A 56,879-nucleotide genomic window follows, 5' to 3' on the forward strand; every position below is an offset into this window, starting at 1 on the left:
ACCATCTCCTCGGTGATGACGGCTTCCGGCATGCGCGCCTCGGCGGCGCGGTCAGCTGTCGTGGTCACGTTGCCCTCAGCCCTTGTCCGGGTTCGCGGTCCACCCACCGGACTGCGGCACCCCGGCCTCGGCGACAGCCTTGATCAGGGTGTCCACGCTCCAGCGGCCGTCGGTGTCCAACTTCCACCCCGGGTCCTTCTCCCAGGGCCGCAGGCGTTGCACGCGCGAACCTCCGACGATGAAGGCCTGGCCGGTGATCTCGCAGTCCGGGCTCGCCAGGTAGACCACGAACGGGCTGACGTTGGCCGGGTTGAACCGGTCGAACTTGCCCTCCTTGGCGGCCAGCGCGTCGCCGAACGCCTGCTCGGTCATGCGGGTGCGGGCCTGCGGCGCGATCGCATTCACGCGCACCCCGTAGCGGCCCAGTTCCTTGGCCGCCACCTGGGTGAACGAGGCGACCGCGGCCTTGGCGGCGGCGTAGTTCGCCTGACCGGGATTGCCGAACACCCCGGACTCGCTGGTGGTGTTGATGACCGACGCGCTGACCTGACCGCCGGACTTGGACACGTCGCGCCAATGCCGGCCGGCGGCCCGGGTGACGGTGAACGTGCCGCGCAGGTTGACGTGGACGACCAGGTCCCAGTCGTCGTCGTCGAGGTTGATCAGCACCCGGTCGCGCAGGATGCCCGCGTTGTTGACCACGACGTCGAGCCGATCGAAGGACTCCAGCGCGGTGTCGATCAGACGCTGCGCGCCGGCCGCATCGGCGATGTCGTCGGCGTTGCTGACGGCCTGCCCGCCGGCCGCGCGGATCTCTGCCGCAACCTGCTCGGCCGGACCGGCCGCGGTGCCGGTCCCGTCGGAGTTCCCGCCAAGGTCGTTCACGACTACCTGCGCGCCCTCGGCGGCCAGCAGCAACGCGTGTTCCCGCCCGATCCCACGCCCGGCGCCGGTCACGATCGCGACCCGCCCGTTGAGGTGTCCCATCAGCGTCGTGGCTCCTTCGGTAGGCCGAGCACCCGCTCGGCGATGACGTTGCGCTGGATCTCGTCGGTTCCCCCGCCGATGCGCATCCCGGGAACGCCGAGCACGTACTCGGCCCAGGCGAACGTGCGGATCTCCCCGGTGTCGGCGAGGATCCGCGGCCCCAGTGCGAGGGTGACCAGGTCGGACAGGGCCATCAGGTTCGCGGACAGCGCGAGCTTGGCCAGCGACATCTCCGGCCCCGGCACTCCCCCGGAGCGCACGTTCTCCTCGGCCCGGCGGCGCATGGCCTTCGCGGCGGTGACACCGCTGTAGACCTTCGCGAAGGCCTGCGCGACCGCGGGGTCCTCGGCCCGGCCGATGGCGTGCAGCCACCGCGCGAGGTCGTCCATCCGGAAGATCCCGGTCCCGCCGGTGCCGCCGCCGCCGATCGCGCCGCGTTCGAAGCCGAGCATCGCCAGCGCGACGGCCCAACCCTCGTCGACCTCGCCGAGACGGTTGGCATCCGGCACGACGACGTCGGTCAGGAAGACCTCGTTGAAGTCGGCCGCGCCGGTGATCTGACGCAGCGGGCGCACTTCCACGCCCGGCGTAGCCAGCTCGACGAGGAACACGGTCAGGTTGCGGTGCCGCGGTCGCGCGGCGGTCCGGGTCAACGCGATGCCGATGTCGGAGTAGTGCGCGCCCGAGGTCCAGACCTTCTGGCCGTTCAGCACCCAGTCGGTCCCGGAACGCGTCGCGGTGGTACGGACCGCGGCCAGGTCCGAACCCGCGCCGGGCTCGGAGAAGAGTTGGCAGCCGACCGCGTCCGCGCGCTGCAGCGCGGGCAGCCACCGGCTCCGGGTCTCCGGTTGCGCGAAGGCGTCCACGGTCGGGGCGACCATGCCGAGGCTGACGGTCAGCGGCGCCTTGGTCGGGACGTCGTGGGCGCGTTCCTGCTCGCGCCAGGCCCGTTCGTGCGCGCTGGACAGGCCGCGACCGCCGTCGGCGACCGGTCCGGTGATCCAGCCGAATCCGGCGTCGTGGACGGTTCGCTGCCAGGCGCGCGCGGCGTCGGCCTCCGCGGTCGTCGAGCCGCGGAACAGCCCGACGCGGTCCTCGACCTCGGCCGCTGGAATGTCGATCCGGCGAGCGGTGTGCGCGTCCAGGAAGGCGCGCGCAGCGGCGCGGAAGTCCTCGACCGAGGGTTCAGCCACCGCCACCTCCGAAAACTCAAGCTCTCATTAGTCGCAGTATAGACTATTTGTCGTGCGATAGAATGGGCAGTGGTCCCGCCGAAGGAGAGTCGATGGCCGCAGAGTCCAGCAACGGCAAAAGCCCGGCTGCCACGACGCATCGCGACCCGGTCGACTGGGCCCGTCACTACTGGCGCGAGCAGAAGCTGGGCCCGGGCGAGGACGCGTTCATCGCGATGAGCTCGGTTCTGCGATTCCACCGGATCATGTCGGTCTCGGTCGAGGACGAGCTGAAGAAGCACCAGCTCAACCTGACCGACTACATGCTGCTGATGACGCTCCAGCTGTCGGAGACGGGTACCCGGCTGGTGTCCAAGCTGGCCCGGAGCCTGCTGGTGCACGCCACCACCGCCACCTTGGCCACCGATCGTCTCGAGGGCCGCGGGCTGCTCGAGCGCAGCCCGCACCCCAGCGACCGTAGGGCGACCCTGGTGACGATCACCGCCGAGGGCCGCGCTCTGGTGACCAAGGCGTCGAAGGCACTGGCCGAGTTCGACTACGGCCTGGCCGGCACCAGCGAGCAGGACCGCGCCGAACTGGTCGAGGTCCTGGCGCGGCTGCGCCACGACAGCGGCGATTGAGCGGGCGACCGACCCCACTCCTCAGCGCTGCGCCTCGCGTTCCAGCAACGCGAGCAGCCGATCCAGCGGCACCTTCTTGCCCATCGGCGAGCCCTGCGCAAGCAGTCGGTCGGCCCGGACCGCGAGGATCGTCAGCCGCAGGGTGGAGAACACCTGCCAGAACCGCAGGGCGTCCGCGTCGACGGCCACTCCGGTGCGTGCCGTCCAGGCCGCGAGGATGTCGTCGACCTCCCACTCCTCGGCGATCAGATGCTCGCGGTGATAGATGGCGCACGTGTGCCAACCCAGGTCGTCGAGGGGGTCGCCCAGCCGGGCGAACTCCCAGTCGAGCAGGGCGCTGATCCGACCGGCGTCGACCAGCACGTTGGCCGGCCGGAAGTCACCGTGCAGCAGTACCTGCCGATCGGGCGGCGGCGGCGCCAGCTCCTCGAGTCGGCCGAAAGCCTTGTCCAGCCGGGAATCCCGGCCCGCGCCTGAGGCGCGCTCGGCGGACAGCTCCGCGCGCCAGTGGGTCAAGCCGGCCCGGGCCGGATGATCGAGCCGACTGCCGAGCGCCGGCTCGACGACGTCAACCGGGACGGCGTGCACCGCGGCGAGCACCTCGATCAACTGCTCGGCCAGGGCTCGACGGCCGGCCGGGCCGAGGCCCAGCGGGTCCGCTGGTGTCAGTATCTCGCGGTCGGACCGTCCCCGAACGCGACCCTGGACCACCGTGGGACGGCCGAACCACCGGCACGAGCCGTCGCTGAACCAGGTCGGCGCTACCGGCACGGCCCCGCCCTGCAGCAGTGCCAGCAGATCGAACTCAGCCTGCAAGGAGTTCGCTACCACGCCCTCGTCGGGGTCCTGACGGACGATCAGTTCATGCTGGGTGCGGCCGGCCGCCGTGGTCCAGGTCGCGTCGACCGCCCAGTTCTCCTTGGAACTGCCACCGCCGAGCAGGGTCGGTTCGCCGACCGTCGGGTCCGCACCGGCAGGCAGCTGCGCCGCCAGCATCGCGTGGAGGCACTGCGCCAGATCGACAGCACCCATACCGAACTCGCTGCGCTCGCTCGCCGACCTCACTGATCGGCCCGGACGGGGATCGCCTCGGCGTAGCGGCCGTAGCCGGGCAGCACCATGTACTCCACGACGCCGTAGCCGACCTGGCCGGCGTGGGTGACCTCGACGAGGTGGTCGCTGCCTGCCTTGGCGTAGCGGTAGATCTGACTGGTGTCGGTGAGGTCCCAGACGTCGTGCTCCGCGGTGGCCGCGCCGCGCCACTGCCCCTGGAACCAACCGTTCCAGCCCTCGTAGCCGCCGCCACGCAGGTGGGCCCGACCGGGCAGAGCCCGTAGGGCGAACTCCAGTCGCGCTCCGTCGGCCAGCCGGATCTCGATCGTGCCACCGGTCAGGGTCGGCGCCGGGGCGCCGGCCTCCCAGGTGAGGTCGTGCTCGACGGCGACGATCGGTTCGGCGCTCACCTTGCCGGCCAACCCCGGGGTCAGCCCCGCCGAGAGGTGGACCGGGCGACCGGGCGCGGACTCCTGCAGGTAGATGTGCAGGCCGAAGTCGGGTAGTTGCAACGGGGCGAACAGCAGCATGCGCCACTCCGGGCGCTCACCGGGCGGCATGCCGGGTGCCCGAGGCAGCGGCCGGGTTCCCCAGGAGTGGTCGCGTTCACCCCAGAACCGGTCCTCGGTAAGGGTTTGCTCGACGCCCGGTGCCCGCAGCGTGCCGGTGGCCCGGCCGTGCTGGACGTAGCGGATCGCGTCGTAGGTGGTTCGGCCGCGGCTGACCTGGAAGAAGCGGCCCTCCAGCAACGGTTCGGTGCGGGCCCGCCATCCGATGTCGAACTCGACGCCGGACTCGTTCGGCTCCAGGATCAGCCGTAGTTCCCGCATGGGCCGTTCCACCTCGACCCGCAAGGGCCCGACCGAGGTCGCCGTGCCGTTCGGGAGCAATGTGCGCGACAGCCGCAGATTGCGTTGGGTTCCGGCGTGCGCGAACGCGACGAAGCCCTCCATCGCGTCGACATTCGGGTACTTGCCCAGACCCAGGCTGAGCACCGAATCCCCGCCGACGACGTCCTGGATGCTGATCCAGTAGCGCTCGCGCCAACTCGGGTCGCTGGTCGCGACCATCGAGTGCGGCAGCGACGTCTGGTGGGTGAAGAACTCGTCGGCCTCGGACAGCTGCATTTGGCTGGTCACTCCCTGGTGAAGGCACTGCGCAAGGTCTTCTTGTCGACCTTCTCGCCGGGCAGGGTGGGCAACGGCTCGGCGACGAACTGCCACGCGCTGGGAATCTCGAAGTAGGCCAGTCCCGCGCGCAGGTACTCCCGCAGGTCGGCGGCCGAGACGGAGGACCCGGCACGACGCCGGACCACCGCGGCGACCTCCTCGCCGAGATCGAGGTGCTCGACCCCGAAGACCGCCGCCTCGGCCACCTCGGGATGGCGCAGCAGCACCTCCTCGACGTGGGGGCAGGAGATGTTCTCCCCGCCGCGGATCGCGATGTCCTTGGCCCGGCCCATCAGGAACAGGTAGCCTTCGGCGTCGATGCGACCGAGGTCGCCGCTGCGCAGCCAGCCGTCGGCGGAGACCACCCCGTCGGTGACGGGGCCGTCGGGCCCGAGATATCCGAGCATCACCGTCGGCGCCCGGGCCTCGACCTCGCCGACACCGGCCTCGTCCGGGTCGGCGACGCGGATCTCGACCGCGCTGATCGGACGGCCGACGGTCCCCGGTCGGGTCTCGAGGTCGGTGTGGCCGGCCGAGGTGAGCACGCCGCCGGACTCCGTCATGCCCCAGGTGTTGCCAAGTCCGCCGCGCTTGAGCTGCGGCAGTCGGTCGACCACGCGCTCCAGCAACGCGGCCGGGACCGGCGCGCCGCCCATCGGCAGCGCGCGCAGGGAACTGAGGTCGCGGTGGGCGAAGTCCGGGTGCTCGAGCAGCCGCGCGGCCATCGTGGGCACGCCGGCGAAGGTCTGCACCCGTTCGGCCTCGATCAGTCGGAGCACCTCGGCGGGGTCGAAGCGGCCGGTGTTGAACACCAGTTTCGCGCCGGTCAGCAGCGCCAGCAGCGTGTTGGAGATCCCGCCGATGTGGAACAACGGGGTGCACACCAAGCTCACCGACTGCGCCCGCGCCGGGTCCAGGTCCTGCGGCAGCCGGCCCGTGCGGGCCATCAGGTTGTGCTGGTTGGCGATGACCGACCGCCGCGACAGCACGACCGCCTTGGGCGCGCCGGAACTGCCCGAGGTGAACAGGATCAGCGCCGGGTCGTCCTCCGTGCCGTCGGCGCACTTCGAGTCCGGCCGGACCGCGTCGGTGTACGCCCTTGCCAGCTCGTTCATCTGACGTACCGTCACGCCGGCCGGGGCCCAGTCGGCGCGGTCGGTGAGCACGGTGGTCGGCGCGGTCAGCGCCATCGCGTGGTCGAGTTCGGCGGCGCTCCACCAACGATTGCCGTAGACCGGGATCGCACCCAGCCACCACAGCGCCCAGGTCGCCAACGGGAACTCGGGGGTGTTGAACGACAGCAGCAGCACCCGATCGCCGGGGCGGACCCCGGACTCGACCAGGATCTGGGCCGCGGCCGGGATCGCCGTCCGGAACCGGCCATGGGTGATCCGGCGCTCGCCCTGGACCAGGAACTCCCGGTCGGCCCAGCGATCGGCGCCCACGAGCAGGTCGGCCGGCGACGTCGGCCGGGGCGCGAACATCCGGCCGGGGCGGCCCGCGCAAACCCCGTCGACGATCTCGGTGCCCCAGATCCGGGTGAGGTCTCCGGCCACGCTCAGGCTCCGGTCCATCGGCCCGGTCGGCCTTCCTGGAAGGCGGTCACGGCCTCGACGACGTCGTCGGTGCGGTTGGAGATCGCCTCGTAGGCGAACCCGGTGTCCAGGACCTCGTCGATGCGGGCGGCCAAGCCCTTGTTGAGGGTTCGCTTGGTCAGTTGGACGGCGATCGGCGGCAGCGCCGCGACCCGACGGGCCAACTCGAATGCCCGCTCCCGGACCTGCTCCGGGTCCTCGACCAGGTCCGAGACCAGGCCGAGGTCGAAGGCCTCCTGCCCGGTCAGCGGTTCGCCCCAGAGCAGGTGACGTTTGGCCCGCAGCAACGGCAGGTTGACCGGCCAACTGATCGCCCCGCCGTCGCCGGCGACCAGCCCCATGTGCACGTGCGGGTCGACGATCTGCACCGTGGGGATGGTCACCACCGCGTCGGCGAGCAGCACGAGGCTGGTCGCGACACCGAACACATGCCCGTGCAGGGCGACCACCAACGGCTTGGAGAAGTCCGCGAATCCACGGTAGAGCCGCCGCCCGCCGGCGACGCCGGCCAGCAGTCGGCCCAGGTCCTTGTGTCCGGCCAGGATCACCTCGGTGTCGCCGCCGGCCGAGAAGTGCTTGCCTGTCGAGGTCCACACCACCGCGCGGACGTCCCGGTCCCCGTCGAGGTCGGCGAGCAGCCCAGGCAGTTCGCCGAGCAGGTCGTCGTCGAAGCGGTTCAGCAACTCCGGCCGGTTCAGCCGCAGTTCGGCCACGCCGTCCACGAGCTCGACCAGCGCAGTGGTCGGATCCACACGCACCCCCTCCTACAGGGCGGCCAGGTCGGGCAGCCGGCCGGATTCCTTTATCGCCGAACCGATCTCGGCGCGCACCACGCCCGGTCCGCCCAGCAGCGGTTCGAGCACGAGAGCGCGTCGGATGTACCAGTGCAGGTCATGTTCACACGGCGACCTCGGCGCGCACAGCCTCCACCGGGGGCACTGCGCCGGACGCGCGCAGCGCGGCAAGTCGGGCCGGGTCGATCCCCCAGTCGAGCAGGGCGGTCGCGGTGTCGGCGCCGATCGCCGGGGCGAGGCCGGGCGCTGCCGCGGCGGTGCGGCTGAACCGCGGGGCCGGTGCCGGTTGGGTCAGCCCGCCGACGTTGACGAAAGCGCCCCGGGCCCGGTTGTGCGGGTCCGCGGGCGCCTCGGCCGGGGACAGCACCGGGGCGACGCACGCGTCGAGATCGGCGAACACCGCGGTCCACTCGGCCCGGGTGCGGGAGGCGAAGACCTCGGTGAAGCGGGCCCGCAGCGTGGGCCAGTCGGCCCGGTCCATCTGCCGGGGCAGGGCCTCGTCGGACAGGCCGAGGCCGCGCAGCAAGTCGGTGTAGAACTGCGGTTCCAGGGCGCCGACGCTCATCCAGCCATCATCGGCGGTTCGATAGGTGTCGTAGAACGGCGCGCCGCCGTCGAGCAGGTTGGTCCCGCGCCGGTCGGACCAGAAACCCTGCGCCCGCAAGCCGTACAGGAATGTGCTCAGCAGCGCCGAGCCGTCGACCATCGCCGCGTCGACCACCTGGCCGAGGCCCGAGATCGACCGCTCCACCAACGCGGCGAGCACGCCGACGGCGAGCAGCATCCCGCCGCCGCCGAAGTCGCCGAGCAGGTTCATCGGGGCGTGCGGCGCGGCGTCGGCGCGACCGAGCGGCTCCAGCGCCCCGGACAGCGCGATGTAGTTGATGTCGTGGCCGGCCTTGGCCGCCATCGGCCCGCTCTGCCCCCACCCGGTCATGCGACCGTAGACCAGGCCCGGGTTGTCCGCGAGCAGGACGTCCGGACCGATCCCGAGGCGTTCCATCACCCCGGGGCGGAAGCCCTCGACGAGCACGTCGGCGTTGTCGGCCAGGTCCCGGACGACTGACGGTGCGTCAGGATGCTTGAGATCCAGGGCGACCGAGCGCCGGCCGCGGGACAGCGGGTCGTGGGCCGGGGCGGGGCCTCGTTTGGCCGCGGCCGGGCGGTCGATCCGCAACACCTGTGCGCCGAGGTCGGCCAGGATCATGCAGGCGAACGGAGCCGGAGCGGCGCTGGCGATCTCCAGGATGCGGAGCCCGGCCAGCGGGCCGGTCGTCACCTCGCCGCCGGTGCTTCGAGGATGTGGACCGCGCACGCCGAGGCCAGGCCGATCACGTGCGTCAGCCCGACCCGGGCATCGGGGACCTGCCGATCACCGGCCTCGCCGCGCAAGTGGGTGGCCACCTCGTAGAGGTTGGCGACCCCGGTCGCGCCGATCGGGTGGCCCTTGGACAGCAGCCCGCCGGAGACGTTTACCGGGGTGGAGCCGTCGCGCCAGGGCTTGCCGGAGTCGATGAAGTCGCCGGCGCCGCCCGGCTCGCACAGTCGCAGGTTGTCGTAGTGGAGCAGTTCCGCGGTGGCGAAGCAGTCGTGCAGTTCGACCAGGTCGAGGTCCTCCGGACCGATGCCGGCCGCTTCGTAGGCGGCATCAGCGGCGTTGCGGGTCAACGTGTTGACGTCGGGCTGTACCTGTCCCCCGTCGACCCACGGGTCGGAGGTGAGCACCGAGGCGCTGATCTTGATCGCGCGGCGCCGGACGTCGGGGTCGAGCGTGCGCAATTTCTCGCCGGTGACCAGCACCAGCGCGGCGGCGCCGTCCCCGGTGGGGCAGCACATCGGCAGCGTGTTCGGGTACGAGATCACGTCGGCGCCGAGGATCTCCTCGAGGCTGAACTCCTTGCGGTACTGGGCGAGCGGGTTCAGCGTGGAGTGCGCGTGGTTCTTCTGCGCGACCTTGGCGAACTGCTCGGCGGTGATCCCGTGCGCCAGCGCGTACTCGGTGCCGGCCTGGGCGAACACGCCGGGCATGAGACCGGTGCCCAGCACGCCCTCGGTCTTCACCACGGCCCCGTAGCGGCCCTTGGGCGCGAACTCCTTCTTGGCGGGCTTGCCGCCGGCCCTCGACCCGTGTGACTGTGCGGCGTTGCCGATCAGGCCCATCTTCCCCATCTGCTCGACGCCGACGGCCAGGCCCATCTCCGCCTCCCCGGCCAGCAGCGAGAGCATCGCGACCCGCACGGCAGTCGCGCCGGTGGCGCAGGCGTTCACGACGTTGTAGACCGGCACGCCGGTCTGCCCGATCTGCTTCTGCAACCGTTGGCCGTTGTTGCTGCCGGCCTCGTAGACGTTGCCCATGGTCAGCACGCCGATGTCGGCCATCGCGGCATCGGCGTCGCGCAGCGCGGACAACGCCGCGTCGGAGGCGAGATCCATCAGGTCCAGGTCCGGGAAGCGCCCGAACCGCGTCATCGACGCGCCGACGATCCAGACCTCGGTCATGCGGCCCCTCCGATGGGCTCGAAGGCAAAAGCGATCGCCTCGGTGCCGTCGTCGTCGGTCCCGGCCACGAACGTCACCAGTCGCACTTTCAACTGGGCGGTTACGGCTGCCGGATCAGTGACCCCGAGCAGGTTCGCCTTCACCCGGCCGCCGCCGTCGAGTTCCACGACCACCGAGGTGTAGGGCGCCGGCAGTCCTGGTGCGGCCCGGTGCACGATCGTGAAGGCCCGCACCACACCTTCGGTCCCCAGCGGACGGCGCTCGAACTCGGCGCCGGAGCAACGCGCGCAGGCGTTGCGGCGGTCGAAGTAGGAGGCACCGCACTGCGCGCAGAACCAGGCGACGAGATGGGGGGTGCCCTCGAGCACCAGATAGTCCACGGCGGGCAGGGCTGGCGCCATCGGCGGCCTCCGGAGAACGGGCGGACCAGATTGTCACTGCACTTAATTGTCGCAGTATGAATCATATAGTACTAGACTAATTGCCACCTGACCACAGGAGGCAGCCCATGCCGCTGGACCCCGCCGGACTCGGTGTCGTCAGCGATCCCCGTCCGGTGAGCTGGACGGCCAAGGACTGCGCGATCTACGCCCTGGGCGTCGGCGCCGGCGTCGAGGAACTGGCCTTCACCACCGGCAACACCAAGGACTCGCCGGCGCGGATGCTGCCCACGATGCCGGTGGTGCTCGGCGCTGACATGGGCGTGCTGAAGGCGCTGGGCGGCGTCGACTGGGTCGGGGTGCTCCACGTGGAGCAGGGCGTCGAACTGCTCGCGCCACTTGCGGTGGCCGGCACCGGATCGGCGCGCACCCGCATCACGCAACTGTGGGACAAGGAGAAGGCCGCGGTCGTCGTGACCGAGACCGAGGTGCGCGACGAGACCGACACCGCGCTGTTCCGAACCCGCTGCTCGCTGTTCGTGAAAGGCGCCGGCGGGTGGGGTGGCGAACGCGGGCCGAGTGGCGGCGACGACGATCCGACCGACAAGCCCGACGACACCGTCACCTACGTGACCCGAGGAGATCAGGCGCTGCTCTACCGCCTCTCCGGCGACCGCAACCCGTTGCACTCCGACCCGGCATTCGCTGCCCGGGCCGGGTTCCCGCGGCCGATCCTGCACGGCTTGTGCACGTTCGGGTTCGCGGGCCGGGCAGTGCTGCACGCCGCGGCCGGCGGCGACCCGGAACGGGTTCGCAGCTTCGCGGCCCGGTTCGCCGCGGTCGTGTTCCCCGGGGACACCCTGCACATCGATCTCTGGCAGAACGGCTCGGAGGTACGGTTCTGTGCACGTAGGGAGGACGGGACAGTCGTGTTGAGCCAGGGCCGCGCGAGCATCGCGCCATGACCCCTGTTCCAGGGTGGCAGCCGGTGCTGGACGCGATCGCCGCCGCGCACGACCCGCGGGTGCGCCATGCCCTGCAACTGGTCGCCGACCACGTCGTCGCCGAGGTGGCCGGGGACGTCGAGGGAGTCCTGGCGACCTTGTCCGACGAACCCGTCTACACCGTGTGGGGATCCTCGGACAGCGTCGGGCCGGTGGGCCGGGCAGCCGTCCGGACCTTCTACGAGGCGTTGGTGGGCAGCGGGAAGAACCGCCTGGACTACGTGCTGACCCGGGTCGTCGCCGACGCCGGCGCGGTGGTTACCGAGGGCGACTTCCACCATGTGTTCCCCGGTGCCGCCCTGGCCGGTCGCGTAGCGGTCGACGTGCTGCCCGACCGGTGGTACCACGTGGCCTACCGCGCCCTGGTCGTCTGGGTCGTCGGGCCCGACGGACGTCTGTCCGGCGAGGACATCTACGCCGGCGAGGCCCCGCGGGTGATCCGTGAGATCAGCCCCGAGGAACTCCCCCATCTCGGCCCGGCCACCCGAGCGGCGGCCGGCGCCCACCCTGACCATCGCCACACCGCCTGAGGGAGCCCGGTGACATGAACGACCTTCCCACCCTGCAGATCGTTCGGCTCAAGGGCCGCGCCGCCGCCGGACGAGCGCTCTGATGGCACTGGTGGTGTTGAGCGGGTCCGGCACGCTGGACCGCGAGCACGTCGGTGGAAAGGCCTGGGGCGTCGACCGGATGCTCGCGATGGGCCTGCCGGTGCCACCGGCCTTCGTGCTGACCACGGACGAGTGCCGCCGGTTCCGCGACAACGGCGACACCCTCGACGAGGCGGCGATCACCGCGCTCGCAACGGGTCTGACCCAGCTTCAGGAACGCACCGGCCGGCGCCTCGGCGACCCGGACTCCCCGCTGCTGGTCTCGGTTCGTTCCGGTGCGGCACGCAGCATGCCCGGGATGATGGACACAATCCTGAATCTCGGAATGACCCCCGACGTGCAACGCGCGATTGCCGACCGCAGCGGCGATCCCGGTCACGCCGCGGATCTGACGCGGCGACTGCACGAGCAGTTCGAGCGGGTGGTCGGCACCGCCGCGCCGGAGTCGCCCATCGACCAACTGCGGGCCGCGGCGGCCGCAGTTCTCGGCTCGTGGATGTCCGAGCGCGCGATTGCCTACCGCCGGCACCACGGCATCGCCGAGGACCCCGGCACGTCGGTGACCGTGCAGGCGATGGTGTTCGGCAACCTCGACGCGACTTCCGGCACCGGGGTGCTGTTCACCCGCAACCCGCTCACCGGCGAGGCCGTCCCGTACGGCCAGTGGTTGCCCGGCGGGCAGGGCGAGGACGTGGTCTCCGGACGGTTCAACGCCCTGCCCCTGAGCGATTTGGCGAAGACGTTGCCCGATGTCCACGCCGAGTTGCTCGACTGCGCGCAGCGTCTGGAGGCAGGCACCGGCGACGTCCAGGACATCGAGTACACCGTGGAGTCCGGCCGACTGTTCCTGCTGCAGACCCGAGCGGCCAAGCGCTCGCCGGACGCCGCGATCCGCATCGCGGTCGAGATGTGCACCGAGGGGGCCATCGACCGGGCGGAGGCCTTGCGGCGGGTGACCCCGACGCAGGTCGACATCGTGCTGCGGCCGCGGATCGCGCCCGCGGCCCGGGCGACCGCGGTACTGCTGGCGACCGGCGAACCGGCCTGCCCGGGCATCGGGCAAGGCCTGGTAGTCGGGTCCTGCGAGGAGGCCGAGGATCTCGCGGACACCGGCGGATCGCCGGTGCTGGCCCGGCCCACCACCGACCCGGACGACGTCTCCGGGATGCTCGTGTCGACCGCGATCGTGACCGAGATCGGCGGGGCCACCAGCCACGCCGCAGTGGTCTCCCGCGAGCTGGGCACGCCTTGTCTGGTCGGCGCCGGGCCGGGTGTGGTGGCGAAACTGACTGGGCGTCAGGTCACTGTGGACGGCACGACCGGCGAGGTTTTCGACGGCATCCTGCCGGTGACCGAAGGCAGCCCGGACGACCCGGCCCTGGGCAAGTTGCTTGCCTGGGCCGGCGAGGTCGGCGGCTCCTCGGGTCGCCCGCAGGACGTGTTGCGCGCCGCGCACGCGGCGCTGGAGGCAGACCGATGAACGACGTCGATGTCCTGGTCGTGGGTTCCGGCGCCGCAGGGCTGAGCGCGGCGTTGGCGGCCCACGAGCAGGGCGCCCGGCGGATCCTGGTCAGCGAGGCGATGGCGGAGGTCGGTGGGTCCTCGCGGTTGTCCGGCGGCATCGTGATGGGCGCGGGCAGTGCCCTGCAGCGGGCGGGCGGGATCGAGGACGACCCGGCAGATCTGTTCCACGAGTACATGCAGCTTCAGCGCTGGGACGTCGCCGCCGGACCGACGCGCCGATTTGCCGAACGCAGCGGCGGCACCATCGACTGGTTGGCCGCGCACGGCGTCCCGTTCTTCCCCCGCCTGATCTTCGGCGGCGACGAACGCAAACCGCGGTCGCACTGCGTCGACGGCGGCGGCCAGGCCTTGGTCGACGCGCTGCGCCGGGCGTGCGAGGCCGCGGACATCGACATCGCGCTGGGCCGCCGGGTGGACCGACTTCTCACCTCCCCCGAGGGCGCCGTGCTCGGGGCCGCCGTCGGCACCGACGAACTGCGCGCCGAAGCCGTGGTGCTCACGGTCGGCGGTTTCGGCGCCTCCCGCGACCTGCTCGCCCGCTGGTTCCCGTCGGCCTGGGACGCCGAGCGCACCTGGTACATCGGCAGCGACGGCGCGGTGGGCGACGGGTTCGCCCTCGGGGCGCAGGTCGGTGCGCAGGTCGCCGGGCACGATCGCGGGCTGCGTACCCTCGGGCCGGGCGGCTCCTTCGTCAACGAGGCGTTCCTGCCGGGCTGGACCATGCTGCTCGGCGCTGACGGCCGGCGGTTCGCCGACGAGACCGCGCCGTACGGGATCCTCGACGGGCTGGTCCGCACGCACGGCAACGCCGCGTTCGTCGTGCTCGACCAGGCCTGCCTCACCCCGTCGGCGGCGGCGGCGCAGCAGTACCGGGACTGCTACAAGCAGGTCTGGCCCAACCATCCGCCGTTCGCGCCGCGCCACTACCGCGAGGACTTCCTGGAGTTGCTGCGCGCAGACGGCCGGGCGGTCCAGGCCCCCGACCTGACGGCGCTGGCCGCGGCCCTCGACCTGGCGCCGGATGTTCTGGTCGGCGAGGTCGGGCGCTACAACGCGCACTGCGCGGCCGGGGTGGACGCGGACTTCGGTAAGGCGGCAAAATTCCTGCTCCCGCTGCGGACTCCGCCCTTTCACGCCGTACCGGTGCGGCCGGTGACCGTGAACGTCACCGGATGCGGACTGCGGATCGACTACCAGGCAAGGGTTCTGGGACCGACCGGCTCACCGGTCGCGGGGCTGTTCGCCGCCGGTGAGTGCGTCGGCGGGCTGCTCGGACACGTGTACATGGGCAGCGGGAACTCCCTCGGCCTGGCCTGCGGGGTGGGTCGGATGGCCGGTGAGGCGGCCGCCGCCCGGGCGCGCGCGACGGTGGCAACATGAGTTGGGGCCTGCTCACCAGCCGGTCGCGGCTGCGTACGGTGGACGCCGGTGCGGCCGCGGCGCAGGTCGAGGCCCTCGGCTTCGACACCCTCTGGGTCGCCGACCCGCGCGAGGATCTGCCTTTGCTGGACGAGGTTCTCGCCGCGACGACCACGTTGCGAGCGGCTACTGCCGTCCTGTCCGTGTGGGCGCCGCCGGCCGGTGCGGTGGCCGACTGGTGGTCGGTGCTGCCGGAGCAGCAGCAAGAACGGGTGCTGCTCGGGCTCGGCGTCAGCCACGCATTGTTGGTGCCGCAGTACGAGAAGCCGATGGCGGCGATGACCGCGTACCTGGACCGGTTGGACGCCGCCGGGGTGCCGGCCGCCGCGCGGGTCCTGGGCGCCAACGGCCCACGAATGGTCGAGTTGGCCGGCCGGCGCGCCGCAGGCACGTTGACCTACCTGACCATGCCGGAACGGACCGCTGCCCAACGCGCCGCGCTCGGCCCGCAGCCGCGGATCGCCGCGGAGGTCAAGGTCGTCGTCACCGATGACCGGGCCGAAGGCCGCAGCCTGGCCCGGGCGCACCTGGCGACCTACCTGGGGTTGCCCAACTACTTGGGCAACCTGCGCACGATGGGCTTCACCGACGAGGATCTGACACCGCCGGGCAGCGACCGTCTCGTCGACGCCTTGGTGCTGCAGGGCGCGGCCGCCGCGCTGGAACGGGCCGCCGAGCACCGGGCGGCCGGCGCGGACGCAATCGCCCTGCACGCGTTGAGCGCGACGGGCCTGCCCCGCGACGCCTGGCGGGAACTGGCGGCGCAGGCCGGTGCCGTATGACGTTCGCCCGCGCCCTCGCGCGGTCCCGCCCGGACCAGATAGCCCTGCGCGACCCGGTCCGCGACTGGACCTGGGCCCAGGTCGACGACGCGCTGCGTCCTCGGGTCAACGCGTTGCTGAGCGTGCAGTGGCGCGGGCCGCGGCGGGTCGCGGTCCTCGCCGAGAACAGCGGCGAGACGCTGCTCTGGTATGCCGCCTCGACCCTGTCCGGAACCTCGGCCGTGGCGGTCAACTTCCACCTCGAACCGGCCGAGGCCGCCTGGATCCTGACGCACAGTCAGGCCGATGTCCTGCTGGTCGACGACGCCACCGCGGAGTGCGGCGCGGCCGCGGCACGGCTGGCCGGCGTGCGCCTGGTGATCGGCGGGAGCGGCGCAGTCGCCGGAGTGCAACCACTTGAGGCGGCACTCGCCGACGCAGCCGACGACGAGCCGCCCACCGACCATCCACCGCGTCCGACGGTGGTCTACACGTCCGGCACCACCGGACGCCCGAAAGGCGTGGAGCTCCCGCCGACCTCGTGGGTCGGCGGCGCCGACATCACCGAGCACCTCGCCCGACTGGCGGAGTCCGCGATGGTCGCGCACGGCAGGCATCTGGTCGTCGGGCCGCTCTACCACGCCGGTCCGATCGCCGGGACGCGGTTCTTCGTGGGCGGCACCCCGGTCACCGTGCTCGGTCGCTTCGACCCCGAGCGCCTCCTCGCCGCGGTCGAGCGCGACCGGATCGCCACGATGATCGTGGTCCCGACTCACCTGCAGCGCGTCGGCGCACTGCCCCCGGCCGTGCGGGATCGCTACGACCGGTCCTCGCTGCGGTACGTGCTGCACGTCGGCGCGAAGTTCCCGGAGGAGGCCAAACGGGCCACCATCGGCTGGCTCGGGGACGTGCTGTGGGAGTCCTACGGCGCCAGCGAGGTCGGCACCACCTGCCTGATCGGCGCGGGCGAGTGGCTGGAGCGTCCGGGTTCGGTGGGACGGGCGGTCCCGCCGTTCGAGGCGGTGATCCTCGACGACGACGACAAACCGGTCGAGCCCGGCGTCGAGGGGCGGTTGTTCTTCCGCGACACGAACGGCCACGGGATGCATTACGTGGACGCGCCCGAGGCGAGCGTCGCCGGGACGGCGCCGTTCACCCTCGGCGAGATCGGTCGGATGGACGCCGAGGGCTACGTCTGGATCACCGACCGGGCCTCGGATCTGGTGGTCAGCGGCGGGGTGAACATCTATCCGTCGGAGGCCGAACAGGTCCTGGGCACCCATCCCGCGGTGACCGAGGTCGCCTGCATCGGGGTCGCGCACGCGGACCTCGGAGAGGTCCTGCTGGCGTTGGTCGTCCCGGCGGTGCCGAACCCGGACGCCGAGGAACTGCTGGCCTTCTGCCGGAGCAACCTCACGCTCTACAAGTGCCCACGCAGCCTGCGTTTCGTCGAGGCCTTGGCGCGCACGCCGGTCGGCAAGATCGACAAACGCGCGATGCGCGCCGCCCACGCGGGCGCGCAGGCCTGAGCCGACTCAGCCGTTCTGTGCGGCCTGGAAGTAGGACAACGTGCCGAGGGTGAGCCCGCCGTCGACCCGCACCACCTGACCGGTCACGTAGCCGGCCGCGGGCGAGGCCAGCAGCCAGATCGCGTCGGCCACGTCCTCGGCGGTGCCGCTGCGGCCCAACGGGATCAGGGCATTCGTGCGTGCCTCCCGCGCCGGGTCGCCCTGCCGGTCCGCGGTCATCTCGGTGCTGATCCGCCCGGGCGCGACCGCGTTGACCCGGATGCCACGCGGGGCGTACTCCAGCGCGGCCAGTTCGGTGAACGAGATCAGTGCGGCCTTGGACATCGAGTACACCCCGGTGCCCGGCACCGGCACGATCCCCGACATCGACGAGACGTTGACCACGGCCCCGCCGCCGTCGACCGCCAACGCGTCAGCGAGGTGACGGGTCATCAGCATCGGACCGAGCACGTTGACGTCGAAGACCAACCGGTAGTCCGCGACGGTCTGCGTGTCCAGGGTTCCGCGCCGGTAGATCCCGGCGTTGTTGACCAGTACGTCGAGGGTCGGCACCGCTTCGGCCAGCGTGCGCACCGCGGTCTCGTCGGTGACGTCGAGCGCGATCGCCTTCGCGCCGATCTCGGCGGCGGTGGCCTCCAGCGCCGGGGCATCGAGGTCGACGACGATCACCTCGTGCCCGGCCGCGACCAGTCGGACCGCGGTGGCACGCCCGATCCCGCGGGCGGCACCGGTCACCAGGGCGACGGACATGGGCCTGCCTTTCTACGCGGGTCAGCGACCGACGGTGGCCAGCACCGCGGCCCGGATGCGGTCCGGGGTCGGGTGGAACTCCAACGCGGTGCTGAACGGGACCGGGGAGTACCCGGCGCCGACCCGCAGCACCGGAGCCAGCAGTTCGCCGAACAGTTCCTCATTGATCCGGGCGGCCAACTCCGCGCCGGGTCCGCAGAAGGTGTGCGCGTCGTGCACGATGACGGCCCGCCGGGTGCGCTCCGCGGAGGCGAGGATCGTGTCGAGGTCCAACGGAACCAGGCTGCGTAGGTCGATCACCTCGACCGAGATTCCCTGCTCGGCGAGGGAATCGGCAGCGGTAACCGCGTTGCGGACCTGCATGCCGTAGGTGATCACCGTGACGTCGGTGCCGGCCCGCACGGTGTGTGCCGACCCGAGCGGGACGACGTGGCGACCCGGCGGCACCTCGCCCTTCTCGGTGAACGCCAATCCGATGTGCTCGACGTAGAGGCAGGGGTCGTCGTCGGCGATGCACGCCGCGAGCAGGCCCTTGGCATCGGCCGGGTTCGAGGGCACGACCACCTTCATCCCGGGCACGTGCATGAACCAGGCCTCGAGGTTCTGGCAGTGCTGGGCACCGAATCGTTGGGTGCCGACGGCGGTGCGGATCGTCAACGGGACCGGGGTGTGCCCGCCGGACATGTACCGCAGTTTCGCGGCGTGGTTGACGATCTGGTCCAGGCAGACCGTCAGGAAGTCCATGAACATGATCTCGGCGACGGGGCGGTAACCGCCGAGCGCAGCGCCGACCGCGGCACCGACGATGCCGGTCTCCGCGATCGGGGTGGCCCGCACCCGCGCGGTCCCGTACTTCGTGGACAGGCCCTTGGTCACCTTGAGCACCCCGCCGATGGGGTCGGCGATGTCCTCCCCCAGCAGGATGACCTTCTCGTCCTGCGCCATCGCCAGGTCGAGTGCGGCGTTCATCGCCTGGACCATGGTCATGGTCTCGGCCGGCTCCGTGACTGTCACGATTCCCCCTGGGCCGGGATGTGCGTCGCGTCGGCGAACACGTGCCGATACCGCTGATCCGGCGCCGGTTGCGGACTGGCCTGGGCGAACGCGAACGCGTCGGCGACCTCCGCGTCGACCTCCGCGTCGACCTCGGCGAGCACCGACTCGTCGGCCTGACCGGACTCGATCAGCCAGGCCCGGAAGTTCGGCGCCGGGTCGCGCGCCAACGCCGCGGCGAGTTCGTCGGCCGGCATGTAGCCGTAGTCCGCGGACCCGCTGTGCCCGGTCAGCCGATACGTGCGGCACTCCACGAACGTGGGTCCGCCACCGGACCGGGCGCGGGCGCAGGCCTCGTCCAGGACGCGATAGGTGGCGATCGGGTCGAAGCCGTCGACCGCCACCGTCGCCATCGCGTAAGCGGTCGCTCGGCCGGCCAGGTCGGTCGAGGCGGCGTATTCGACGATCGGGGTGTGCTCGCCCCACTGGTTGTTCTGACAGACGAACACGACCGGCAACTTCCAGAGCCCGGCCATGTTCATCGCCTCGTGGAAGGCCCCGATCGAGGTGGCCCCGTCGCCGAAGGTCGTGACGACCGCGCGCTGCGCGCCGTCGAGTTGCGCGGCGATGCCCAGACCGACGGCAATCGGCAAGCCTGCGCCGACGACCCCGGTGCTGGTCACGTAACCGACGTCCTGGTCGTGCAGGTGCATCGGCCCGCCCTTGCCACCGCACAGGCCGTCGGCGCGGCCGTAGACCTCGGCGAGGATGCCGCGCAACGAGGTGCCCTTGGCCACGGCGTCGCCCAGCGAGCGGTAGGTGGACACCAGTTTGTCCTCGACCCGCATTGCGGCACCGAGAGCGGCGCAGACGCCTTCCAGACCACGCACCGGGTAGAAGGCGGAGGCCAGGGCGCCGGACTTCACCTCTTCGGCCGCCCGGTCGCCGGTCGTGGTGATCGTGCGCATCAACCGGTACATGTGAAGCAAGGTCCGGTTGTCCAACTGCGAGCCGACCGTCGTCATGGCGCCTCCCGTCGGAGACATTAGTCAAGTACTAGACTATTTACAACCAGACATTGACCGGTGGTCGACCGTGCTGAGCCCTTACCGCAGCACGACGGCCAGGCCCACGTCGAGTTGTTTCTCGACGGCGCCTACGCCCCGCTCGGGCTCAACTGACCCGCCGTCAGCTCAGGCGTCGAGGTCCAGGTCGTGCACGAGCGCGCCGGCCGGGAGGTGCAGCGCGCGGGCCGCGGGCGTGCGCCCCTGCACAGCTACCGTCACGGTCACCGGGCCGCCCCGGGTCGGGCCCACCCGGTACCGACCGGCATCGTCGGTCCAGCCGCGGGCCAGCACGGCCCCGGTGTCGTCCAGGATAGTGACCAGCGCCGAGGCCACCGGCAACCCGACAGCGCAGACCGTCCCGAGTATCTCCGAGATCGGGTCGTCGTCGGCCACCACCTCGCGCAGGCGAAGGGGAAGTCCGGTGGTGGCCCCGGGGGTGACGTCGACCAACGTGGTGACCGGTTCCCAGACGCCGGCGGTGCCGCAGACGAGAAGATAGCGGCCGGCGCAGAGGTCGCCGAAGGCGTAGGAGCCGTCGTCGGCCGATCGGGTGCGGACCACCTCCTGCCCGTACGCGTCCAGCAGCGTGATCGTCGCCACACGGACCGGGACGCCCGCAGCATCGATCGCACCGGCCAGAGCACCGAACCCGAGCAGGTCCGCGGTCGCGGTTCGGCCGACGGCTGCGACCGGCGCTGCCGCAGCCCGGTGCGGGCGCAGGTACACCGCCCAGGTGATCACCGCGCACAGCACGTAGAACAGCGCGAACGCCACATACGCGCCGTTGCCGTTGTGCTGTTTCAGGAACGACTGCCGGAAGGAGATGTTGACGGCCACACCGCCGGCCGCCCCGATGGCACCCGCGATGCCGATGACGGCGCCGGTGCGGCGCCGGGCCTGGGCCCGGGCCTGCTCCGGGTCGGCCCCTGCGGCGACGGCCGCGGCCGCGCGGTCCCGGAACAACACCGGGATCATCTTGTAGGTCGATCCGTTGCCCAACCCGGAGGCGACGAACAGGCAGATGAAGCCGGCCAGGAACAACGGCAGCGATTTCTGGTGCGAGGCCTGCAGTACCAGAACTGCCGCGGCGATCATCCCGACGAACGTCCAGAACGTGATCACCGCCCCGCTGCGGCGGTCGGCCAACCAGCCACCCAACGGCCGGGCGACCGAGCCGACCAGTGGACCCAGGAATGTCAGGTAGGCGGCCTTCACCGGGTCCGGCATCGTCCTGGCCACGCCCTTGACCATGACGACGTGGCTGAAGTGCTCAGGGAACTGGACCAGGAGCACCTGCCCGAAGGCGAAGCCGAAACCGATGAACGAGCCGAACGTCCCGATGTAGAGCAGCGAGATTACCCAGGTCTGCGGCTCGGCGCAGGCCTCGCGCAACGCACGCTTCTCGTTGTGGGCGGTGGCGAGATTGTCCATCCTCACCGCGCAGACAAGCGCAGCGACCACGATCAACGGGATCAGCACACCGACCAGCACGCGCGGATGGGTCGCGCCGGCCGTGGCGAGCACCAGCAGGCCGAGCAGTTGAACCACTGCCACGCCCAGGTTGCCGCCGGCAGCGTTGATTCCCAGCGCCAGACCCTTCAACCGCTCCGGGTAGAACGAGTTGATGTTCGACATCGACGAGGCGAAGTTGCCGCCACCCACGCCGGCCACGGTCACGAGCATCAGCAACGTCCCGTAGCCGATACCCGGTCGCAGCAGGACCGCTGCGGTGATCGTCGGCAGCAACAACAACGAGGCCGAGACGATGGTCCAGTCCCGCCCGCCGAACCGGGCGACCGCCAGCGAGTACGGAACCCGCAGCGCGGCACCCACCCCGGCCGGGATCGAGACCAGCGTGAATTTCTGATCCGGCGTCAGACCGTACTGCGGGCCGAGGAACAGGATCAGCGTCGACCACATCGTCCAGACCGCGAAGCCGATGTGCTCGGTGAACACCGAGCAGATCATGTTGCGGCGGGCGATCCGTGCGCCGGTGCTCTCCCAGAACTCCTGGTCCTCGGGGTTCCAGTCGGTTATCCGTGGACGACGCCGGGCGATCAGGGGGGTGAATTGCGGCGGCGCGGCTACGGGCACTGGTCTCCTCGGCAAACGACGGCAATGACGCAGCGTCGCCGGACGGTGTTGCGCAACCATGTGTCCTTTGTTTCCCCCGGTTGAAACCAGCCGCACAGCGAACGCCGGCGGGTGGTCGCGCGCCCGGGCGAAAGAGCGCCGGGCGGCACCCGTGTGACTGTTCGGTCGAGGCGGTCGGGATGATCGGCGCCGTGGACGATGCAGTGCGCGAGGAGGACTACGCCCGGCTGTTGGCGTTCCGCACCGGATTGCGCGAGTTCCTCGCCTGGAGTGCGACACGCGCGGCCGAGCAAGGGCTCACCCCGGCCCAGCACCAGCTGATGCTCGCCGTGCGCGGACACCACGACCGCCGCGGCCCGACGATCGGCGAAGCGGCCGCCTACCTGCTCATTCGCCAGCATGCCGCGGTCGGACTGGCCAACCGGGTGCAGGAACTCGGTCTGCTCGAGCGACGCCGCGACACGGCCGACGCCCGAGTGGTCCGGCTGGCGCTGACCCCCGAGGGAGCCCGCCGGATCGAGGCCCTCTCGAGCCTGCACAAGGCCGAACTCGGCCGGCTGGCCCCATTGCTGGACGCGGTCGGCGACTGACCGAAATCGGCGGCCGACGGGCCGAGGTGCACGTGCGGTCATCTGTCGGAAACGGAACCGCTACAGCCGCAGAATGTCACGCCGCGACATTTCTGGGGTGGACTGCACAACCGATGTCCGTCAGGCACGGACCGTCTGCACCTACTGCGGCGTGGGCTGCGGCGTGGTGCTGGACCTGACCGACGAACGCTCCGGTCGGACCGCGCCGATCCGTGCCTCGGGCGACCCGGCCCATCCCTCCAACCGCGGCCGGTTGTGCACCAAGGGCGCGACCAGCGGCGAGCTGTTCGACGCGGCCGGGCGACTGGAGACCGCACTGTTCCGTCCCGAGCGTGGCAGCGGACCCGTCGCCCTCTCGGTCGACGAGGCGATCACCCGGACCGCACACGGGTTGCGCGACCTGCTCGACCGGCACGGCCCGGACGCCCTGTCCTTCTACGTCTCCGGGCAGATGTCGCTGGAGGCGCAGTACCTGGCAAACAAGCTGGCCAAGGGTTTCGTCGGGACCAACCAGATCGAGTCGAACTCCCGTCTGTGCATGGCTTCGGCCGCCACCGGCTACATGCTGTCGCTCGGCGCGGACGGCCCACCCGGCTCGTACGACGACTTCGACCACGCGGACGTGTTCCTGGTCGTCGGGGCCAACATGGCCGACTGCCACCCGGTCCTGTTCCTGCGGATGATGGACCGCGTCAGGGCCGGGGCGAAGCTGATCGTCGTCGACCCGCGGCGCACCGCGACCGCCGCGAAGGCCGACCTGTTCCTGCAGATCGCGCCCGGCACCGATCTGGCACTTCTCAACGGCTTGCTGAGACTGCTCGTGGACGACAACGCCGTGGACACCGAATTCATCGGCGAGTTCACCACCGGTTGGGAGCTGATGCCGGAGTTGCTGGCCGACTACCCGCCGGAGGTCGTGGCGCAGCTCACCGGTCTGGCCGAGGCGGATCTGCGGCTCGCGGCGCAGTGGATCGGCTCGGCGGTGAATTGGATGAGCTGCTGGACGATGGGGCTGAACCAGAGCGTCCAGGGCACCTGGAACACCAACGCGTTGGTAAACCTGCACCTGGCCACCGGGGCGATCTGCCGACCGGGCAGCGGCCCGTTCTCCCTCACCGGGCAGCCGAACGCCATGGGCGGCCGGGAGATGGGCTACCTCGGTCCCGGACTTCCCGGGCAACGCTCGGTCCTGGTCGCCGAGGACCGCGCCTTCGTCGAGGACCTGTGGGGGCTGCCGGCGGGCACGCTGCGCACCGAGGTGGGCGCCGGCACGATCGACCTCTTCTCCCGGATGGCGGACGGCCAGGTCAAGGCCTGCTGGATCATCGGCACGAATCCCGTTGCCACGGTGGCAAATCGCAGCACCGTCCTGGCCGGCCTGGAGGCCGCCGAACTGGTGATCACGCAGGACGTGTTTGCCGCGACCGAGACCAACGACTACGCCGACGTCGTCCTGCCGGCCGCCATGTGGGTCGAGAGCGACGGCGTCATGGTCAACTCCGAGCGCTGCCTCACGTTGGTGCCCGCGCTACTCCCCCCGCCGGGCCAGGCCCTGCCGGACTGGCAGGTCATCGCTCGTGTCGCCTGCGAACTGGGCTTCGCCGAGGCCTTCACCTACACCGGCGCCGAGGAGGTCTTCGAGGAGATCCGCCGGTTCTGGAATCCGAGGACGGGTTACGACCTGCGCGGGGCCACCTACGAGCAACTGCGCGAGACGCCCGTGCAGTGGCCGGCCGCACCGAGCGGGCCGGTGCGCAACCCGATCCGCTACCTCAACGACGGAGTGAGCCAGGAGCTGGGGATCTGCCCGGACGGCACCGTCCCGCGGTTGTGGTTCCCGACCGCCGACGGCCGAGCGGTCTTCCACCCCCGGCCGCACGTCTCGCCGGCCGAACTACCCGACGAGGCCCACCCGTTCGTGCTCAACACCGGTCGGGTGCCGCACCAGTGGCACACGCTGACCAAGACCGGGACGATCGCGAAGCTGAACAAGCTCGACCCCGGGCCGTTCGTGGAGATCCACCCCGCCGACGCCGCCGGCCTGGAGATCCGTTCCGGCGATCAGGTCGAGATCGAGTCCCGCCGGGGCCGCGCCGTGCTGCCCGCTGTGGTCACCGACCGCGTCCGGGAAGGCTCCGCGTTCGCCCCGTTCCACTGGAACGACCGCTACGGGGAATACCTAACCGTCAACGCCGTCACCAGCGACGCCGTCGATCCACTGTCGTTCCAACCCGAGTTCAAGGTCTGCGCCGTGCGGCTCACCAAGGTTTCCGCCCCGATTCCCGCTGCGCCCTCCGGGGGCGAAGCACCGGCGTCCGCGCCTCAGATCCCTGTGCCTGCCACGGTTTTCGGCATCACCTCGGAAACGCCGCCCGTGCTGGCCGAGCACGAACGTAAGTTCCTAGCCGGTTTCCTGCTCGGCGTCGCGGCCACCCCGCTGGAGGGGGCGGTACCGGTCCTACCGCCGGATGCCCCGTTCCACCCCGACCACGCTTTGTGGGTGAACGGCGTGCTGGCCGGCATGTACTCCCGCGTGCCGGGCCCGCGCGGACCGACGGCTCCCGCCGGCCACCCCGGGGAGCCGGCCGGTTTCGACGGCCCGTCACCGAATACCCCGCCGGTCCCGACCCGCCGGCTGGTCGTCCTGTGGGCCTCCCAGACCGGTAACGCCGAGGAGTTCGCCACCGGGGCCGCGGTCGATCGGCTGACCGATGCCGGGCACCGCCCGGCGGTGGTCTGCATGTCCGACTGCACGGTCGACGACCTTCCGGCCGACGTCGACCTGCTGGTGATCAGCAGCACCTTCGGCGACGGGGAATCCCCCGACAACGGCGAGCAGTTCTGGCAGTCGCTGGCCGATGCCGCACCGAACCGGCTGGCCGGCTCCCGCTACGCCGTACTCGCGCTCGGCGACTCGAACTACCACGACTTCTGCGGCCACGGCCGGCGCCTCGACACCCGCCTGGCCCAGCTCGGCGCGCAACCGCTGATTCCCCGTGTGGACTGCGAACCTGACTACGACCGCCCCGCCGGCGCCTGGCTCGAGGAGGTCATCGCGGCGCTGGCCGCGACCAGCACCGCGGCTCCTCCGGCGCGCCGACCGGCCGCGGGCCGGAGCACCCGCCCGGCGGCGCTGGTCGAGAACCGGCTGCTGAGCGGGCCTGGGGCGGAGAAGGAAGTCCGGGAGTTCGTCCTGGACCTGACCGGCACCGGACTGACCTATCAGGTCGGCGACGCCCTGAGCGTGACCGCCCGCAACTGCCCCGAACTGGTCGAGGAATTCCTCACCGCCACCGGGCTGGACGGCGACTCCCAGATCGAACTCGCAGGGTCGGCCGTCAGCCTCGGGGGCGCCCTGAGCGAACAGCTGGACATCACCCGGATCACCCCGGCGCTGCTGCGTTTCGTCGCCGACCGCAACGGCAGCAGCGAACTCCGTACCCTACTGCGCCCGGACAACGAGATCAGCCTCGCGAAGTGGTCCTGGGGCCGTCAGGCCGTCGACCTGGTCGCCGAGCATCCGGTGGACGCCGATCCGCAGGAATGGGCCGACGTGTTACGGAGGCTGGCACCCCGGCAGTACTCGATCTCGTCGAGCCCGCTGACCGATCCCAACCGGGTGCGCCTGACCGTCTCGGTCATCCGGTACGGCAGCCCGACCGGGCACGCCCGTAAGGGAATCTGCTCCACCCACCTGGCCGATGCACCCATCGGCTCGACCGTCCCGGTGCGCGTGGCGCCCGCACCGCACTTCCGGCCACCGGACGATCCCGCCGTGCCCGCGGTGCTGATCGGGCCCGGCACCGGCGTCGGACCGTTCCTCGGATTCCTCCAGGAACGACGTGCCCGCGGCGACCGCGCACCGAACTGGTTGTTCTTCGGCGAACAGCACCGCGCGACCGATTTCTACTACCAGGACGAGCTGACGACGCTGAACCACGACGGCGTGCTCACCGACCTCGACCTTGCGTTCTCCCGCGACCAACGCGCCAAGGTCTACGTGCAGGACCGGATGCGGGAGCACGGCGCCAAGCTCTGGTCCTGGCTGCGCGCCGGCGCGCACCTCTACGTCTGCGGCGACGCCACCCGGATGGCCAAGGACGTCGACGCCACCCTGCGCTCGATCGTCGCCACGCACGGCCATCTCGCCCAGGCCGAGGCCGACCTGTTCGTCCGGAAACTCACCGCCGAACGACGCTACGTCCGCGACGTGTACTGATCAGAAAGGCGGGCTCTCGTCGGGTGCCGGGATCGCAGGACGCGGCGGGAGAACTCGCTCGGTGGGCGGGTCGATGCCGTCGGGGTCCTGGGTGGCGCTCCAGCCGGGTAGGTGCTTGATGCGGTGGTGTTTGGGGCAGCGCAGTGCGAGGTTCTTGGTCAGGGTCGGTCCGCCGGTGGTGTGGGCGGTGGTGTGGTCGTGCTCGGTGCGGGTGGCCCGGCAACCGGGGTGCGCGCGGTGCTGGTCGCGGGCTTTCACCTAGCGGGCCTGGGCCGCGGTGGGGAGGCGGCGGGTGGGGTCGGCGTTCAGGTCGGGGTCGGTGGAGATGACCTGGATCTGGTAGCTGATCCGCGGTGCCATGTCGGGCGGGAAGCAGACAGGTCGACCAGGGCGTCGGCGCGGGCCGCGTCGATGCTGCGCTCATCGCCGGGGGTGATGGCTTGGTGGGCGGTGGCGTCGATGACTGCGAAGGCGGCCTGTGCGACCGGGGTGGGCAGGGTGGCTTCCAGGGCGGACATCCCGTCCCCGATCTCCCACATCTTCACCGAGCGTTGCGCGATGGCCTTGGCGCGGCGTTTGGCGACCGCATTGGCGTCGAGGCGGGCCACGGCGCGGCGGGTGGCCCGGCGCAGGTTCGCCGGGGTCAGTCCCTCGGCCTTGCCCAGCACCCCGGCCTCCACGCCCTCGAGCAGTTCGGCGTCGAGCTCGGCGGTCTCCTCCAGGATCACCCGGGCCTTGGCCAGGGTGATCCGCCCGGCGCACACCGCCGCCACGGAGGCGGGCAGGCGCCGGGTCAACTCGACCGCGACGTGGACCCGGTGATCACTGGTCCGGTCGGCCAGGCCCAACTCCAGGGCGACCTCGGCGTAGGCCGAACGCTCGGCGAAGTCCAACTCCTGGGACTGCTCCCAGGTCTGCGGGTCGACCCAGGCGGGGCGCTCCGCCTCGTGCCGGTCCAGGGAGTCCGCGACCCATTCGGCCATGGCCAGGACCTGCTCGCCCTGGACCATCGCGATCTGCCGTTCCAGTACCCCGATGCGGGCCAGCACGTCGGTGCCGTCGGTGACCGCGCCGGTCCCGGTGGTCTCGCCCGCGGTGGCCGCGAACCAGTCCAGGCCTCCTCGACCGACATGACCTGGTTCGAACCGGTGTTCGACATGAGACTATTCTCGTCGAGTTTTCCCATCTCTGCAAGGGAAATTAGCGTTTTCCCCAACTTAGTTTTCGATGGTCGGGGCGGGTGTCGAGCGACGCCGCGGTCTTGGTTGCTCGCCGTTACGGAACCCGGATTCAGCGCGCCGCGGTTGGGCCGCCCGGCCGGGGTCGCGGCCCCGACGGCCCTTGCCGCGCGCTGGATCCGGATCGAAGAACCCGTGGCCGGGCGCCGTAGTTGGTTACCGCGATCAGGGGTACCGGACTCGGGAACCGGTGACCGAAGTGCAACGGACCTGCACAGTGGTTACGGTCCGAACCCGCACTCTCCTATAGGCCCTCTGAACAGCAACCACAGCCGAACCGAAAAAAACCACTGAGCCGCGTGGCTGTCGGACTCGACCAATTCGAAGGTCATCGAGTGGCGCGCGTGCGCCCTATCGGCGCAGCTTCCTGACCAGCCGGCCGGCGCCGTGTCCGGCCAGGTTGATCAGTGAGCGGGCCACGAACTCGGCCGAGTCAAAGTACTCGCGCCAGTGGGTCAGTTCGCCGCCGGAGAAGGTGAGCACGCCGACGACCGGGGCGGCGACGATCAGGCTGCCGTCGCGGCGCCGCAGCCGGTCGACCCGCTCGACGAGCACCACGTCGCGGTTCGAGACGATGCGCCGGATCTCCACCTCGATGGTGTTCAGCCCCATCGTGACCCGGGCGAACTTGAGGAACCGGATCGCCTGTCGCGGGCCGGTCAGGACCGGGACCGGTCGCTGGTCCCAGCGGGTGTTCTCGGTGAACAGGTCCTCGAAGGACTTGCAGCACTCGTCGAAGGACCGGCCCCAGGCGGCGAAGAAATCCAGCGCCTGCTGCTCCTGGACCGCGCCGGTCGACTGCTGGATCTCGGAGGTCGTCACGTCGGTCTCCTCGGTGCGCGGAAACGGGTTCGGGCGGCACGGCGAGTGCGTGCCTCAGTATCGCCCGCCCGCGATCGGCTACCAGGTCCCGGCGGTGGATCCGCCGTCGACGGTCATGATGGAGCCGGTGACGTAGTCCGATCCGGTCAGGTACAGGACAGCGTCCACGACGTCGTGCGGGAGGCCGGTCCGGCCCGACGGGGCGAGGGTCCGCAGGAACTCCCAGGTCGCCTCGTCGCGGGGGAGCAACGGGGTGTCGATGATCCCGGGGGCAACCGCGTTGACCTGGACGCCGGAGGCAGCCAGTTCCACCGCCAACGCCCGGACCGCGGCGTTGATGCCGCCCTTGACCATGACCGACATCAGCGCGGGCAACTTCGCGCTGGGTTGGATTGCGATGCAGGCGGAGATGGCGACGATGTGGCCGGAGCCGTTGGCGCTCATGTGCCGCGCGGCGGCCTGCGCCGGGTAGAAGAACCCCTTCAGGTTGGTGTCCACCAGTGCGTCGACGTCCTGCTCGGTCAGGTCCACCGTGGGCTTGGCGATGAAGATCCCCGCGTTGGCGACGAGGATGTCGACTGTCCCGAACTCCACGGTCGCGCGCTCGAACAACGTGTGCGCGGTCTCCGGCCGGCCGATGTCGCCGGGCACGAGCAGGAAGTTCTTCGGGTCCCCGACAGCGGCTGCCGCGGCCGCCAGGCGTTCGATCGTGCGGGCGTTGCCGACAACGTTGTCGCCGCGCTGCAGATAGGCCTGCGCGATGGCCAGTCCGATGCCGCTGGAGGCGCCGGTGACGATGATTGTGCGCTGTGCCAAGGGTTTTTCCTCATTCCGCGGTGGAGCGTGGGTCCCAGTCGGGCCGTTGCAGGACGGCGTGCAGGCCGCGACGGCGCACGCCGACGTTGCCGCCACCGAACAGCGGCAGCGCCAGCGCGTCCTGCAGCAGGTTGCCGAGCGGGTCGCGGGTGTCGTAGCTGTCCACCCCGACCAGTCGCATCAGGTCGGTGATGACCCGGACCGCCGTCTCGGAGCCGAACACCTTGGCGTGCGCGGCCAGTTCACCCGCCGCGGGCCGGCCGGTGTCCAGCGCCCAGCAGGCCCTCAGGCTCAGCGCGCGGACGGCCTCGATGCTCGTCTTGGCGTCGACCAGGCCGTAGCCGACGGCCTGGTGGTCGAGGATCGGCCCGACGCCGCCGCGACTTTCCGTCGCCGCGAATCGCCAGGCGTGGTCGAAGGCCGTGCGCAGCAACGCGACGGCCATCATGCCGACCAAGGCCGATGCGCCGACGAAGGCCGCGCCGGCGATCGGCAACCCGGCGCCCGCGGCACCGATCAGGTTGTCCTGCGGTGCGGACACCTGGTTCAGCGAGAACTCCGGCAGGAGGTGGGCCCGGAAGCCGACGGAGGAGATGACGCGGTCCAGCGCCAGCCCGGGCACCGGACGCTCAACCGCGATGATCGACATCGACGCGGCCGGCGGCGCGTCCACCTCGGTGCGGCACAGCACAGTGAGGACGTCGGCGCCGGTGCTGTCCCAGCCGGTCGCGCAGGACACCCACTTCTTGCGCCCGTCGATCACCCAGCCGCCGGCAGTGCGCTCGGCGCGGGTGCGCACCCCGTCGCCGGGCGGCGGCGCGGCCGGGTTCGCGCTGCCGCCGGGTTCGCTGGAGCAGAACGCGGCCAGCGGCGCCCCGGTGCCGGCCAGGAACGGGGCGAGCAGTCGGGTGCGTTGGTCGTCGGTGCCCGCCGCCACGATCGGTTGCAGGCCCAGCACGGTGCCGAACAGCGTCATCGCGACGTTGGTGCTGCCGCAGTACAGCTCCTCGGCGAGCACTGCCGTCTCGGTCCAGCCGTGGTTGTCGCCGCCGACCGCGACCGGCAGAGCGGCGCGCAGGAATCCTTCGCGGATCAGGTGTTCGTAGGCGGGCCGGGTCGCGGCGAATCGCTCCTCGGGTGTGGGCAGGGCGCAGGCGGCGGCGTCGACGCCGCGCAGCACGTCGGCAGCGAACGTCCGGCACCTGCTCCGGAGCTGCCGCAGCCGCAGTTCGGGATCGACGTCGTCTGCCATCGTGCGCAGTCTCGGTGACTGCCGGCGCCCGTGACTTGAACCTGTCCGCAGCGGCGCCGGCACCGGCGTGCACGACGCGCCGGCCTCGAATACGCTGGCCGCCGAGTCGCAGGAGGTTGCGCCGTGCGTTATCTGACGTCGGCCGACAAGCCGGTCGCCGAGCAGTTCAGCTACTGGCGTGAGGTCATCTGCCAGGTCTGCACGCCACTCGCCGCCGAACGCAAACCCGAGCACCGTGGGGGAGAACCGACCGAGCAGGGCCACGCCGGGTGGGCGCGCTCGGCGGAGCTCATGACCACGCACTGTGCCGAGGTCTGCTCCCGGACCCAGTCGCTGACCCACGGCCCGGCCGAGTTGCGACGCACGGTCGCCGACGACGTCTTTGTGCACCTCCAGGTCCGCGGTGTCTGCGTGGGCCTGCAGGCGGACCGGACCTGTCGCATCCCGCCGGGCGGATTCGCGATGTTCGACACCACCGAGCCCTACCGGTTGGACCTGGTCGGCGACGAACGCGGCGACTGGCAGGTCATCTCGTTCCGGGTGCCGCGGTCGCGGTTGGTGCCCATGCTGGCCGACCCCGGCGGGTTCACTGCGGTGACGCACGCGGGCGCCGGCCTCGCCGATCTGGTCACCGGAACGATGACCGCCGTCTGGCGCGACATCGAGTCCTTCGACAGGCCTGCGGCGGCCGCGGCCGAGAGCGCGTTCCTGTCGCTGCTGGCCGCTGCCGCGGACAGCGACGCCCGTCCGGTGATGTCCCGACGCACCGAGATGGACGCGGCGCTGCGGGCCTCGGTGAACCGATATCTGGCGGCGAACCTGCGCGACGGCGACCTTTCTGTTTCCGCAGTGGCTCAACGTTGCCGGATCTCGACGCGCAAACTTCACAACCTCTATGAGGACAATGAGCACACCTTCGCGCAGACCGTGATGCGACTTCGGCTCGCGGCGGCGGCCCGCGAGTTGGCCGCCGGCGCCGCGGATCGCACCCTCACCGACATCGCAACCCGGTGGGGTTTCTGCGACCTTTCACACCTGAATCGCCTGTTCAGAGCCCGATACGGGTGTCTGCCGTCGGAGTTCCGCGCCCAGGCGTTGCGCGTGCCCGGGTCCGGACCAGTGGATCATCGCGGGCGGGCCGCGGAGATGATCAACAAAAACTGGTGACAAGCGTCAATGGTGGGGCGCTTCCGGATGCTTCACATTCCGGTGCGTGCCCCCTTCTTCCGACCACACCGACCGGGACGCGCGAGTTCCCGCGCCCTCGACCCCGCACATGTTGGAGTCGCGGAACGCGGTCGGTCGCCCGACCACGGTGCGGCGGGTCATCCGGGTGGTCGTCACCGAACCGAAGGCACTGCACTCCGCGGCCCTGACCTGCCTGCTCTCGACCGAACCTGACATGGACGTCGTCGGGAGCCCGCTGACCGACGACGAACTCGTCGCGGCCGTGGCGTGCACCGACGCCGACATCGTGCTGCTCGACCTCGACGCCCCGGGGCGCGAGGTCGTCGGCCTGTGCACCTTGCTGGGCCGGATCGCCCCGGAGTGCCGGGTCATCGCGCTGTCCGCCGGTCGGCCGGCGCCGGATCTGCTGCGCCTGCTCGCCGACGCGGCGCACGGCCTGGTCAGCAAGCATGCCGGACCGTCCGCCCTGCTCGACGCGGTCCGCCGGGTCGCGGCCGGCGAACGCGTCCACGTCGCCGGTCCGATGCCGGTCGGTGCCCGGTCCGCGCACACGCCGACCGAACGGGAACTGGAACTGCTGCGCCACGCCGCCCACGGCAGTTCCGTGCGCGAACTCGCCCAACGGCTGTGCCTGTCCGAGGGGACCGTGCGCAACTACCTGTCGCGGACGATGACCAAGCTGGGCGCCCGCAACCGCATCGACGCCATCGGCATCGCGCAGCGCGCCGGCTGGTTGTAGACCCGCGGAACTTCCCCCGCCGTCAGGACGTCGGGTTCCGTAGCGGACGTCGGATCAGGGTCGGCAGCGGGACGAGCGCCACGGCCACCACCAGGCCGAGCGCCGCGGGCGCGACGAAGCCCGCCTCCCAGCCCGACCGGTCGATCGCGAGGCCGGTCAGCGGGGCGCCGAGCGCCCCGCCGGCGGTCATCGCGGACCCGTGCCAACCGAGGGCCTCACCGCGGGCGTGATCCGGCACCAACTGCGACAGCGTGTCGACGGTGGCCGTGATGGTCGGCGCGCAACACGACCCGGCCACGAACAGCGCGGCGCCGAGCGTGAGCGGACCGGGTGCGGCCGCGATCGGCAGCGTGACCGCGCCGAGCGCGGCCAGCAGCACCGCGACCGGGATCGGCCGGTGCAACGTCCCGTAGACCAGGCCGCCCAATGCCGATCCCAGACCCCAGACGGCGAGCTCCGCCCCGATCCACGGGCCCTGTCGCCAGTCGCGCAGGGCCGCGACCGTGGACACCTCGGTGCCGGTCAGCACCAGCACCGTGGCCGCGCTCACGACCAGCACCCCGACGATCTGCCGGGACCGGAATGCCTCGGCGATCTGGCCCGCGTCCGCGACCACCACCTCGGCGGTCACCGGCGGGTCCAGCGCCCACAGCGCGATGCCGCCGGCGATCGAGGCGAACTCGCAGATGAACAGCGCCCACGGTGTCGGCAACGTGGTCGCCAGCAGCACCCCCAACGCCGGGCCGATCATGAACGAGATCTCGACCAGCACCGAGTCCACCGACAGCGCCGCCCGGCGCCGATCCGACGGGACCGCGCACATCAACGCCTGCCGGACCACGGAGAACACCGGCACCGCGAAGAGGCCGGCGAGGAAGGCCAGCGCCATCAGCGCCGCATATCCGGTGAACGGGGCGATCGCCCAACAGGCCGCGAGCACTGCCAGACAGGGCGTCACGGCTCGACGTACCCCCACCCGGTCGACCCGGCGCCCCCGCCACGGGCCGCTGACCGCCAGGGCCACGGTCGCGGCCGTGACGACCAGTCCGGCCTCGGCGTAGGACCGGTGCAGGTGGCCGACCAAGTGCAGGGTGAGCACGACGTTGCCCGCCCACAACGGGATGCGGATCAGTGTGCCGAGGATCAGCACGCGCCGTGCCGCCCCGACCGCCCACACGCCGCGGTACGCCCCCCTGTTCACCACCGCAGCGTGCCAGACGGGCTTTCCCGGGGCGCGCCATTTTCGCCGCCGTCGGCGGGCGGATAGCTTCGCTCCCGTGCGCACCTATGACCTGATCGTGCTCGGCGCGGGCAGCGGGAACACGTTCCTGACCTCCGAGCTGGCCCACCTGCGAACCGCGATCGTCGAGCCGGACCGGTTCGGCGGGACCTGCCTGAACCGCGGCTGCATCCCGTCGAAGATGTACGTGGTGGCCGCCGATGTCGCCCGCTCGGCGCAGGAGGCGCACCGGCTCGGGGTGCACGCCCGGCTCGACGGCGTCGACTGGCCGGCCGTTCGCGAGCGGATCTTCAGCCGGATCGACCCGATCCACGAACAGGCGAGGGAGTACCGGCGCGCCCACGGCATCGACGTCTACACCAGCTCGGCGCGGTTCGTCGGCCCCCGCGTCCTCGAGGTCGACGGGGAGCAGCTCACCGCCGACCGGGTCGTGATCGCGGTCGGGGCCCGCCCGGTGATCCCGGACGTCCCCGGCCTGGACACCGTGCCGTTCCACACCTCGGACACGGTCATGCGGATGCCCCAGTTGCCGGCTTCCGTGATCGTGATCGGCGGCGGGTTCATCGCCGCCGAGTTCGGGCACGTGCTGCAGTCCTTCGGGTCGCAGGTGACGATCGTGCAGCGCGGGCCGCGGCTGCTGATGGCTGAGGACGAGGCCGTCTCGGCGCGCTACACCGAGCTCGCGTCGCGCTGTTTCCGGGTGCTGCTCGAGGCGCAGGTGACTCGAGTCGCCCCCGGCGGACCCGGTGTGGTTGCGACGGTGCGTTCGGCCGCGGGGGAGACGGTTGTCGAGGCCGAGATGCTGCTGGTGGCAACCGGGCGGCGGCCCAACACCGACCTGGTCGACGCCGCGGCCGGCGGGCTGGAGGTCGATCAGCATGGGCACCTGGTGGCCGACGAGTACTTCCGGACAGCGGTGCCCGGCGTCTGGGCGTTCGGGGACTCGTCCAATCACTTCCAGCTCAAGCACATGGCCAATGCCGAGGGGCGGGTCGTCACGCACAACGTCGCCCACCCCGAGGCTCCACGACGACTGCAGCACAAGGTGGTCCCGCACGCGGTGTTCGGCGAACCGCAGATCGCCGCGGCCGGGCTGACCGAACAAGCGGCCCGCGAGCGCGGCATCGAGCACGTGATCGCCCAGCGCGCCTACTCGCGGACCGCCTACGGCTGGGCGTTGGAGGACCACACGAGCTTCGTGAAGCTCGTCGTCGACCCGCGCCGACGGACCTTGCTGGGCGCGCACATCATCGGGCCTGCCGCGGCGATCCTCATCCAGCCACTGCTGCAGGCGATGGCCTTCGACCAGACCGTCGACGCCATCGCCCGCGACGTGCTCTACATCCATCCGGCGTTGACGGAGGTCGTCGAACAGGCGCTGCTGGAGGTGCCGTAGGGCGCAGGGAAGTATTCACCTGTTGGCCCCGCGATCGCCGGATCGCCGGACCGACTGGACCCGGTACAGCTTTCACCCGGGGCCCACTGCGCCCTTCTCACCAGACGCCTCGGCCGTTCTTCGACGGTCGTCCGACACTTCGTGGAGTCTGCCTTGCGCTCGATCCTCCCCGTCGCGACTGCGGTCAGCGCCGCCTTCGTGATCGCAATGTCCGCGGCACCCGCAGGTGCTGCCGCCGGTAGCGCCCCGACCGGCACCGGCTCGGTTGCCGACCGGCACGACCGCTGCGAGCACTTCCTGTACCGCCGCCACCACCGCGAGGAGTGCGAGCACCGCGGCGACGACAACAAGGGCGGGGACGACCACAAGGGCGGCGACGACCACAAGCCGTAGGCCCGCGGCGTCGTCCGGCCGCGATCGACCAACACGCCTGCCTCGGCTCAGGTACGAACCCGTACTGTGAGCGTCGGCGCTTTCCCGAGGCGAAGGCTGGAACTGCTGTGAAGCTGGCGATGTTGGTCCCCTACGCGGGCGACGTGAAGACCAGTGCCGAGTTGGTGGTGGCCCTGGAGGCCGCCGGGCTCGACCAGGTGTTCGTGCCCGAGGCGTACTCGTTCGACGCGGTCAGCGTGGTCGGGGCGTTGGCCGCGCTGACCTCGCGGATCGAGATCGGCACGGGGGTGCTCAACGTCTACAGCCGCACCCCGGCGCTGCTGGGCATGACGGCGGCCGGTTGCGACGCGGTCTCCCAGGGCCGGTTCATCCTCGGTCTGGGCGCGAGTGGCCCGCAGGTGATCGAGGGCTTCCACGGGGTCCCGTACGACACCCCGTTGGCGCGGATCCGGGAGACCATCGAGGTGGTCCGGATGGTGCTGCGGCGGGAGGTGCTGCAGTACGAGGGCAAGGCGCTGCACATTCCGCTGCCGGCCGGGCAGGGCACGGGGTTGGCCAAGCCACTGAAGCTGATCAACCACCCGGTGCGCTCGGCGGTGCCGATCTGGTGGGCCTCGCTGATGCCGAAGGCGGTGGAGGCCACCGCCGAGGTCGCCGACGGGTGGATGCCGGTGTTCTTCATCGCCGAGCGTGCCGATTCGGTGTGGGGGGAGGCGTTGGGGGCCGGGACGGCCAGGCGCAGCGCCGAACTCGGGCCGTTGCAGGTGGTGGCCGGCGGGCCGGTCGCGATCGGCGACGACGCACCGGTCGACCGCGCCCGGGAGGCGGTGCGCAAGCAGGCCGCGCTCTACGTCGGTGGCATGGGTGCGCGGGGCAAGAACTTCTACAACACCGTGTGCACCCAGTACGGCTGGGCCGATGAGGCCCGCACCGTTCAGGACCTCTACCTCGACGGGAAGAAGGCGGAGGCCGCGGCGGCACTGCCGGCCGAGTTGGTCGACGGTCTGCACCTGACCGGACCGAAGGGCTATGTGGCCGAACGGATCGCCGCCTACCGCGAGGCCGGGGTCACCTCCCTGTTCGTCGAGCCGGTCGAGGGCACCGACCCAGTACGGATGATCACCGCGCTGCGGGAACTCGTCGACGCCGGATGACCGCTGCGGGCTAATCTGCCCGGATGGACCCTGCCACTCCCGGGCCGGACGACCTGGTGCGCGACGAGGCGTCCCGCATCGAGCGGTTGGTCGCTGCGCAGGGGATGGCCGAGCAGTTGTTCGCCGAGGTGATGCGGCGTCAGATCATCCGACCCGGCCGTGGCGAGTGCGAGACCAGCGACGCCATCCGTGACCTCGCGGCGCAGGAGTTCGGGACGCAACGCTGGTGGCACAAGCGGATTGTTCGCGCCGGGCCGAACACGCTGCGGATCTACCGCGAGCATCCGCCGGACCGGCTGATCGGCGAGGATGACATCGTCTTCCTCGACTTCGGCCCGGTCTTACAGGTGTGGGAGGCCGATTACGGCCGTACCTTCGTGCTCGGCGACGACCCGGCCAAGCACGCGCTGTGCGCGGACCTCGATCGCGTCTGGGTAGCCGGACAACGATTCTTCGCCGAACACCACGACATCACCGGTGAGCAGCTCTACGCCCGGGTCTGTGAATTGGCTCAGGAAGCCGGCTGGGAGTTCGGCGGACGCATCGCCGGGCATCAGGTCGGCCAGTTCCCGCACGCGCGCAGCGGTGCTGATGAGGTGGAGACGCACATCGCGCCCGGGTGCGACCTGCCGCTGCGCCGCACGGATCGCGCGGGTGTCGCCTGCCACTGGATCCTCGAGGTCCACCTGATCGATCGCGATCGCACATTCGGTGGCTTCGTCGAGGAGCTGCTCGACATCGGGCCTCGCTCAGGCTGTTGACGGCGTGCTCGGTGCGACGTGTGCTCGACGGGAGCGGCGCACGAGCAGGAAAGCGCCCGCCAGTACTGCGGCCCCGCACACCAGTGGCAACCGAGGAGTGCCGGACCCCGCCGATCGGGTGGGCAGGGGCGTGCCGGCAGGTACCCAGGACAGCGTGCCGCGCAGCGCGGTGGGGTGTCCGTCCACGGTCATGGGTATCTGCCAGTGCGTCAGTTCCATCGTCCGGTGCATGCGTTCGACGACGGCCGGCGGTTGCCGGTCCGGGTAGCCCAGGCGGGAGTCGAGCCAGGTGACCCTCCCGGGGGCACCCACTCGGACCCAACCGTCCGGCCCGACCGGTCGGGCGACCCAGTCCGGGTTCTGCCCGAACTCGGCAGTCGGTGGGTTGGCGAACACTCCGTCGGCATCAAGGCGGAGGAACGGCACCCCGCCGGTGCCGGAGACGACGACGCGTCGGCCCGGCGCGACGAGCAGCATTGCGGGCGGCCGGCCCTGCGCGATGTCGACCTGCACACCGTCCGTGCGGCGAGCCGGCTGGGCCAGGAACGATCCGGTCGTCGCAGGATGCTCCAGAGCACCGGTCACCACGACGGGCTGCGACTCGAATCGCATGTCCACCCGCCAATCCACGCCCGGCGGAACCGGGTGCAGCCGCGGTTCGAACCAACCCCAGTTGCCCTGCGGATCCACCCGCGTCCAGCGTGGGGCGGCGCCCGCCACGGCGTCGGCGGGCAGTCGCACCGGGACGTCGGGCGGGTTGAGGGTGCGGTGGAAGAACGGGTCGGTGACATTGCCGAATGTCCCGTCCCGGGAGAGCCGGAGGAACGGCGTTCCGGCCGGGTCCAGCACTTCCAGCGGCATCAGTTGGTTGTTGGAGGCGAGCATTTGCTCGCCGGCCGTCGTCCGCACCTGGACCACCACGCCGGGCGGGTTCGGATCCACGGCGTGGAGCACCGGCACCAGGTAGGGGTCCACCCCGTGTGCACCGGCCGGACTCGCCGGAAGCATGCACGCCAGCAGGACACCGAACGCCACCAGCGTCCCGCGTAGGCGGAACGTGCTGATGGTCATCGCAGGCCGCCGGTGTTCCGGCCGCCGCGCCGCCCGACGGTGCGAGTGGCTGCTCCGGCCGGAGCCGCGACCTCGGCCGGGCCGGGCACGGCGGCCTGAACCGTGCCGACCGGCGCTGCGGAACCGGCCAGTTCCGCGCGTGCCTGCGCGGCGGCCCGTTGGGTGAGTTCATGCACCTGACTCGGGGTCAGATGTGCGTCCACGAAGACCTGCCGGGCCACCGAGGGGATCTCGCCGCGGTCGACCGTGCGGTGCGCGAACAGCAGGTACGGCCCGGGCGGAAGATAGGTGTTCCCCGGGATCCGCACCTGCACCGCGTCCGCCGTCCGCCCGACGATCTGCAACTCCACGTTGCGTTGGTCGGCATCGACCAAGTGGGTGAGCGAGGTGTTGCGCAGTATGCGGACGCTGGAGATCTCCGTCGACTTGTCGACCTTCACGCTCAGGATCTGACCGGTCCTCACCTGCGGGTCGACGCCGGTGATCACCGGGCGCCTGCCCCAGAACAGGTACGGGGGGCTGTAGATCTGGAAGCTCGGGTCGGCGTAGGAGACCGAGGTTCCGAACGTCTTGTGGGGCATGTCGGTGGGCCGGCCGTAAAGGGTCCCGACCGGGGCATGCCCGCCCACCAGTACGCGCCCGTCGGGCAGCAGCATGGCCGTGGAGTGGTAGGAGCGGCCGTGCGCCTGCGGCGGGGTCACCGTCCATCTGCCGGTCGCGGGGTCGTAGAGCTCGCTGGTCAGGTTCGCGAACTCCACGCCCGGGGTGATCAGGTGGTCGCGGTCGCCGCCGTTGACGATCCAGACCCCGCCGGTGGGCAGCATGACGCCGTCGGTGAACCAGCGTGCCGTGTGCAGGTCACCCGACCGGTGCGAACGGAACCCGTCGTTGGTGGTGTCGACCTCGGTGATCGTCGTGGCCGCCTGCCCGATGTAGGCGCCCGGGGTGGTGCCGGGCACGCCGCCCAGCGAGAGGAACCGGGCGACGGTGTCCCCGGGCTTGAGCATGAGCATCACCGAGATGCCGGTGCCCCGGAAACCCAGCGGCAGACCGGCGAAGTCGTTGAGCCCGAGGTCCTTCCAGGTGTTCGTCCTCGGGTCGAACACCGAGGTGAAGTTCCACGTCGCCTCGTCCCAGGAACCGCCCATCGGGTCGAAGACCTGCCCCGCGGCGTTGAACAACGTCCGTCCGTCGGGCAGCAGGTGCATGCGTGGGAACAGCGGGAACGACTTCTTGGCGCTGTCCGGCAGATCAGTCCAGCGGCCGCCGCTCGGGTCGAACCGTTCGATGTGCCGTTCGTTCGCGAACGAGTCGCCCGGGCGGTTCGGGTAGATCGGCTTTATCAGCTTGGTGACGCCGCCGAAGGTGAGGATGGACCCATCGGCCTGCGTCACCATCGTCGGGTACCAGCGGGCCCAGTTCATCTTCCCGACCTGGCTCCAGCGGTCGGTGCGGGGATCGAAGATCGCTGTGTTCTTCAGCCCGTTGAGCTCGACGATGCCGCTGCTCGGCTGCCCCGGGATGCCGGGCTCCTGGTAGTAGGACGTCCCGCCGTTGGTGATGATCCGGCCGTCGGCCAGGAATTTGAGGTCGGCACAGAACAGGTCACCGTCGTTGCTGACCACGTCGTCGTTGTGCAGCGGCCCGGGCAGGTATTCGTTGTCCGGGTTGCCTTGTGGGTTCAACCCGCCGTCGAACGGATCCGTGCCCGAGAACCGTGGCCCACCGGCTCGCATGTCCAGGATCCGGACGCCGCTGTTCAGCGCCGTGGTGCCGTAATTGGTGACCACGGTGCTGTCGACGCCGTTCATCCCCTCCAGCCCGCTCCAGTAGATCTCGCGACCATCCGGCAGTTGGGCAACGGCGTTGGCGGTGGGTTTGCACCTGGCGTGCTGATCGGCGGAGGTGCAGTTCGCGCCGCCGTTCGGATCGTCGAACAGCGCGCTGAAGGAACCAAGCGCGGCCGCATCCGAACCGCCGGCGCCCCCGCGCGACGGAGCGAGCGGGGCGATCAGGGCGAGAGTCCCCAGCAGCATGGCAGGCTTGCGCACGATCGCTCCTCCGGTACAGGCTCACGCAGTGCCGGGTGAAAGCGACCCGGACGCAGCGGATCGGGTGCGCAGGATAATGCCGCATCGATCCCGCGGTCGGAAGGGGCGTGCCCTAGTTCGACCGCAGTTCCGGGAACTGGTCGTCGCGCCACTCGTGGGCGCCGCTCATGGCCGCCGGGTCGTTCTCCCGCTGTCGCAGTTCCACTCGGCGGATCTTGCCCGAGATCGTCTTCGGCAACTCGAAGAATTCGATGCGGCGCACCCGCAGGAACGGCGCGAGGTTCTCGCGGGCGTGCCGCAGGATCGCCAGAGCGGTCGCCTCGTCCGCGGCCCAACCGGCGGTCAGGGCCACGTAGGCCTTGGGGATCGCGAGGCGGACCGGGTCCGGTGCGGGTACCACGGCGGCCTCGGCCACGGCCGGGTGCTCCAGGAGCACGCTCTCCAACTCGAACGGGGAGACCTTGTAGTCCGAGGCCTTGAACACGTCGTCGGTGCGTCCGACGTAGGTGATGTACCCCTCGGCGTCGCGGTCGGCCAGGTCGCCGGTGTGGTAGTACCCGCCGGCCATCGCCTCGGCGTCGCGTTCCGGGTCGTCGAGGTAGCAGCGCATCAGGTTCACCGGGTGCGCGGACAGGTCCAGGCAGATCTCGCCGGAGTCGGACTGCTGACCGGTGAGCGGGTCGACGAGCACGACCGGGACCCCGGGCAGCGGGCGGCCCATCGAGCCGGGCTTCACCGGGTTGCCGGGGCTGTTGCCGACCTGCGCGGTGGTCTCGGTCTGGCCGAAGCCGTCGCGCAGCGTGATGCCCCAGGCCGCGCGGACCTGCTCGATGACCTCCGGGTTGAGCGGCTCACCGGCGGCGATGCCCTCGCGCAAGGCGCCGGGGCCGCCGGACAGGTCGGCCTGGATGAGCATCCGCCACACCGTGGGCGGGGCGCAGAAGGTGGTCACGGCGTGGCTGCGCAACTGTTCCAGCAGTGCGGGCGCGTCGAACCGCGAGTAGTTGTAGAGGAAGATGCACGCCTCCCCGATCCACGGAGCGAAGAAGCAGCTCCAGGCGTGCTTGGCCCAGCCGGGCGAGGAGATGTTCAGGTGCACGTCGCCGGGCTGGATGCCGATCCAGTACATCGTCGTCATGTGCCCGACGGGGTAGGACACCTGCGTGTGCTCGACCATCTTCGGCTTGCTGGTGGTCCCGGACGTGAAGTAGAGCAGCAGCGGGTCGGTCGCCAGCAGCACCGGGCGGGCGGGCGGCTCGTCGGCCGCGTCCGCGTCGGCGTAGCTCAACCAGCCGGCGGTCCGGTCGCCGACGCACAGGCGCAGCAGGTCACCCGGCACCCCGTCGAACTTGGGTGCGTCGGTGTGGTTGGCGATCGCCGCGCGTACCTTGCCGCGCTCGACGCGCTCGGCCACGTCGAGCGGGCCCAGTGCGGTGGTGGTCGGCATGACCACCGCGCCCAGCTTCATCACCGCGAGCATCGCGACCCACAGCTCGACCTGGTTGCCGAGCATGATCGCGACCCGGTCGCCCTTGCCCAGGCCGTTGGCGGCCAGGAAGTGCGCCAGTCCGTTGGACCGCCGCCGCAATTCCTCGAAGGAGTAACAGTTGTCCGGGCCGGTCTCCTCGACGATGTGCAGCGCGGGCGCCTCGTTGCCCCGGGCGATCACGTCGAACCAGTCGTGGGCCCAGCTGAACTGCTCGTCCAGCTCCGGCCAGGTGAACTTCTCGGCCGCCGCGGGATAGTCGTCGCGCAGTGCCAGCAGCAGGTCGCGGGCGGCTCGGTACGCCTGGTGGTTCGCGCTGGTCACGACGGAGCTCCTCGGTCTGGGGGACGGACCAAAGTTAGTCGCGACCCGCGAGTGGGGGAACCGGCGGACTGTGGCATCTTCTTCGGCGTGACAACGGTCCAAGCCACTCGGGAACGGGACCACGTGCCGGGTGAGCCAGGGCTGTGGGTGATGCTGCTGGGCGACATGGTGGTCTTCGCCGTGTTCTTCGGGACCATCGTGGTCCTGCGCGGGCAGCACCCCGATCTGGTCGCCTCCTCCCAGCCGGCGTTGCACCGCGGCCTGGGCACGCTGAACACTCTGGTCCTGCTGAGCAGTTCGTTGCTGGTCGCCAACGGGGTCCGACTGGCCCGCGACCGCGACCGACGGGCGCCGTATCTGTTCCGCGGCGCGCTGGCCTGCTCCGCGGTCTTCGTTGCCGTGAAGGCGGTGGAGTACACCGATCTGGCCACCAACGGCCACGGGCCGGGCGTCAACGACTTCTTCGCCTACTACTTCACGTTCACCGGGATCCACCTCGGCCACGTGGTGCTGGGGTCGGTCGGCCTGATCGTGGCCGCGCGGATGGCGCGGCCCACCAATCAGAGCCGTCGGCGGGACTCCTGGTTGGAGGGCATCGCCTGTTTCTGGCACCTGGTCGACCTGTTGTGGATCGTGCTGTTCGCGCTGCTCTACCTGGTGCACTGATGATCTCGCGGGATCGGGTCCTCCTCGTCTGGGCCGTGCTCGTACTGGCCACGATCACGTCCTTGACGTTGAGCGCGGAGGACCTGATCGACCGTCAGGACGTCGTCGCGATCGCGGTGATCGTGATCGCCTTCGTCAAGGTCCGCCTGGTCGGCATGCACTTCATGGAACTACGCGCGGCCCCGAAAGTGCTCCAACTGGCCTTCCAGGGTTGGTGCGTGGTCGCCTGCAGTGTCCTGGCCGGCCTGTACCTGGCCTTCTGAGCCCGACGGCGGATCAGAGCACCGGCGTCCCGTACATCTCGCCCAGCGGGTCGGAGAGCAGTTCCAGGCGGGCGCCGTCGGGGTCGCTGAAGTACATCGAGACCTCGCTGTGGATCACATAGGGCACGCCGGCGGCCTCGAGTTTGCCGCGCAGGTGCGTCCACTTCTCCGGTGACACCGAGATCGCCAGGTGGTGCAGGCCGCCGAGCACCTCCGCGTACGGGCCCAGGTCCAGCCCGGGGAAGTCGAAGAAGGCCAGCAGGTTGCCGTTGCCGATGTCGAAGAAGAAGTGGTTCGAGCCCTGGTAGTCGCGGTTCTCGAAGATCTCGGTGAGCGGGAACTCCAGCACGCCCTGGTAGAACTCGATCGTGCGCCGGACGTCGTGCGAGAGCAGCGCGAGGTGGTGCACCCCGCGGGCACTGCTCGCCGGGCGTTGTTCGCGCGGACGCAGGTAGGTCGCCGCGATCTGCGCGCGGTCGGCGTCGATCGCCGCCAGGTCGATGGTCATGTGGTCCTCACTCTCCGCGGGCGGCCGGAACCGGGTCGGCGTCGTCGAACCAGGGATCGACGACGAGGTCCCGAGCTGCGACCGAGAACTCCAACGAGATGCCGTTCGGGTCGGTGACGTACACCGAGCGGACGATGCCGTGATCCACGATCTCACTCACGTCGGTCCCGAGGTCGGCCAGCCTCTTGCGCAGCTCGTCGAGGTCGGCGTCGGACTCGACCCCGACCGAGACGTGGTCGAACTGCCTGCCGGAGCCCGGGACTCCGGAGTCCTTGCGGGGCGCGAGATCGACGTCCTTCCACTCGAAGAACGCGATCGCCGCGCCCCGCCCGATCGACAGGAAGTAGTGCCGGTACGGGAACTCCGCCTTGCGGTTGCCCATCGTGGCGACCAGGGGCATCCCCAACACGTCGCGGTAGAACCGGACGGTCGCGTCCATGTCCTTGGTCACCAGCACCAGATGGTTGACCCCGACGTAGTTCACCGAGTCCGGCACCACACCACCAATCAGATCTGGAAGAACAGCGAGCGGGTGATTGATGCGCTCAGCTGGGGAACACGAACTCGTCGCAGATGACCGCAAAGCCCTCGGTCGCCTCGAGCCGCATCGAGCGGATGGCCTGGTATTCGGGGCTGTTGTACCAACCCATCGCGATCTCCCGCGAGGGGAACTTGAGGACGACCGTCCGCGGGTACGGGTTGGGTCCCTCGAGCTCGTCGGAAGTCTCGTCCACGACCAGGGCCTCGGCCTGGTGCGCCATCAGGGTCGGAATCGCTTTCTCGACGTAGGCCTGCAGTTTCGCGTGGTCGTCGATGCGGTTATGGAAGATCATGTACACGGACACGGTTGCCTCCAGGACGGGCAGGGATGATCTGACTCGGCGTCAGCCGGTGTCACTTGCGCGCGATGCCCGCCGAGGCGGGTCCGCCCAGCGGCAGGACCTCCACCGAGCGGAACCCGACCTGCTCGCACCAGCCGCGGAAATCGGCGCCGCTGAAGTCGAAGGCGTCGCCGAACTCGATGAGCATGTTCAGCGACATCATCAGGCCGAAGGCGTTCTCGCGGCGGTCGTCGTCGATCAGGTTCTCCACAACGATGAACAGGCCTCCCGCGGGCAGCGCGTCGTAGGCCTGCCGGATCAGATGCATCTTCCGGTCGAGGTTCCAGTCGTGCAGGATCATGCCCATCGTGACGACGTCGGCCTTGGGCAACGGGTCGGCGAAGAAGTCGCCCCCTGCCGTCTCCACGCGGTCGGTCAGCTTCGCGTCGGCGATGGTGCGCTTGGCGATCGGCTCCACCACTGGCAGGTCGAAGCTGGTGCAGCGCAGGTGCGGGTGGTGCTGGGCCAGGATGATCGAGAGCTGGCCGGTCGCCCCCCCGACGTCGCAGACCGTCTGGTACGGCGAGAAGTCGAACTTCTGCGCCAGCGCGGTGAAGTTGCCGGCCGAGATGCCGGTCATGGCGCGCATGAACTGCTCGAGCCGGGTCTCGTCGGCGTAGAGCTCCTCGAACATGGACGTGCCGGTCTGCTTGACCTCGTTCTGCGGGCTGCCGGTCCGCAGCGCATCGCTCAGCCCGCCCCAGAAGGGATACAGCCGAGCATCGGCCATCTCCAGGAAGCCGCCGAGGTAGCCGGGGGAATTGGCGTCGAGGAAGGCCCCGGTGTCCACCGTGTTCCGGTAGGTCGCCGACGGCCCGGAGCCGTCGCGCTCCAGCATGTGCAGGGCCACCAGGGTGTCCAGGAAGTCGGCGGGGGCCCGTGAGCCGGTGAGGCCCAGCCTCTCCTCGATCTGCGGACCCGTCTTCGGGCCTTCGCCGAGCAATGTGAACAGGCCGAGACCGATGGCGCTCAGCAGCGTCTTGGCCGGCCAGAAGCCCATGCCGATCTGCAGGATCGCGGTGGGGTCGGGCGAACTGGGGGCAGCGCTCATTCAGGGAGCTCCGATCGGCATTGGGTCGGCAATGCTCAAGGTCAGGGGCACCTTACGAGGTCCGTGCGGACGGGCGAGGCGGTGTCCCGGGTCTCTGACTACACCTTCACGTTCGATCGGGGGAAGGAGGCCCGCAGCGCCGACCTGTTGTGGGCGCCGGTCGCTGGTGGCTACGTTGGCGCGACCGGCGGGTCCACGGAGGTTTGTGCCGCCCGGACGGACGCCGATCCGGGTGATGACCTGCGACGGAGCGGCCCGGGCGAGCCCCGGTCAAATTCCCGCAGAACGGATCTGGTCGAGCGGAAGAAGTCGTGTTAGAAATAACTGAGCACTAGACTATTGAGTGACCCCGAACACAGGTGGACCGTCGAGAAAGGGTCCCGATGAGGATCACGCGCACGGTCGTCGGCGGTGCCGCAGTCCTGCTGGCGGCCGGCGGTTGGGCGACGCTCCCGTCGGCCACCGCGCGGGCCGCGACCACCTATGCCGCGGTGGCCCGAGCCAACGCGTTCGAACTGTCGATCGCCAACCCGTCGATCCCGACCGGCATCGCGATCGAGGGCGGTGGGCCGGCCTCCGGGGCCCGGCAGGACAGCCTCGGCGTGCGCGACGCCGGTGCCCAGTTCCCGTACGCGGGCGAGACGGTTCCCGGGCTGCCGGCGACCGGCGCGGCGCTGTTCGGGTTCCCGGCGCCGGCGTACCCGTTCATCGCCCAGTCCAACGCCGGCTCCGACCCGGTGACCGTCTCCTACCCGGGCGTGACCCTGCACGCCGAGAGCGGCGACTTCACCACGCTGGCCTCCTCCGGGGCCGGCGACAACGGCCTGTTCGGGGCGCTGTCCACCGCCCGGATCGACGAGAACCGCGACGGCGACGTCGTGTCCACGGCCAGCACCTCGGCCGACGCCATCAAGATCGGGCCGTACGCCTCGCTCAGCGACGTCCGCACGGTCGCGACCGTGGTCGCGAACGGGTTGACCGGCAAGGTCCAGCGCACGACCTCGACCTCGGTCGGCCGGATCTCGGTGCCGGGCCTGGACATCGAGATCCCGAAGCAGAGCCCGAGCCAGGTCCCGATCCCGGTGCCGATCCCGGGGGTTCCGAACCAGGCGCCGTTCGCCTTCCCGCCGTTCGCCTTCCCGGCAGGCGGGCAGACGCTGCACGACCCGGACATCGGGATCCAGAACGGCTACTTCACCCTGACCCAGATCTACGGCGGCCGGCGGCAGACGTACGTAATCTCCTCCAACGCCGTGCTCGCCGGACTCAAACAGGCCGGGCTGACGCTCACCTTCCAGGCCCCGCAGGAGATCAAGAACGGCATCGCGTCGGGCACGTACCGATTCACGTACACCGCGGCGGCGCCGCCGCAGAACACCTACTACAACGGGCCGACGCAGTTCACCCAGTCCACCGCGTCGGTGCTGGCCGGCGTCGATCTGCAACCGGAAGCGGCCGCGCCGCCGCCGCCGAGCCTGATCCCGCCGATCGGCCAACCGCCGGTCGCGGCGACTGCTGCCGGCGGCGTGCTGGCCCCGGCCATTGCGCCGGCGGAGGTGGTCGCGTCGCAGGCTGCGCCGCTCACCGTCGCGCCCGCGGCCGCGGCCCCGGCTCGTACCGACACCGTGAGCCTGAGCGCGGCCCGCAGCGAACGGTCCCTGCCGTTCACCTCCGGGGCTGATCACATGTACCTGGCGGTCGTCGGGGGTGCCGGGCTCGGGTTCTTCGCGGCCGCAGGACTGTCGAAGTGGGGGGTGCGGTCCCGATGAACCTGCTGAAATACCTGCGCGTGCAGTGGGACCGGGCCGGTGCGGTGCTCGCCGCGGTGGTCGGTGTCGTGCTGTTGATCGCCGGTTACCACGGGGTCTCCGGCACCCAGTACATCGCCGAGCAGATTCCGTACGTGATCTCGTTCGGCTTCGGCACGATCGTGCTGTTCACGGTCGCCGCCGTGCTGTGGATCTCGGCTGACCTGCGCGACGAGTGGCGCGAGTTGGTTCGCCAGGGCGACCAGGTCGCGGAGGAGATCGTCGATCGCCGGACCGATCTGCAGTCCTGGTTGCAGGCCGAGGTGGCACGTCAGGTGAACTCGCAGATCTCCGGGTCCGCCGGGTGAAGGTGATCGCCGCCTCGCAGACGCGACCCGACGATGTGCCGCGCAGCGAACCGCGGTCCGGTGCCGCACACGCGGCCGGCCCGCCCCCGGTGCTGCCGAAAGCGGCTGCGCCGTGGAAGGTTCGGGAGACCGTCGTTGCCGGCGTGGCCGGCGCGATCGGCGTGCTCGGTGTCGGCTGGTGCTGGTACGAGTCCTCCGACGAGCTGAACTGGCGCGACCAGTTGGGTTGGCTCGCGGGTGGCGCGCCGTTCGCGGCGCTGACGGTGCTCGCGGGCGTCTGCTGGGTGGCGGTCGGCATGCGCCGCGTACGCAGCGGTTTCCAGGCCTTGGCCGCCGCCCGCGCCACCGCGTTCGCGCCGATCCAGCCGCGCACCGAGCTGTCGATGGAGGCCGTGCTCGCCGCCACCCCGGGCCTGGTGACGTCCGAGTCGATGACCCGGGCGCACCGCCCCGATTGTCTGCTGATGCGCGGCAAGCAGCCCATCGAGATCTCGGTCGGCGACGAGCCGCAGTACGTCCGCTGCGGGGTGTGTGGATCGTGAGCGAGTACCTGCCGTTCATCGTGTTCGGGGTGATCACCGGTTCCATCTACGGGCTCACCGCGATGGGTCTGGTGCTCACCTACAAGACCTCCGGTGTCTTCAACATCGCGCACGGCGCGGTCTGTGCGGCCGCCGCCTACGGATTCTTCTGGCTGCGGGAGCGTCACGGGGTACCGTGGCCGGTCTCGTTCCTGATCGTCGCGGCGGTTTTCGGGCCGCTGGCCGGTCTCGTGCTGGAACGTCTGGCGGTCGTGCTGGCGCCGGTGTCGACGGCGTACCGCATCGTCGGGACCGTCGGCCTGCTGGTCGCGATCCGGGCCTTGATCGCCCTTGGCTTCGGCGAACGCGGCCTGTCGTTCAACACCTTCCTGTCCCAGCACAAGGTCTTCGCGATCTCCTCGGTGGACATCACGGTCGAGCACCTGCTGACCCTCGGCCTCGGGCTGGCCGCCGCGGCCGGACTGTTCGTGTTCTTCCGGGTCTCCCGACTGGGTACCGCGATGCGTGGCGTCGTGGACGATCCGCAGTTGCTGAGCATGTCCGGCACCGCGCCGGTCCGGGTCCGCCGGGCGTCGTGGATGATCGGTTCCTCGTTCGCAGCGGTCTCCGGGATCATGTTCGCCTCGAACCAGGCCCAGTTGGACGTGAACGTGCTGAGCCTGCTGGTCGTGCAGGCCTTCGGCGCCGCGATCATCGGGCGGTTCCAGAGCGTCCCGCTGGCCTTCGTCGGCGGCATCGCGGTCGGCGTGCTGCAGAAGGTCGTCGGCAAAGCCGTCGGCGACCACGACCAGCTGCAGGGCCTGAACCTGGCGGTCCCGTTCCTGGTGCTGTTCATCGGGTTGCTGGTCATCCCGCGTCGCAAGCTGATCGAGGTCGGGCGCCATGTGCGGGCCCGCCCGCCGGCCGTCTCGGTGCTGCCACCCCAGGCACGGCTCCTCGGCTTCGGGGCGTTCGCGGTTCTCCTGCTCGTGCTGCCGAGCGTGGTCGGCAGCCGGTTGCCGGGCTACAACACCGCGATGACCCAGGTGCTGCTGTTCGTGTCACTGCATCTGCTGGTGCGGACGTCGGGCCAGATCTCCTTGTGCCACGTGGGTTTCGCAGCCGTCGGGGCGGCCGGCTTCGGGCACATGCTTCGCCACGGGGTGCCGTTCTTCCCGGCGTTGCTGATCGGTGGCCTGTTCTGCCTGCCGCTCGCTCTCATCGTCTCGGTGCCGGCGATCCGGTTGTCGAGCCTGTATCTCGCGCTGGCGACGCTGGGCTTCGGGATCCTGCTCGCGCAGTTCGCGTACTCGAAGGACTACATGTTCGGCGGCGGGGCGCTGGCCACGCGCCGGCCCGCGGGCTTCGGCGACGACAAGCACTACTACTACCTGCTGCTGGGGTTCGCGGTGGTAGCGGTGGCGATCGTCGTGATCACCGAGCGGTCGCGGTTGGGTCGGCTGCTGCGCGCGATGGCCGACTCCCCGACGGCGTTGACCACGCTGGGTACCTCGGTCGCGGTCTCCCGGGTGCTGGTGTTCCTGATCTCCGGGTTCATCGCCGGGATCAGCGGTGGCCTCTACGCGAGCCTGTTCGGCGCGGTGAACCAGGACGCCTTCAACTACGTGCAGTCGTTGGTGGCGCTCGCGGTGCTCGCGATCGCGGGCAGTCGCACGATCACCGCGGCCTTCGTGGCGCCGTTCCTGCTCTACGTGATCCCGCTGTACATCACCGACGAGAGTTTCAACCAGTACCTGCAGCTGTCGTTCGGGCTCGGCGCGATTCTCGCCGCGGCAGCCTCCCAAGGCGCCATCGGCACGGCGTTGAGCCGCGCGACCGCGCGACACTCCGACCGGGTCCGCGGACCGGCCGGACGCCGCATGCAGCTCCCCGTCCCGCTCCGTGTTGGAGGCACCCAGTGACTGTGTCGCGTCTGCGGGTCCGGCGGGGCGCGCTCGCGCTCGGGACCGTGTCCGCCCTGCTGCTCGTCACGGCGTGCGGCGGCAGTCGCGTCGACCACGCGAGCGTCGTAGCCGCCGGCAATGGTGGCAGTCCGACGGTCGAGCCGGCCGCGGCGCAGGTCGCGGCGCCCGCTGTCGCAGCGCCGGTGGCAGCCGGCCAGCCGGTCGCCGGCCGGCCCGCGCCGGTCGCCGCGACTGCCGTGACGGTTGCGGCGCCGGGCAAGTCGGCCACCAAGGCCGAACCGGTCGTCGCGAAGCCCGCGGCCGCGAGCGCGCCGAAAGTCGCCGCAGCCGCAGCCGCCGCCGAACCGGCCTGCCCGCAGAAACTTGCCCCGATCATCCTCGGACAGACCTTGGCTGCCTCCGGGCTCGTCGGCGCGGCGATCGCCGGCCTGCGGACCGGCGTCGCGGTCTGGGCGCAGGACATCAACGCTCGGGGCGGGATCGACTGCCACCCGATCCAGGTCTACCAACTCGACGACGGCTCCGATCCGTCGCGGGTGTCGGCGAACTGGAACCAGTTGATGAAGGTGAAGGGCGCGATCGCCTGCCTGGGTTGCGGCGAGCCGATCCCGATCGCCGCGCTGCGCACCGCCGCCGAACGCGACAAGATCCCGGTGGTCGGTGGCGACAACACCGCGGTCGACTGGTTCCAGAGTCCCTGGTTGTTCCCGGCCGGGGGAGCGCCGCTGGCCTCCTACTCCGGCGCCTACGTGGACGCGGCGAAGATCGTCGGCAAGGGCGCCAAGGCCGGGCTGCTCTACTGCGTCGAGGCCTCGATCTGCACGGACCTGAAGAACAACCACGCCAACGGGGTCAAGCGGGCCGGGCTGGAACTCGCGCCGACCAAGGCCGTCTCGCTGACCCAACCGGACTTCACCGCCGAGTGCCAGGCGATGAAGGAGGACGACGTCAAGGTCCTGTTCCTGGGTCTCGACGGCTCGGCGAGCACCCGGGTCGCGCGCTCCTGCATCTCGCTGGGCTACAAGCCGACGATCGCGACCGGGGCGATCGCGGTCAGCCAGCAGGCGGCCGTCGACCCGAACCTGCGCACGCTGGGGACATTCCTCGGCACCGGCATCGCCCCGTTCACCGAGGTCGCCGCGCCGCCGGTGGCCGCGTTCGTGGCCGGGATGGCGCGCTACGCGCCGGGTGCCGCGGTCGAGCAGCAGGCGATGCTGGGTTGGGCGGCGGGCAAGCTGTTCGAGGCCGCGATGTCCAAGGTCGCCGACAAAGCTCGCGCCGGCGACGTCACCACCGCGATCGTGCTGGACGGGCTCTGGCAGTTGAAGGACGAGAAGCTCGGCGGGCTGAGCCCGGGCGCGACCTTCGTGAAGGGAAGCCCGGCGAAGTACGTCGACTGCTACTACGGTCTCGAACTCGGACCGAAGGGCTTCTCCTCGCCGACCGGCCCGAAGCCGGTGTGCTACGGCGGCGGATCGGGATCGGCGGTCCAGAGCCAGGCGGTGGCCTCGGCAATGACCGCGCCCTTCGTGCCGGCCATGCCGGTGCTGGTGCGCTCCCGGCGCCGGACCCGTCGATGACCGCGGCCGAGGGCTTGGTCGCGCAGAATCTGACGGTGCGTTACGGCGGGTTGACCGCCGTCTCCGGGCAGAGTCTGAACGCACCGACCCGACGGATCACCGGCCTGATCGGACCCAACGGGGCGGGCAAGACCACCACGTTCAACGCGATCAGTGGTGTGGTCCGGCCCGCCGAGGGCAGCGTTCACCTGTTCGGGGAGGACATCACTCGCCTGCCCCCGCAGACGCGGGCGCTGCGCGGGCTGGGCCGCACCTTCCAGCGCATGGAGTTGTTCGAGAACCTGTCGGTCCGGGAGAACGTCGCGATGGGCCGCGAGGCGGCGCTGGCCGGCCGCAACCCGTTGCGGCACCTGGCCGCCACGAGGGCCGACCGCCGGATGACCTACCGCCGGGCAGATTCCGCCCTGGACCTGTGCAACATCGGGCACCTGGCCGCGCGGCGTCCGGCTGATCTGTCCACGGGCCAACGAAGGTTGGTCGAACTGGCCCGGGTGGCCGCCGGTGAGTTCCGTGTCCTGCTGCTGGACGAGCCGTCCTCGGGGCTGGACGGTCCGGAGACCGAGCGGTTCGGCGAGATCCTGCGCACCCTGGTTGCCGAGCGCGGGCTGGGCATCCTGATCGTCGAGCACGACATGGCGTTGGTCATGAGCACGTGCGAGTACATCTACGTCCTCGACTTCGGCAAGCCGATCTTCGAAGGCACCCCGCGCGAGGTGCAGTCCTCGCCGCTGGTCCGCAACGCCTACCTGGGTTCCGAGGCACCGGAACTGGCCGACGACGAGGTCGGGGTCTGATGTTCGAACTGCGCGGCATCGACGCCGGTTACGGCGGCACCCAGGTCCTGCGCAACGTCGACCTGATCGTGCCCGAACGCTCGATCGTCGCGCTGCTCGGGCCGAACGGCGCGGGCAAGACGACCTTGTTGCGCGTGGCCTCCGGGCTGATCCGGCCGACCCGCGGCGACCTGCGTCTGGAGGGGACCTCGGTGCTCGGCGCCACCCCGCACGCGCTGTGCGCCCAGGGTGTGTGCCACGTTCCCGAAGGCCGTGGGGTGTTCCCGAACCTGACAGTGCGCGACAACCTGATCCTGCAAAGCCTGCACGGTAAGGAGAAGGAGAGCATCGAGCGGGCGGTCTCCGCGTTCCCGCGGCTGGGGGAGCGACTCGGGCAGGTCGCCGGGACGTTGAGCGGCGGCGAGCAGCAGATGTTGGCTTTGGCCCGGACGTACGTGCAGCGGCCGAAGGTCGTGCTGCTCGACGAGGTCAGCATGGGGCTGGCCCCGAAGATAGTCGACGAGATCTTCGAGTTCCTCGAACTGCTGGCGCGCGAGGGGTCGAGCCTGCTGCTGGTCGAGCAGTATGTGACCCGGGCGCTGGCTGTGGCCGACTACGTGTACCTGCTCAACCGGGGCCGGGTGTCGTTCGCCGGTGAGGTCTCCGAGGTCGACGCCGACGCCATCGCCGCGGAGTACGTCGGCGGCGGCCACTGAACTGACGCAGGGTCAGGTATCCAATCCGTCCGCGCTGATGCGGTCGGCGAACGTCTCGAGCCAGGTGAATCCGTCGATCAGGTCGCGGGTCTCACCGACGCGCTGCACCCTGCCGTACTGAGCCCGGTAGTTGGCCCAGCGCGATTCCGAGAACTGTGTCATCCGCCCGGTCGGCAGCCCGACGAACTCGTACTGCGCGCCCGCGACGTCGTATGTCACCGACTCCGGCCAGGCGCCGCCATTCTCCGATGTGGCTGTGAGACCGAACTTCGCGGACAGGTTGGGGGTCATCGCGACTGCGGTGTCGGAGTTCACGACCACCGCGGGCGTGAAGCCGTCGCGGCCGACGACCAGGTGGCCCCACTCGAAACTGCCGTCGGTAAAGGCGTTGCAGAACACCGTCCAGGCGATCTGCAGGTTGTTGAAGTAGCCGTACTCCTTCCACTCCAGCCCGTGCGTCCAGTACGTGTTGTCGAACCACAACGCACCGGTCACCGCCCGACCCTGGAAGGTGCCGCTGACCCAGTGGCAGGTGCTCGTGTACAGCATCGGGTCCAGTCGGGAGACGACCTGGAACTGGACGCCGAGCCCGGCCCGAGCCCCGTGCAGATCGAGGATGTCGCCTTCGCTGTAAGCGATCTCGGCTCCGGTCCACCGCAGGTTCAACGGTTGCTCGCCGACCGGCACGATCCCGGCCGGCAGTCGCTGGAACACCGGCTCGGACCAGGTGCGCTCGGTGTCGCCGAGGCCCCGGCGCACCTCGCCACGGGCGCTGCGGCCGGAGTCCGGATGCACGTCGAGTTCGGCTTCCGGGTCGCCGCCCTGCGTCATCACGAAGCATCCGCTGGTCAACGAACCGACGAACTTCCGCTCGATGCAGTACGTCAGGCCGGTCTCGTCACGGAAGAATCCGTACAGCCAGGTCGCCTGCACCGGGAGGCCGTGCTGCAGGTCGTTCACCCGCATCGCGGCGGGGTCCGGAGTGAACGCCCCGACCACCACGCGATGATCGAAATCTCCGAGCAGCAGACGATTGCTCACGGCAGGCTCCGGGCTCGCGGGGTGGGGTGTCGGACCAGCGTACGAGGCATATTGTTTGTATATCAATAGTTGATGAGACGACAATTCGGAGCAGGAGGCGATCGTGATCCTGGTGTCCGGCGGGCTCAACGTGGCGGCTGCGACCGAACTGGTCCTGGTTCGCCACGGCGAGGCCGAGCGCGGACTGTCTGGTCTCGACCGGCGCGATCCATGGCTGTCGGCGCGGGGACAGGAGCAAGCGCGCCGGGTCGCGCAGGCGTTGTCGGTCGAGACGTTCGGCGCCGTCTACTCCTCCCACTTGCGCCGTGCGGTCCAGACGGCCGAACCCTGGTGTGCGGCGAACGGCAGCGAGCCGGTGTTGCGTGAGGGCCTTGCCGAGTTCGACCGCGCCGCGGGGGAGTACATGTACTTCGAGGACCTGCGCCGTACGAACGATGCGCGCTACTTCGCCTGCATGCGTGGCGATCTGACGCCGTGGGGGACGACCTACGCGAAGTTCCGGGACGAGATCGTCGCGACCGTCTCGGAGATCGTCGAGGCGCAGGCGGGCAAGCGGATCCTGATGTTCACCCATGGCGGAGTGCTCAACGTGCTGCTCGGGTGGGTCCTGGGCCTGGACCGGATGTGGCTCTTCTTCCCGGAGAACGCGGGAATCTGCCGCGTCGCCGTCAACGAGAAGGGCCGGATGCGCGTGGTCACGATGAACGAGCGAGCTCACCTGGACGGCTTGCTGGCCGAACATCAGCCGGTTCCGGAGGTGGCCCAGCCCGCCGACCGGAACTGACGGTACGTCAGGAGCCGGCTCCCGAGCGTCCCGCTTCGAGCACCGGCGTCAGGTCGGCGAGCAGGCCCAGCCACGCCTTGCCGGAGTCGATCTGGGAGCAGAAGTTGGTCTCCACGATTACGCCCTCGAACCCGGCGGCGGCGACCTCTGCGGTGCGCTGTGCCACCTCGTCGATGCTCAGCCGTTTCCCGGCGGTGGATTCGACCGCTACCCGGTAGATGACGTCCACCGGTGCCCGGTCCGGGGCACGTCGGGCGTTGATGCCGGCCAGCATCTCGATCACGGTGGCCACCGGCATCGAGCCGGGGTTCCACAGGTCGAACCACTCGGCGGTGCGGGCCAGGCCCACGGCGGACCACATCCCCGACATCAGTCGGAACGGCGACACCGGCTTGGGTTGCATCACGCACAGGTCGAGGTCGAAGAACGGCCCGTGGTGCTCGACCGGATCCGGGCCCAGGCAGGCCAGCAACGTGGGCACGAAGTCGTCCATCCGCCGGCCGCGGGTCGCCGGGTCGACGCCCATCGCTCGATGTTCCTCCACCGACCAACCCACGGCCAGGCCGAGGGAATCCAGACGGCCGCCGGCGATCCGGTCGACGGTGGCCAACCGCTGGGCCAACTGCGCCGGGTAGTGGTTGCCGCCGACCAGCACCGAGGTCCCCAGCCGGATCGTCGAGGTCCAGGCGGCCACCGCGGCGAGCACCTCGGTCGGCGCCCACACGGACTTGTAGCGCTCGGGTTGGGCCGCAGCGCTGCCCGCGTAGTCCCCGGCCTGGTTCAACGCGTAGAGGAAGTGGTCCTGCACCCACAGATGGTCGAAACCCATGCCCTCGGCGGCCTGCGCGAACTCCCGCAGCAGTCCGGCGTCCACCGCCGGGCCGAGTTGGGGCAGGCACAGGCCGACCGTCGTCATCCTGGATCCTTCGGCAGTTCCACCCGTTTGATGCGGCTCAGTCGCGACCGACTGATCCGCCACCTGCCGTCGGTGCAGCGTCGGTAGCGCTCGGTGTAGTGGCCCCAGCCGGTGTGGTTCACGTACCCGCTGTCGGCAGGGGACTCGACGAGATCGAACATCGGCCAGAGCCCGGTCGCGTTGTCGGCGTCGAGCACGTCGATCTCCGGTTCGTGGCCGTGGTGGACGGAGAGGCCGGCGACGAAGTGCCGGGCCACCGCGGCCAGGAACGCCGCCCGGGAGCGGGCACCTGAGGTGGACTCACCGAACTCGGCGAGGAAGTCCTCGGTGAACAGGTCGGCGAACTCGTCCCACTC

At 70.5% G+C, this 56,879-nt stretch carries 55 protein-coding genes (2 of these 55 running past the window's edge); 25 read left to right on the plus strand and 30 right to left on the minus strand.

The window, feature by feature from the left end; genetic code table 11:
• The 3 genes in view from VHU88_00705 to VHU88_00715 are tightly spaced (at most 7 nt apart) and all read right to left on the minus strand, a layout consistent with a single transcriptional unit that may run on beyond the window.
• On the minus strand, positions 1–68 hold the 5' portion of the coding sequence (locus VHU88_00705; protein HEX3610182.1) for a MaoC family dehydratase N-terminal domain-containing protein. Its footprint begins 1,123 nt before the window's first position; 68 of the gene's 1,191 nt are visible here — the first part of the coding sequence; the start codon lies at positions 66–68; its stop codon lies off the left edge, out of view.
• Between the two features lie 7 nt (positions 69–75).
• Positions 76–987: an SDR family oxidoreductase gene (locus tag VHU88_00710; GenBank protein HEX3610183.1), complete on the minus strand. Its 912-nt coding sequence runs from the start codon at positions 985–987 to the stop codon at positions 76–78.
• A complete protein-coding gene (locus VHU88_00715) occupies positions 987–2,180 on the minus strand; it encodes an acyl-CoA dehydrogenase family protein (GenBank protein ID HEX3610184.1) in 1,194 nt (397 codons plus the stop codon). Before VHU88_00715 ends, VHU88_00710 begins: the two co-directional genes overlap by 1 nt.
• A 92-nt stretch (positions 2,181–2,272) precedes the next feature.
• Between VHU88_00715 and VHU88_00720 the strand changes: the two genes are divergently transcribed.
• The gene (locus VHU88_00720; protein HEX3610185.1) at positions 2,273–2,800 is read left to right on the plus strand and encodes a MarR family transcriptional regulator; all 528 of its coding nucleotides are present in this window, start codon (positions 2,273–2,275) and stop codon (positions 2,798–2,800) included.
• A 21-nt stretch (positions 2,801–2,821) separates the two neighbouring features.
• Here VHU88_00720 and VHU88_00725 read toward each other — a convergent pair whose 3' ends face one another.
• The 7 genes from VHU88_00725 to VHU88_00755 all read right to left on the minus strand — a co-directional run bounded on the left by VHU88_00725 (position 2,822) and on the right by VHU88_00755 (position 10,311).
• Positions 2,822–3,832, minus strand: coding sequence for a phosphotransferase family protein (locus tag VHU88_00725; GenBank protein ID HEX3610186.1), 1,011 nt, complete (start codon positions 3,830–3,832; stop codon positions 2,822–2,824).
• A gap of 29 nt (positions 3,833–3,861) precedes the next feature.
• Positions 3,862–4,980 (minus strand): hypothetical protein, encoded by a 1,119-nt coding sequence (locus VHU88_00730; GenBank protein HEX3610187.1) that lies wholly within the window; start codon positions 4,978–4,980, stop codon positions 3,862–3,864.
• An 8-nt stretch (positions 4,981–4,988) separates the two neighbouring features.
• A complete protein-coding gene (locus tag VHU88_00735; protein HEX3610188.1) occupies positions 4,989–6,596 on the minus strand; it encodes a class I adenylate-forming enzyme family protein in 1,608 nt (535 codons plus the stop codon).
• Positions 6,581–7,369, minus strand: coding sequence for an enoyl-CoA hydratase/isomerase family protein (locus VHU88_00740; GenBank protein ID HEX3610189.1), 789 nt, complete (start codon positions 7,367–7,369; stop codon positions 6,581–6,583). The genes VHU88_00735 and VHU88_00740 overlap by 16 nt, the downstream gene beginning before the upstream one ends.
• A 145-nt stretch (positions 7,370–7,514) precedes the next feature.
• A complete protein-coding gene (locus tag VHU88_00745; GenBank protein HEX3610190.1) occupies positions 7,515–8,690 on the minus strand; it encodes a CaiB/BaiF CoA-transferase family protein in 1,176 nt (391 codons plus the stop codon).
• Complete coding sequence (locus tag VHU88_00750) at positions 8,687–9,910, minus strand: thiolase family protein (GenBank protein ID HEX3610191.1); 1,224 nt, start codon at positions 9,908–9,910, stop codon at positions 8,687–8,689. The genes VHU88_00745 and VHU88_00750 overlap by 4 nt, the downstream gene beginning before the upstream one ends.
• Entirely contained in the window at positions 9,907–10,311 is a 405-nt protein-coding gene (locus VHU88_00755) for an OB-fold domain-containing protein (GenBank protein HEX3610192.1), read from the minus strand. Before VHU88_00755 ends, VHU88_00750 begins: the two co-directional genes overlap by 4 nt.
• 107 nt (positions 10,312–10,418) lie before the next feature.
• Between VHU88_00755 and VHU88_00760 the strand changes: the two genes are divergently transcribed.
• The 6 genes from VHU88_00760 to VHU88_00785 all read left to right on the plus strand — a co-directional run bounded on the left by VHU88_00760 (position 10,419) and on the right by VHU88_00785 (position 17,138).
• The gene (locus VHU88_00760; GenBank protein HEX3610193.1) at positions 10,419–11,255 is read left to right on the plus strand and encodes a MaoC/PaaZ C-terminal domain-containing protein; all 837 of its coding nucleotides are present in this window, start codon (positions 10,419–10,421) and stop codon (positions 11,253–11,255) included.
• Positions 11,252–11,824 carry a nuclear transport factor 2 family protein gene (locus tag VHU88_00765; GenBank protein HEX3610194.1) on the plus strand — a complete coding sequence of 191 codons (573 nt, stop codon included), beginning with the start codon at positions 11,252–11,254 and terminating at the stop codon, positions 11,822–11,824. Before VHU88_00760 ends, VHU88_00765 begins: the two co-directional genes overlap by 4 nt.
• 82 nt (positions 11,825–11,906) lie before the next feature.
• Positions 11,907–13,385 (plus strand): pyruvate, phosphate dikinase, encoded by a 1,479-nt coding sequence (locus VHU88_00770; GenBank protein HEX3610195.1) that lies wholly within the window; start codon positions 11,907–11,909, stop codon positions 13,383–13,385.
• Positions 13,382–14,809, plus strand: coding sequence for an FAD-dependent oxidoreductase (locus tag VHU88_00775; protein ID HEX3610196.1), 1,428 nt, complete (start codon positions 13,382–13,384; stop codon positions 14,807–14,809). Before VHU88_00770 ends, VHU88_00775 begins: the two co-directional genes overlap by 4 nt.
• A complete protein-coding gene (locus VHU88_00780) occupies positions 14,806–15,630 on the plus strand; it encodes a TIGR03620 family F420-dependent LLM class oxidoreductase (protein HEX3610197.1) in 825 nt (274 codons plus the stop codon). Before VHU88_00775 ends, VHU88_00780 begins: the two co-directional genes overlap by 4 nt.
• On the plus strand, positions 15,627–17,138 hold the full coding sequence (locus VHU88_00785; GenBank protein HEX3610198.1) for an AMP-binding protein: 1,512 nt from the start codon (positions 15,627–15,629) through the stop codon (positions 17,136–17,138). The genes VHU88_00780 and VHU88_00785 overlap by 4 nt, the downstream gene beginning before the upstream one ends.
• A 6-nt stretch (positions 17,139–17,144) precedes the next feature.
• Here the strand turns inward: VHU88_00785 and VHU88_00790 are convergent, their stop codons facing one another.
• The 4 genes from VHU88_00790 to VHU88_00805 all read right to left on the minus strand — a co-directional run bounded on the left by VHU88_00790 (position 17,145) and on the right by VHU88_00805 (position 22,042).
• Positions 17,145–17,888 (minus strand): SDR family oxidoreductase, encoded by a 744-nt coding sequence (locus VHU88_00790; GenBank protein HEX3610199.1) that lies wholly within the window; start codon positions 17,886–17,888, stop codon positions 17,145–17,147.
• Between the two features lie 21 nt (positions 17,889–17,909).
• Entirely contained in the window at positions 17,910–18,902 is a 993-nt protein-coding gene (locus VHU88_00795; protein HEX3610200.1) for an alpha-ketoacid dehydrogenase subunit beta, read from the minus strand.
• The gene (locus tag VHU88_00800; protein ID HEX3610201.1) at positions 18,899–19,906 is read right to left on the minus strand and encodes a thiamine pyrophosphate-dependent dehydrogenase E1 component subunit alpha; all 1,008 of its coding nucleotides are present in this window, start codon (positions 19,904–19,906) and stop codon (positions 18,899–18,901) included. The genes VHU88_00795 and VHU88_00800 overlap by 4 nt, the downstream gene beginning before the upstream one ends.
• A 168-nt stretch (positions 19,907–20,074) precedes the next feature.
• Entirely contained in the window at positions 20,075–22,042 is a 1,968-nt protein-coding gene (locus VHU88_00805; protein ID HEX3610202.1) for an MFS transporter, read from the minus strand.
• A gap of 191 nt (positions 22,043–22,233) precedes the next feature.
• Between VHU88_00805 and VHU88_00810 the strand changes: the two genes are divergently transcribed.
• Positions 22,234–22,632, plus strand: a complete 399-nt coding sequence (locus VHU88_00810) for a MarR family winged helix-turn-helix transcriptional regulator (GenBank protein HEX3610203.1) — start codon at positions 22,234–22,236, stop codon at positions 22,630–22,632.
• A gap of 97 nt (positions 22,633–22,729) precedes the next feature.
• On the plus strand, positions 22,730–26,851 hold the full coding sequence (locus VHU88_00815) for a bifunctional nitrate reductase/sulfite reductase flavoprotein subunit alpha (GenBank protein HEX3610204.1): 4,122 nt from the start codon (positions 22,730–22,732) through the stop codon (positions 26,849–26,851).
• Here the strand turns inward: VHU88_00815 and VHU88_00820 are convergent, their stop codons facing one another.
• From VHU88_00820 to VHU88_00840, 5 genes are all read right to left on the minus strand, one after another.
• The gene (locus VHU88_00820) at positions 26,852–27,109 is read right to left on the minus strand and encodes an HNH endonuclease signature motif containing protein (GenBank protein ID HEX3610205.1); all 258 of its coding nucleotides are present in this window, start codon (positions 27,107–27,109) and stop codon (positions 26,852–26,854) included. It lies immediately after the preceding gene.
• Positions 27,110–27,156: 47 nt separating this feature from the next.
• Entirely contained in the window at positions 27,157–27,900 is a 744-nt protein-coding gene (locus tag VHU88_00825; GenBank protein ID HEX3610206.1) for a DUF222 domain-containing protein, read from the minus strand.
• A 540-nt stretch (positions 27,901–28,440) separates the two neighbouring features.
• On the minus strand, positions 28,441–28,911 hold the full coding sequence (locus tag VHU88_00830; GenBank protein ID HEX3610207.1) for a limonene-1,2-epoxide hydrolase family protein: 471 nt from the start codon (positions 28,909–28,911) through the stop codon (positions 28,441–28,443).
• Positions 28,912–28,989: 78 nt separating this feature from the next.
• Positions 28,990–29,727, minus strand: coding sequence for an SDR family oxidoreductase (locus VHU88_00835; GenBank protein ID HEX3610208.1), 738 nt, complete (start codon positions 29,725–29,727; stop codon positions 28,990–28,992).
• A gap of 10 nt (positions 29,728–29,737) precedes the next feature.
• Positions 29,738–30,979 (minus strand): acyl-CoA dehydrogenase family protein, encoded by a 1,242-nt coding sequence (locus VHU88_00840; protein HEX3610209.1) that lies wholly within the window; start codon positions 30,977–30,979, stop codon positions 29,738–29,740.
• A 123-nt stretch (positions 30,980–31,102) separates the two neighbouring features.
• Between VHU88_00840 and VHU88_00845 the strand changes: the two genes are divergently transcribed.
• Complete coding sequence (locus tag VHU88_00845) at positions 31,103–32,146, plus strand: helix-turn-helix domain-containing protein (protein HEX3610210.1); 1,044 nt, start codon at positions 31,103–31,105, stop codon at positions 32,144–32,146.
• A 46-nt stretch (positions 32,147–32,192) separates the two neighbouring features.
• Positions 32,193–32,906 carry a response regulator transcription factor gene (locus VHU88_00850; protein HEX3610211.1) on the plus strand — a complete coding sequence of 238 codons (714 nt, stop codon included), beginning with the start codon at positions 32,193–32,195 and terminating at the stop codon, positions 32,904–32,906.
• 22 nt (positions 32,907–32,928) lie between these two features.
• On the opposite strand, the gene VHU88_00855 is transcribed toward VHU88_00850, so the two are convergent.
• Entirely contained in the window at positions 32,929–34,107 is a 1,179-nt protein-coding gene (locus tag VHU88_00855; protein HEX3610212.1) for an MFS transporter, read from the minus strand.
• Between the two features lie 76 nt (positions 34,108–34,183).
• Here VHU88_00855 and VHU88_00860 point away from each other — a divergent pair, with 76 nt between their 5' ends.
• The 4 genes from VHU88_00860 (at position 34,184) to VHU88_00875 (ending at position 37,850) form a co-directional block, all read left to right on the plus strand.
• Entirely contained in the window at positions 34,184–35,542 is a 1,359-nt protein-coding gene (locus tag VHU88_00860; GenBank protein HEX3610213.1) for a mycothione reductase, read from the plus strand.
• Between the two features lie 141 nt (positions 35,543–35,683).
• Positions 35,684–35,935: a hypothetical protein gene (locus VHU88_00865; protein HEX3610214.1), complete on the plus strand. Its 252-nt coding sequence runs from the start codon at positions 35,684–35,686 to the stop codon at positions 35,933–35,935.
• Positions 35,936–36,042: 107 nt separating this feature from the next.
• Positions 36,043–37,089 (plus strand): LLM class F420-dependent oxidoreductase, encoded by a 1,047-nt coding sequence (locus tag VHU88_00870; GenBank protein ID HEX3610215.1) that lies wholly within the window; start codon positions 36,043–36,045, stop codon positions 37,087–37,089.
• A 23-nt stretch (positions 37,090–37,112) separates the two neighbouring features.
• Positions 37,113–37,850, plus strand: a complete 738-nt coding sequence (locus VHU88_00875; GenBank protein ID HEX3610216.1) for a M24 family metallopeptidase — start codon at positions 37,113–37,115, stop codon at positions 37,848–37,850.
• Here the strand turns inward: VHU88_00875 and VHU88_00880 are convergent.
• From VHU88_00880 to VHU88_00890, 3 genes are all read right to left on the minus strand, one after another.
• Entirely contained in the window at positions 37,839–38,921 is a 1,083-nt protein-coding gene (locus VHU88_00880) for a hypothetical protein (GenBank protein HEX3610217.1), read from the minus strand. The two genes, VHU88_00875 and VHU88_00880, sit on opposite strands and share 12 nt — an antisense overlap.
• The gene (locus VHU88_00885) at positions 38,918–40,972 is read right to left on the minus strand and encodes a galactose oxidase early set domain-containing protein (protein ID HEX3610218.1); all 2,055 of its coding nucleotides are present in this window, start codon (positions 40,970–40,972) and stop codon (positions 38,918–38,920) included. The genes VHU88_00880 and VHU88_00885 overlap by 4 nt, the downstream gene beginning before the upstream one ends.
• Positions 40,973–41,084: 112 nt before the next feature.
• Positions 41,085–42,782 carry an AMP-binding protein gene (locus tag VHU88_00890; GenBank protein ID HEX3610219.1) on the minus strand — a complete coding sequence of 566 codons (1,698 nt, stop codon included), beginning with the start codon at positions 42,780–42,782 and terminating at the stop codon, positions 41,085–41,087.
• An 87-nt stretch (positions 42,783–42,869) separates the two neighbouring features.
• Here VHU88_00890 and VHU88_00895 point away from each other — a divergent pair, with 87 nt between their 5' ends.
• Positions 42,870–43,448 carry a cytochrome c oxidase subunit 3 gene (locus VHU88_00895; protein ID HEX3610220.1) on the plus strand — a complete coding sequence of 193 codons (579 nt, stop codon included), beginning with the start codon at positions 42,870–42,872 and terminating at the stop codon, positions 43,446–43,448.
• Positions 43,448–43,711, plus strand: a complete 264-nt coding sequence (locus VHU88_00900) for a cytochrome C oxidase subunit IV family protein (protein HEX3610221.1) — start codon at positions 43,448–43,450, stop codon at positions 43,709–43,711. The genes VHU88_00895 and VHU88_00900 overlap by 1 nt, the downstream gene beginning before the upstream one ends.
• A gap of 13 nt (positions 43,712–43,724) precedes the next feature.
• Here VHU88_00900 and VHU88_00905 read toward each other — a convergent pair whose 3' ends face one another.
• Genes VHU88_00905 through VHU88_00920 form a run of 4 tightly spaced genes read right to left on the minus strand, consistent with a single transcriptional unit; the run spans position 43,725 to position 46,151 of the window.
• Entirely contained in the window at positions 43,725–44,219 is a 495-nt protein-coding gene (locus VHU88_00905; protein ID HEX3610222.1) for a VOC family protein, read from the minus strand.
• Positions 44,220–44,226: 7 nt separating this feature from the next.
• Positions 44,227–44,715, minus strand: coding sequence for a VOC family protein (locus VHU88_00910; GenBank protein HEX3610223.1), 489 nt, complete (start codon positions 44,713–44,715; stop codon positions 44,227–44,229).
• A 49-nt stretch (positions 44,716–44,764) separates the two neighbouring features.
• Positions 44,765–45,064, minus strand: a complete 300-nt coding sequence (locus tag VHU88_00915) for a DUF1330 domain-containing protein (GenBank protein HEX3610224.1) — start codon at positions 45,062–45,064, stop codon at positions 44,765–44,767.
• 49 nt (positions 45,065–45,113) lie between these two features.
• A complete protein-coding gene (locus tag VHU88_00920) occupies positions 45,114–46,151 on the minus strand; it encodes a methyltransferase (protein ID HEX3610225.1) in 1,038 nt (345 codons plus the stop codon).
• A 383-nt stretch (positions 46,152–46,534) separates the two neighbouring features.
• Between VHU88_00920 and VHU88_00925 the strand changes: the two genes are divergently transcribed.
• Genes VHU88_00925 through VHU88_00955 form a run of 7 tightly spaced genes read left to right on the plus strand, consistent with a single transcriptional unit; the run spans position 46,535 to position 53,782 of the window.
• Positions 46,535–47,920, plus strand: a complete 1,386-nt coding sequence (locus VHU88_00925; protein HEX3610226.1) for a hypothetical protein — start codon at positions 46,535–46,537, stop codon at positions 47,918–47,920.
• Positions 47,917–48,267, plus strand: a complete 351-nt coding sequence (locus VHU88_00930; protein HEX3610227.1) for a hypothetical protein — start codon at positions 47,917–47,919, stop codon at positions 48,265–48,267. The genes VHU88_00925 and VHU88_00930 overlap by 4 nt, the downstream gene beginning before the upstream one ends.
• On the plus strand, positions 48,264–48,809 hold the full coding sequence (locus VHU88_00935) for a hypothetical protein (protein ID HEX3610228.1): 546 nt from the start codon (positions 48,264–48,266) through the stop codon (positions 48,807–48,809). The genes VHU88_00930 and VHU88_00935 overlap by 4 nt, the downstream gene beginning before the upstream one ends.
• The gene (locus tag VHU88_00940; protein ID HEX3610229.1) at positions 48,806–50,710 is read left to right on the plus strand and encodes an ABC transporter permease; all 1,905 of its coding nucleotides are present in this window, start codon (positions 48,806–48,808) and stop codon (positions 50,708–50,710) included. Before VHU88_00935 ends, VHU88_00940 begins: the two co-directional genes overlap by 4 nt.
• The gene (locus tag VHU88_00945; protein ID HEX3610230.1) at positions 50,707–52,293 is read left to right on the plus strand and encodes an ABC transporter substrate-binding protein; all 1,587 of its coding nucleotides are present in this window, start codon (positions 50,707–50,709) and stop codon (positions 52,291–52,293) included. Before VHU88_00940 ends, VHU88_00945 begins: the two co-directional genes overlap by 4 nt.
• Positions 52,290–53,087 (plus strand): ABC transporter ATP-binding protein, encoded by a 798-nt coding sequence (locus VHU88_00950; protein ID HEX3610231.1) that lies wholly within the window; start codon positions 52,290–52,292, stop codon positions 53,085–53,087. The genes VHU88_00945 and VHU88_00950 overlap by 4 nt, the downstream gene beginning before the upstream one ends.
• The gene (locus VHU88_00955; protein HEX3610232.1) at positions 53,087–53,782 is read left to right on the plus strand and encodes an ABC transporter ATP-binding protein; all 696 of its coding nucleotides are present in this window, start codon (positions 53,087–53,089) and stop codon (positions 53,780–53,782) included. The genes VHU88_00950 and VHU88_00955 overlap by 1 nt, the downstream gene beginning before the upstream one ends.
• Before the next feature lie 12 nt (positions 53,783–53,794).
• Here VHU88_00955 and VHU88_00960 read toward each other — a convergent pair whose 3' ends face one another.
• The gene (locus tag VHU88_00960) at positions 53,795–54,823 is read right to left on the minus strand and encodes a hypothetical protein (GenBank protein HEX3610233.1); all 1,029 of its coding nucleotides are present in this window, start codon (positions 54,821–54,823) and stop codon (positions 53,795–53,797) included.
• Between the two features lie 103 nt (positions 54,824–54,926).
• Between VHU88_00960 and VHU88_00965 the strand changes: the two genes are divergently transcribed.
• On the plus strand, positions 54,927–55,607 hold the full coding sequence (locus VHU88_00965) for a histidine phosphatase family protein (protein ID HEX3610234.1): 681 nt from the start codon (positions 54,927–54,929) through the stop codon (positions 55,605–55,607).
• Between the two features lie 7 nt (positions 55,608–55,614).
• On the opposite strand, the gene VHU88_00970 is transcribed toward VHU88_00965, so the two are convergent.
• Together VHU88_00970 and VHU88_00975 are read right to left on the minus strand one after the other, a co-directional pair.
• Positions 55,615–56,523, minus strand: a complete 909-nt coding sequence (locus VHU88_00970; protein HEX3610235.1) for a TIGR03619 family F420-dependent LLM class oxidoreductase — start codon at positions 56,521–56,523, stop codon at positions 55,615–55,617.
• On the minus strand, positions 56,520–56,879 hold the 3' portion of the coding sequence (locus VHU88_00975) for a nuclear transport factor 2 family protein (protein ID HEX3610236.1). The gene runs 90 nt beyond the window's last position; only the last 360 of its 450 coding nucleotides appear in the window; its start codon lies off the right edge, out of view; the stop codon is at positions 56,520–56,522. Before VHU88_00975 ends, VHU88_00970 begins: the two co-directional genes overlap by 4 nt.

Source organism: Sporichthyaceae bacterium (assembly GCA_036269075.1).
GTDB lineage: Bacteria > Actinomycetota > Actinomycetes > Sporichthyales > Sporichthyaceae > DASQPJ01.

Bases quoted from the DNA above. Each gene is read 5' to 3' on its own strand.
- VHU88_00710 (HEX3610183.1), bottom strand. From the start codon at position 987: ATGGGACACCTCAACGGGCGGGTCGCGATCGTGACCGGCGCCGGGCGT.
- VHU88_00720 (HEX3610185.1), top strand. From the start codon at position 2,273: ATGGCCGCAGAGTCCAGCAACGGCAAAAGCCCGGCTGCCACGACGCAT.
- VHU88_00725 (HEX3610186.1), bottom strand. From the start codon at position 3,832: ATGGGTGCTGTCGATCTGGCGCAGTGCCTCCACGCGATGCTGGCGGCG.
- VHU88_00730 (HEX3610187.1), bottom strand. From the start codon at position 4,980: ATGCAGCTGTCCGAGGCCGACGAGTTCTTCACCCACCAGACGTCGCTG.
- VHU88_00735 (HEX3610188.1), bottom strand. From the start codon at position 6,596: ATGGACCGGAGCCTGAGCGTGGCCGGAGACCTCACCCGGATCTGGGGC.
- VHU88_00750 (HEX3610191.1), bottom strand. From the start codon at position 9,910: ATGACCGAGGTCTGGATCGTCGGCGCGTCGATGACGCGGTTCGGGCGC.
- VHU88_00755 (HEX3610192.1), bottom strand. From the start codon at position 10,311: ATGGCGCCAGCCCTGCCCGCCGTGGACTATCTGGTGCTCGAGGGCACC.
- VHU88_00760 (HEX3610193.1), top strand. From the start codon at position 10,419: ATGCCGCTGGACCCCGCCGGACTCGGTGTCGTCAGCGATCCCCGTCCG.
- VHU88_00765 (HEX3610194.1), top strand. From the start codon at position 11,252: ATGACCCCTGTTCCAGGGTGGCAGCCGGTGCTGGACGCGATCGCCGCC.
- VHU88_00770 (HEX3610195.1), top strand. From the start codon at position 11,907: ATGGCACTGGTGGTGTTGAGCGGGTCCGGCACGCTGGACCGCGAGCAC.
- VHU88_00775 (HEX3610196.1), top strand. From the start codon at position 13,382: ATGAACGACGTCGATGTCCTGGTCGTGGGTTCCGGCGCCGCAGGGCTG.
- VHU88_00780 (HEX3610197.1), top strand. From the start codon at position 14,806: ATGAGTTGGGGCCTGCTCACCAGCCGGTCGCGGCTGCGTACGGTGGAC.
- VHU88_00785 (HEX3610198.1), top strand. From the start codon at position 15,627: ATGACGTTCGCCCGCGCCCTCGCGCGGTCCCGCCCGGACCAGATAGCC.
- VHU88_00790 (HEX3610199.1), bottom strand. From the start codon at position 17,888: ATGTCCGTCGCCCTGGTGACCGGTGCCGCCCGCGGGATCGGGCGTGCC.
- VHU88_00800 (HEX3610201.1), bottom strand. From the start codon at position 19,906: ATGACGACGGTCGGCTCGCAGTTGGACAACCGGACCTTGCTTCACATG.
- VHU88_00840 (HEX3610209.1), bottom strand. From the start codon at position 30,979: ATGGCAGACGACGTCGATCCCGAACTGCGGCTGCGGCAGCTCCGGAGC.
- VHU88_00875 (HEX3610216.1), top strand. From the start codon at position 37,113: ATGGACCCTGCCACTCCCGGGCCGGACGACCTGGTGCGCGACGAGGCG.
- VHU88_00880 (HEX3610217.1), bottom strand. From the start codon at position 38,921: ATGACCATCAGCACGTTCCGCCTACGCGGGACGCTGGTGGCGTTCGGT.
- VHU88_00900 (HEX3610221.1), top strand. From the start codon at position 43,448: ATGATCTCGCGGGATCGGGTCCTCCTCGTCTGGGCCGTGCTCGTACTG.
- VHU88_00905 (HEX3610222.1), bottom strand. From the start codon at position 44,219: ATGACCATCGACCTGGCGGCGATCGACGCCGACCGCGCGCAGATCGCG.
- VHU88_00920 (HEX3610225.1), bottom strand. From the start codon at position 46,151: ATGAGCGCTGCCCCCAGTTCGCCCGACCCCACCGCGATCCTGCAGATC.
- VHU88_00925 (HEX3610226.1), top strand. From the start codon at position 46,535: ATGAGGATCACGCGCACGGTCGTCGGCGGTGCCGCAGTCCTGCTGGCG.
- VHU88_00930 (HEX3610227.1), top strand. From the start codon at position 47,917: ATGAACCTGCTGAAATACCTGCGCGTGCAGTGGGACCGGGCCGGTGCG.
- VHU88_00950 (HEX3610231.1), top strand. From the start codon at position 52,290: ATGACCGCGGCCGAGGGCTTGGTCGCGCAGAATCTGACGGTGCGTTAC.
- VHU88_00955 (HEX3610232.1), top strand. From the start codon at position 53,087: ATGTTCGAACTGCGCGGCATCGACGCCGGTTACGGCGGCACCCAGGTC.
- VHU88_00970 (HEX3610235.1), bottom strand. From the start codon at position 56,523: ATGACGACGGTCGGCCTGTGCCTGCCCCAACTCGGCCCGGCGGTGGAC.